Raw genomic sequence first — 42,673 nt, 5'->3', positions numbered from 1 at the left:
TCTTGCACTACCGCCAGCTTGAACTTCTCGTCGTACTTCGCCATGAAAAACACCCCAAGGATTGGATCGGTGTCCAACTTTTGGGGTGCAGTTCACCTGCGGCGGCTTTCTTGATGGATCGGCGAGCCTGAAGCGGATCAGCCGTTCTTGGTAGGCAACTCCGGCACCGTGGGCGGATCGCGCTCGAGCGAGGCGACGTCGGTTTCGGGATCTCCGGGAGCCAGCCCGTCGCTGCTCGGATTGAGCTTGCGGTTTGCCTTCTCGCGAAGCTTGTCTTCCTTCTTCTTCTTCTTGGCCAGCTCTTTCTGTCGCTTTTCGTAGCCGTAATTGGGTGTTGCCACTGCTTCTCCTTGAGGCAAGGCAGTCGGGCTGACTGCCGTGGCCTACTGTAAGCGATAACGCCGCAGTCTCGAGGAGGTACCCCATGACACGCCCAAGGCGACCGGATGCGATTTCTTACATCCGTGCCAGGGCCTGCTGGAGGTCGGCGCGCAGGTCTTCCACGTCTTCGAGGCCGATGGAAAAACGCACGAGCGTGCCCTTGTAGGGCCAGCGCGCCACGCTGGCGTCGCGCATCAGGCCGATGTCGTAGGGCACGACGAGGCTGATCGGCCCGCCCCACGAATAGCCGAGGCGGAACAGCTTCAGGCTGTCGCAGAAGCGGTCGACCTGGTCGGTGCTGTAGCGCTCGTCGAACACCACCGAGAACAGTCCGGCGGCCAGGTTGGTTTCGCCGCAGAGGTCGCGCCAGTGGACATGGCCCGGCGAATCCTCGAGCGCGGGATGCAGAACTTGCGCGATCTCCTCGCAGCCGTTGAGCCAGCCGGCCAGTTCGCGCGCCGCGCGGTCGTGCGCGGCGTAGCGCAGTGCGATGCTGGGCAGCGAACGCAGCAGCGTTTCGACGTCGCCCACGCCGATGCCGAAACCCATGCGCATGTGGGTGAGCTTCAGCGCGCGGTGCAGGCGCTCGTCTCGCGTGGTCACGCTGCCCATGAGCACGTCGCCGCCGCCGCTGGGGTACTTGGTGAGCGCGTGCACGGAGATGTCGACGCCCTGCCCGCTGCCGTTGAAATCGAAGGGAGCGAAGGCGAGGCCCGCGCCCCAGGTGTTGTCGAGCGCGGTCATCACGCCACGCGCGCGGCAGATGTTCACCAGGGCCGGAAGGTCGGGGAACTCCATGGTCACCGAGCCGGCTGCCTCCACCCACACCAGGCGCGTGCGATCCGACAGCTTGGCCGCGAGGTCGGCCGGGTTCATCGCGTCGTACAGCCGATGGGTGATGCCGAAATTCGCCAGCTCGCCGGTGGCCAGCGCCTTGTTCGGGCCGTAGGCGTTGTCGGGGATCAGCACCTCGTCGCCGGCCTTCAGGAAGGCGAACGACACCAGCGAAATGGCCGCGAGCCCGCTTGGCACGAGCAGGCATTCGGTGCCGCCTTCGAGCGTGGCCAGGCGCTCCTCCAGCGTGAAGGTGGTGGGCGTTCCGTGCAGGCCGTAGGTGTAGCCGGCCTTTGTGCGCCAGTCGCGCGCGCGCATGGCGGCCACGTCGGCGAAGAACACGGTCGACGCCTTGAACACGCCGGGTTGCGGCGCGGAGAAGGTTGCGGGCGGGACGTAGGGGTGGTGGATCAGGTTCGTGGAAGGCTTGCTCATGGGTGCATGCTAGCGCGACCCGCATACGGGGCCTTGCACGGAGCTTCCGTCGCACAATGCGCGGACCGGCCCTCCCCTTCATCCCGTTTCATGGAAGAAGCCCGAGACAGTGCAGCTGACGCGCCTTGCCCCTCCCCACTTGCGGCCCTTCGTGCGGCTGATGTGGGCCTCGTCGCCCGACGGCACGCCCGACGAGCGACCGGGCGCGCGCGAGCATGTGCTGCCCACCGGGGGCATGCACCTGGTCTTCAGGCTTTCGGGGCCGTCGTTGCGCCTCTTCCGCGATGACTCCGACGCACAGGGATTCACGGTGGGCTACGCGATGGTGGGCGGAACCCGCTCGGCCTTCTTCGTGCGCGACGTGTCGGTGACGACGCGCTCGGTCGGCATCATGCTGCAGCCGGGGGCGGCCCGGGCCCTGCTCGGCGCTCCCGAGGATGCTCTGGCCGAGCGGCATACCCCGCTAGAAGCGCTCTGGGGCGCGGACGCGAACTTCGCGCTCGAACAGCTGCACGGCACCGATTCACTGCAACGGCAGCTTGCCATCGTCGTTGCGCTGCTCGAAACGCGCCTTGCCTCGTCTGCGATGCATGGCCTGCATCCCGCGGTGGCACAGGCGTTGGCCCGCATGTCCGGCGCGAGCGCCAACAACGACGACGGGCAGGCCGGCGCCATCGGCCAGCTCGTGAAGCAAAGCGGCTACAGCCACCGGCGCTTCATCGCGCTGTTTCGCGGCATGACCGGGCTGGCGCCCAAGCAGTACGCTCGCATGCTGCGCTTCGATCGCGTGCTGGGGCAGTTCGTGATGGATCCAGGCCGGCCCTGGGTCGATCTGGCGCTGGAGGCAGGCTACAGCGACCAGGCCCACTTCAATCGCGAATTCCTCGCGATCGCGGGCATGTCGCCCCAGGCCTACCGGCGAGCGGCGCCCGACTCGTCACGGCACGTGCGGGTCTGAGCGCCCCCGCACGCCGGCAAGGTCAAATTCGTTCAAGACCCGAGGCGCCCCGAGTTCCAGAATCGCGCCCATCTCAACCCGAAGGGATAACAAGCCATGGCCATCCACGAACTGTTTCCGTACCTCTGCGTCCACGACGCCAAGGCAGCCATCGAGTTCTACTGCAAGGTCTTCGAGGTGAAGGAGATCTTCCGCCTGACCGAGCCGAGCGGGCGCATCGGCCACGCGGAACTGGACTTCCACAACGGCGCGATCCTGATGATCTCGGAGGAATTCGCCGAATTCGGCATCCTCAGCGCGAAGACGCTGGGCAATACCTCGGTCACGCTGCACCTGCATGTGGACGATGCCGACGCGGTGGTGGCGCGCGCGGTCGCCGCGGGCGCCACGCTGGACATGGCGCCGCAGGACCAGTTCTATGGGGAACGCTCCGGCGTCTTCCATGACCCGTTCGGCCATCGCTGGAACGTGGGGCACAGCATCGAGAAGCTGACGCCGCAGGAAATGCAGCGGCGTTACACCGCCATGTTCACCGACGCCGGGTGACTAGGCGCCGGCCTTGCCGGATCAGACCGACCACTTCTCGATCAGCTTCTCGGCGCCGAGCGAGTCGTAGCCCTCGAAGGGCTGATGGATCCAGGGGTTGGTGGCGAGGTACTCGACCGAGTAGTCTGGCGTGAAGGTCGACAGCGCCTTAGTCCAGATCACGGCGCTGCGCAGCTCGGTGATCGGCTTGTAGTTGTTGCGCAGCATGTCCATCACCGCGTGCAGCGTGTGGCCGGAGTCGGCCAGGTCGTCCACCAGCAGCACCTTGCCCGCGATCTCGCCCTTGGGCGTGGTGATGTAGCGGGCGATGTCGAGGTGGCCCTGCACCGTGCCTGCATCGGCGCGGTACGAGCTGGTCGACATGATCGCCAGCGGCTTGTCGAAGATGCGCGAGAGCACGTCGCCGGGGCGCATGCCGCCGCGCGCCAGGCACAGGATGGTGTCGAACTGCCAGCCCGACTGGTGCACCTTGATCGCGAGCTTCTCGATCAGGTTGTGGTACTCGTCGTAGCTGACGTAGAGATGCTTGCCGTCTTCAGTCAACATAGCGTGGGTCTTCCTTCAATGTCTCTTCTTTGGGAACACCGCGGAACCGGCTTTGCCGGGCCGCTGGTGTTGCCCCCTGCAAGGGGGTTGGCGGCCACACGAAGTGGGCAAGCCTCGGAGGTTGGCCTGATCAGTCGGCCAGGTAGGGGTGGCGCATCATGATCGTGTGGTCGCGGTCGGGGCTGGTCGAGACCATGTGGATCGGCACGCCCGTGACCTGCTCGATGCGTTGCAGATAGAGGCGCGCATTGATCGGCAGCTTGTCGTACTGCGTGACGCCCACGGTGCTTTCGCTCCAGCCTTCCAGCGTTTCGTAGATCGGCGTGCAGCGCTCGATCTCGTCCGCGCCCATGGGCAGGATGTCGGTGGTTTCGCCATCGAGTTCGTAGCCGGTGCACAGCTCCAGCTTCTCCAGGCCGTCCAGCACGTCGAGCTTGGTGATGCACAGGCCCGACAGGCCGTTGACCTGCGCCGAGCGCTTGAGCAGCGCGGCGTCGAACCAGCCGCAACGGCGGCTGCGGCCGGTGGTCACGCCCTTTTCGGCGCCCACGGTGCTCATGTGGTAGCCGGGGGTGCCGGGCGTGGCCCAGTCGAGCTCGGTGGGGAACGGACCGCCGCCCACGCGGGTGCAGTAGGCCTTGGTGATGCCCAGGATGTAGTGCAGCATGCCCGGGCCCACGCCCGAACCTGCGGCGGCGTTGCCGGCCACGCAGTTGCTGGAGGTGACGTACGGGTAGGTGCCGTGGTCGACGTCCAGCAGCGTGCCCTGCGCGCCTTCGAACAGCAGGTTGGCGCCGTCGCGGTTGGCGTCGTTCAGTTCGCGCGAGACGTCGGCCATCATGGGCTTGAGCAGCTCGGCGTGCTTCATCGCCTCGTCGAAGACCTGGTCGAAGTCGATGGCGGGCGCGCCCAGCACCTGCGTCAGCACGTGGTTGTGCAGTTCGAGCAGCACGCGCAGCTTGGCAGCGAAGCGCTCGGGGTGCTTCAGGTCCTGCACGCGCAGCGCGCGGCGGGCGATCTTGTCTTCATAGGCCGGGCCGATGCCGCGGCCGGTGGTGCCGATCTTCTCGATGCCGCCCTTTTCGCGGTAGGCCTCGCGCGCGATGTCCAGCGCGGCGTGGAACGGCAGGATCAGCGGGCAGGCCTCGCTGATGCGCAGGCGCGAACGCACCTCGACGCCGGCCTTCTCCAGCCCTTCGATCTCCTCGAACAGCTTGGCAGCCGACAGCACCACGCCGTTGCCGATGTAGCACTTGACGCCGGGGCGCATGATGCCGCTCGGGATCAGGTGCAACGCGGTCTTCACCCCGTTGATGACCAGCGTGTGGCCCGCGTTGTGGCCGCCCTGGAAACGGACCACGCCCTGGGCGCTCTCCGTCAGCCAGTCGACCAGCTTGCCCTTGCCCTCGTCGCCCCACTGGGTGCCGACGACGACCACGTTTCTTCCGGTGGTTACGCTCATGCTCGTTCCATTACTTCAAAAAATCAGATCGCACGGACACTCCACTGGCCGGCCTGCTCGACGAGCTCGCGGTCGCAGTGGAATTCATCGATTTCGCTGCCATGGCCCGGCAGCACGCAGACTACCGTTTCGCCGGCCTTGCGCAATTGGGCAATGGCCTGACGCAGGCCGGCCGCATCGCTCCAGGGCGCGCGGATGGCGGCGCGCAGCGGACGGGCCGGCAGCACGCCGACCAGCTCGCGCACGTCGAGGCTGAAGCCGACGGCCGGGCGGTTGCGGCCGAACACGGCCCCCACCTCGTCGTAGCGGCCGCCCCGCACCAGCGAATCGGCCGCGCCGGGCACGTAGATGCCGAAGCGCATGCCGCTGTAGTACGCATAGCCGCGCAGGTCGGCCAGGTCGAAGCTGATCTGGCGCCCGGCCACGCCCTGCAGGCCCGCGGCGAGCAGCTTCAGGTCAGCCAGCGCCGCGCCGACTGCCGGCGTGCCCTTCAGGGCCTCGGCGGCCTCGTCGAGCACCGACACGTCGCCGTACAGCTGGATCAGCGCGCGCAGGCCGTCGCGCGAAGCGGCGGGAAAGTCTTTGGTGAGCGATTCGAGCTCGCTCGCGTCCTTGGCGGCCAGCGCCGCGTGCACCCGCGCCAGCGTGGCGCCGTCGACCGGCACGCCGGCGAACAGCGCACGCACGATGCGGGCATCGGCCAGGTCGACGATCACGCCCTCGCGCAGGCCGGCGGCATCGAGGCAGTCGAGTGCCAGCAGCAGGGTTTCGGTGTCGGCCTCGAGGCCGGCGTGGCCGTAGATCTCGGCGCCGAACTGCAGGGGCTCGCGGGTGGCGTGCGGTCGGTCGGGCCGGGTGTGGAGCACCGGGCCGCAGTAACACAGGCGGGCCACGCCGTCGCGGTTCAGCAGGTGGGCATCGATGCGCGCCACCTGGGGGGTGGTGTCGGCGCGAAGGCCCATGCTGCGGCCGGAAAGCTGGTCGACGAGCTTGAAGGTCTGGAGATCGAGCGCCTCGCCGGTACCGGAGAGCAGCGACTCGAGATGCTCGAGCAGCGGCGGCATCACCAGCTCGTAGCCGTAGCCACGGGCGGTATCGAGCAGCTGGCGTCGAAGTTCTTCGATGTGGCGCGCCTCGGAGGGCAGCACATCGGCAATGTGATCCGGGAGGACCCAGGCGGACATGGGGATCGGGAGCCGTGGTTAAAACGGGATTCTACCGGCTACGGACGCCGGGTCCCGCGCGGGCATCGATCGACGGGGCTGCCTAGCCCAGTATCCAGAGCAGGACCAGACCGATCAGGATGCTGCAGAGCCCGAAGAAGCGCAGCTGGCCGTCGCGCAGCTGCATCAGCTGCCCGAAGCCGCGCCGCCACCCTCCCGGCGACACGAAAGGCAGGATGCCTTCGATCACCAGGACGAGCGCGAGCGCGCTCCAGAAAGTGTCGGCGCTCACGGCTCCTGAGGACGGCTGCGGCCGAAGGTAATCAACGGCGAGGTGCGCTGGTGGCCGAGCCCGAGCCATGCATGGCCCGGAAGAAGTCCGACGACGGGTCGAGCACCATCACGTCGCTCTTCTTGTTGAAGCTCTGCTTGTAGGCCTCGAGGCTGCGATAGAACTGCGCGAACTGCGGGTCGCGGCCGAAGGCCTCGCTGTAGGCGGCTGCGGCCTGGGCATCGCCCTCGCCCTTGATCTTCTGGGCATCGCGGTAGGCGTTCGCCACGATCACCTCGCGCTGGCGGTCGGCGTCAGCGCGGATCTTCTCGCCCTCGGCCGTACCAGTGGAACGCAGCTCGTTGGCCACGCGCTTGCGCTCGGCCTCCATGCGGCGGTAGACCGATTCGGTGATGGCTTCCACGTAGTCGACGCGGGTGATGCGCACGTCGACCACGTCCACGCCCCAGGGCTTGGCGCCCTTCACCACCGAGAGCACCTCGCGCTGCACGTCGGCCATCAGGGCTTCGCGGCGCACAGAGATCAGGTCGCGCACCGTGCGCTTGTTGATGTTTTCCTGGAACGCGTTGCGAACCACGCGGTTGAGCTGCATCGCGCCGGCGTTCTCGTCGAGGCCGACGTTGCGGATGTAGGCCTGCGGGTCGCTGATGCGCCAGCGCACGTACCAGTCGATCACCACGCGCTGCTTCTCTGCCGTGAGCATCGGCTCGGTGTCCACGCTGGAGAGCGTCAGCAGGCGCTTGTCGATGTACGACACGTTCTGGAACGGCGGCGGCAACTTGAAGTTGAGGCCGGGCTCGGTGATGACCTGCTTGATCTGGCCGAGTGCGTACACCACGCCGAACTGGCGTTGGTCGACCACGAAGAGGGTCGAGCTTGCCAGCACGAGCAGCACGAGGATCGAGGTGGCGATGAATCCGATTCTGTTCATGTTCTTGCGGGCCTTTCTCAACGCACGTCGCGGTCACGCGAGCGGCCATCGCGGCCGCGCACGTCGGTCGTGGCGGGGGCCACCGGGATCACCGAGGACTGCGCCGGCGCGGTGCCGGCGACACTGGGGCTGGCCGCATCGACCGGCGTGGCGGCATTGCCGCTGCCGCTGAGCTGCATGAGCTTGTCGAGCGGCAGGTACAGCAGGTTCGAACCCTGCTTGCTGTCGACCAGCACCTTCGTCGTGCTGGCGTAGATTTGCTGCATGGCGTCGGTGTACATGCGGTCGCGCGTCACCTGCGGGGCCTTCTGGTATTCGGACAGCACCGCGCTGAAGCGGCCTGCATCACCCTGTGCCTGCGCCACGATCCGCGCCTTGTAGGCCTCGGATTCTTCCTTCAGCCGCGAGGCCGTACCGGTGGCCAGGGGCACCACGTTGTTGGCGTAGGCCTGCGCATCGTTCTTGGTGCGCTCGCGTTCCTGGCCGGCCTTGAGCACGTCGTCGAAGGCGGCCTGCACCTGCTCGGGCGGACGCACGCCGCCCTGCTGCAGGTTGATGCCGACGACTTCGACGCCGATCTTGTAGCGGTCGAGGATGGTCTGCATCAGCGCACGAACGCGCGGGGCGATCTGGTCGCGTTCCTCGGCGAGCGCCGCGTCCATCTTCATCTTGCCGACCACCTCGCGCACGGAGGTCTCGGCCACCTGCACGACGGTGTCGGCAGGCGACTTGCTCTCGTAGAGCCAGGCGCGCGGGTCGCTCAGGCGGTACTGCACGGCGAACTTGATCTCGACTATGTTCTCGTCTTCCGTCAGCATGGCCGACTCGCGCAGGCCGGTGGAACGCACGATGGCGTCGCGGCCCACGTCGGCGGAACGGATCTGCGTGGTCACCACGACTTCGTGGCGCTGGATGGGGTACGGCAGGCGCCAGTTGAAGCCCGCGCCCACGGTGCTCTTGTACTTGCCGAACTGGGTGATGACGGCCTGCTGGCCTTCGTTCACGATGAAGAAGCCGGTGCCAAGCCAGATCAGCACGGCCACCGCGACCACCAGGCCGATGCCGAAGCCCGCGTTCTTCATGTCGGGTTTGTAGCCGTTGCCGCCACCGCCGCCATTGGGGCGATTGCCGCCGCCCTTGCCGCCGAAGAAGCCGCCGAGCTTGCGATTGAGGTCGCGCCAGAGCTCGTCGAGGTCGGGAGGGCCTTGGTTGGGGCCCTGTCCGCGGGGACGGTTGTCGTTGTTGTTGTTGCCCGAGGGCGGAGGCGTGGGAGCGCCGGGGGGATTGGCATCGGGGGGCCGGTTGCCGGCCGGGCGGTCGCCATTGGAGGACGGCTCGTCGCCACGCCCCCATCGGCCGTCGTTCAGGTTGAACATGCCCAGAAACCCTCTCCGCGCTGGCTTTGAATTCATTCGCTTCGTTCTCTTGTCAGTGGCGGGATTGTGCCCAATCCATCGGTTGCATCGTGCAATTCAGCGTCTGCCGCAGGGGTCATCGTATCGGGTGCGGAGCCCGACTGCCGGGCGAGCTCGGCGCGCAGCAGCGGCACGCCCTCGCCTGTCCTGGCGCTGAGGAAGATGCGGGGGACCTGAACGCCGTCGATTTCCATCTCGTCCTGCAGATGCAGCGGATGCTGCGCGCTTTCAAGGGCATCGAGCTTGTTGAAGACCAGAAGCTGCGGCACGGTGTCCGCGCCGATCTCGCGCAGCACCGTCTGCACCTCGGCCATCTGCTCCGGGTAGTGCGGATTGGAAGCGTCCACGACGTGCAGCAGCAGGTCGGCATCGACCGCCTCCTGCAGCGTGGCCTTGAAGGCATCGACCAGCCCGTGCGGCAGGTCGCGGATGAAGCCCACGGTGTCGGAGATCGACACCTGCCTGCGTGCATCGCCCAGGTAGAGATGGCGCGTGGTGGTGTCGAGCGTGGCGAACAGCTGGTCGGCCGCGTAGGCGCGCGCCTTGACCAGCGAATTGAAAAGCGACGACTTGCCCGCGTTGGTGTAGCCCACGAGCGAGATGTTGAAGGTGTCGCGGCGCTCGCGCTGGCGGCGCTGCGTGCCGCGCTGCTTCTGCACCTTGGCGAGGCGCTCGCGCGTGCGCTTGATCGACTCGCCGATCATGCGGCGGTCGAGTTCGATCTGCTTCTCGCCCGGGCCGCCGCGCACGCCCGCACCGCCGGTCTGACGCTCGAGGTGCGACCAGCGGCGCACCAGCCGCGTGCTGAGGTACTGCAGTCGAGCCAGCTCGACCTGCAACTTGCCTTCATGCGAGCGGGCGCGCTGGGCGAAGATCTCGAGAATGAGGAAGGTCCGGTCGTAGACCGCGACGTCGAGCTGGCGCTCGAGGTTGCGCTGCTGCGCGGGGCTCAGGGCCTGGTCGAAGATGACCTCGCTCGCCCTGTACAGAGCGGCCAGTTCCTTGATTTCTTCGGCCTTGCCGCTGCCAACGAACAATGCCGCGTCGGGCGCCTTGCGCTTGCACGCGAGACGGGCGACGGGGGTGAGGCCTGCGGTCTGCGCGAGCAGGCCGAGTTCCTCGAGTTCGCTGTCGAAATGGGGCAGCCCGAAATCGACGCCGACGAGAACGGCGGCGCCTTCCTGGCGGGGAATCAGTTCAGACAAGCGGGATCGGGAATTGGGAAAAAGCGCGGCAGCGGAGGCTGCCGCGCTCCGCGCGATCAGGCTGCGGCGTCGTCGCTCTCGTTGGCCGAGAAGTTGACGGCACGACCTGGCACGATGGTGGAAATGGCGTGCTTGTAGACCATCTGCGTCACCGTATTGCGAAGCAACACGACGTACTGGTCAAAAGACTCGATCTGGCCTTGCAGCTTGATACCGTTCACCAGGTAGATGGAGACCGGCACATGCTCGCGACGCAAGGTGTTCAGAAAGGGGTCTTGTAGGAGTTGCCCTTTATTGCTCACGATATTCTCCGTGTTCAAGAGTAGTTGTTGGAGGAGAAGACCTTAACACAGGGTTTCCGCGCCGCAGCATTCGGGGCTAAAAGCCTTTGAAAAATAACGTCTCTCAAAAGCCGGAACTTCAACCCCGGTGGGAACTCATCGGCGGCCATCCGCCGACAAACTCTGTCAGTCGTCCTTGTCGACGAAGGGATTGTGGGAGCTCTTGAACTCGATGCGCAAGGGGGTACCCACAAGGTCGAATTCCTTGCGGAAGCGCCCTTCGAGAAAGCGCTTGTAAGCATCGGTCACATGTTCGAGCGAGTTCCCGTGGATCACGATGACCGGCGGATTCATGCCCCCCTGGTGCGCATAACGCAGCTTGGGACGGAACATGCCGCCGCGCTTGGGCGCCTGGAATTGCACCGCCTCCAGCAACAATCGCGTCAACACCGGCGTCGACATCTTGCGCGTGGCCGACTTGTGGGCCTGCGCAATCGCCTGCCACACCGGGCCCAGGCCCTGGCGCTTGATGGCGGAGATGAAATGCAGCGCCGCGAACTTGAGGAACGGCAGCCGGGTCTCGATCTGCCGCTGGATCTGCTCGCGCTGGTAGCTGTCGACCGCGTCCCACTTGTTGATGGCGATCACCACCGCGCGGCCGCTTTCGAGGATGTAGCCCGCGATGTGCGCGTCCTGGTCGGTCACGCCCTGCGTGGCATCGAGCAGCAGCAGCACGACGTTGGCCGACTCGATGGCCTGCAGCGTCTTGACCACCGAGAACTTCTCGATCGCCTCGAACACCCTGCCCTTGCGGCGCAGGCCGGCAGTGTCGATCAGTTCGAAGCGCTGGCCGTTGCGCTCGAAGGGCACGGAGATCGCATCGCGCGTCGTTCCCGGCATGTCGAAGGCGACCAGCCGTTCCTCGCCCAGCCAGGTGTTGATCAGCGTCGACTTGCCCACGTTGGGCCGGCCGGCCACGGCCAGCTTGATCGGCTTGTTGACCTCGTCTTCTTCCTCTTCGTCGTCCGGGTCGGGCAGGTTTAATGGCGCAAGCGCCAGCTCGACCAGACCGCGGATGCCCTGCCCGTGCGCAGCGGATACCCCGTGCACCTCGCCCAGCCCCAGCTCGTAGAAGTCGACCAGCTTGGTGCCGTCGTGCATGCCTTCGGCCTTGTTGGCCACCAGCACGCAGGGCTTGCCGATGCGGCGCAGTTCGTTGGCGATGTCGTGGTCCTGCGCCGAGAGCCCCTCGCGCGCGTCGACCACGAAGATCACGACGTCGGCCTCGGCCACGGCCTGCCGCGTCTGCTTGGCCATCTCCTTGTAGATGCCGCTGCCAGCGTCGGGCTCGAAGCCGCCGGTGTCGATGACGATGAACTCGCGCTTGCCCAGATGGCCGTTGCCGTAGTGGCGGTCGCGCGTGAGTCCGGCAAAGTCGGCGACGATGGCGTCGCGCGTCTGCGTCAGCCTGTTGAAGAGGGTCGACTTGCCGACATTCGGCCGCCCGACCAGGGCCACGACCGGCTTCATGGCCGGCCTTTCGAGGGCGCGGTTTTCATGGTCGGGCCTTGGAAAGAAAGAAAAGAAGAAAAAAGGAGCGCGTTATTCGGGGCGATAGCCAAACACGCCACCCTTGGCGGTCACCACGACCACCGTGTTGCCGGCCAGCACCGGCGCAACGGTGATGGCCGAGCCATCGGGCGTGATGCGGTTGAGCAGTGCGCCGTCTTCACGCGACACGAAATGCAGCGTGCCGGTGTTCTCGCCGATGATGAGCGAGCGTCCCACGGCCAGCGGCGAGGTCAGCACGCGGTTCTTCAGGCGGGACATCTGCCAGGCGCGCTCGCCGTCGGCACGGCGCCAGGCTACGACGCTGCCGTCGGACTCGGTGCCATAGATGAAGCTCTCGTTGCCGCTGACGCCATCCGCGCCGGAAGCGGGCTTGCTCCAGACCAGCGAACCGCGCAGGGTGTCGACGCAGCCGACGCTGGCGTAGTAGGCACGCGCGCAGACCGTGTCGCCGTAGCGGCTCACGCTGCCGGTCAGGTCGACCAGGCGCTCGACATCGTTGGTGCCGCGCGGCGCGGCGATGGGAGCTTCCCAGCGCGAAGTACCGTTGGCGGGGTTGATGCCCGCCAGCCGGCCGCCGATGCCGGCCACCAGCGTGTCGCCCACGGCCAGGAGCACGCCCGACTTGCGCAGCACGAGGTTTTCGCCGGCGCGCTGCTGGATCCAGAGGCGGCGGCCGCTCTGGCCGTCCCAGGCGCTGATGCTGCGGTCGGCCGTCTGCACGAACACGCGGCGGCCCGCCACCAGCGGTGCGGTGAAGGCCTGTGCCGACAGCCTCTGCTTCCAGAGGACCTTGCCGTTCTCGAGGGCGACCAGTTCGTTCGCGGTGGTGACGACCGCGGCCACCTGGCCGTCGCTGCCGACACCGGCCGCCAGGGGCGCGCCGGCGCTGCCGCGCCAGATTTCACGACCCGCGCGCGCATCGATGGCGACCACCGTGCCGTCGCTGCCGGCCACGGTGATCGTGTCGCCGCTGATGTCGGTGGTCAGCGGGAACTGCACTTCGGGGATGCGCACCGTCCATGCCTGGCGCACGCCAACCAGGGCCGGATTGGCGGGGAGCTCCTCCGGCTTCGGCTTCGAGGAGCCCGAGCAGGCGGCGAGAAACGCTACCAAAACGAGAGCTGATCCCGCACGCAGGGCGGTCGATTCAGGCATGAAACGCTTGAAATTCATGATGCGGTCAGGGAGTTTTGGGTGCTGCGGGAGTGACGGTGACGACGGGCGCAAGGCTCTTGGGATCGACGCCGACCGCGTTGAGCTTGATCTCGATCAGGCGGCGGTAGTCCGAGGTCGGACCGAGGCCGGTCCAGGCCTTGCGGTACTCGGCCTGCGCCTCGGTGCGCTTGCCCTGGGCCAGGTAGATGTCACCCTTGCGGTCGGCCACCAGCGGTTCGAATTCCTTGGGAACGCTGCCGTCGAGCTGCTTCAGGGCATCGTCGTAGGACTTGCCATCGAGCAGCTCGCCCGCCAGACGCAGCCTCGCGACAGCCTTGTAGCCGGGATCGATCGCGTTCTGCTCGACCCATTCGAGTTCGGTGCGCGAACCCGCGGCATTGCCCTTCTCGTACAGCGTCTTGGCGACCAGCAGGCCGGCCTGCTGTGCGTAGGTGGTGCCAGCGAAGCGCTTCTTCATGTCGTCGAGCACGAGCGCGATGCGCGCCGGGTCGCCAGCCTGCACCGTCTTCTCGATTTCGTCGTAGAGCGACGAGGCCTGCGCCGCCTTGTTGCGGCCATACCATTGCCAGCCGTTCCAGGCCACGAAGGCGCCGGCGACGAGCAGCACGATCGAAGTGATCAGGGTGCCGTAGGTATTCCAGAAATGCTTGAGCTGGTCGAGCTGTTCCTGTTCTTCGAGGTCGAGATGGGTTGCCATGCGTGTCAGGTATTGGGAGCCGGCGATTGTAGGGTGGCGGCCCAGGTGGCCACTTCGGCAAGAGACCGGGCGGTCTGCGCGCCGCTTCCGTCGCGCAGCGCCTTGAGAGTCACCTCGCCGCGCGCGAGTTCATCGGCGCCGAAGATCAGGGCGTAGGTGGCGCCGCTGTTGTCGGCTCTCTTGAACTGCGACTTGAAGCTGCCGAGGCCGTCGACCGTAGCGGCGTGCATCTGCACGCGCACGCCGGCATCGCGCAGCTGCTGCAGCGTGCGCAGCACCACCGGCATGGCGGCGGCATCGGGCACGACGGCATAGACGTCCGGGGCCGGCTGCGGGATGTCGGTGCCCTGCTCTTTCATCAGGTCCAGTACGCGCTCCACGCCCATCGCCCAGCCCACGGCCGGGGCGGGCTTGCCGCCGATCTGTGCGATCAGGTCGTCGTAGCGGCCGCCCGCGCAAACCGTGCCCTGCGAGCCGAGCCGGTCAGTAACGAACTCGAAGACCGTGAGGTTGTAGTAGTCCAGCCCGCGCACGAGACGCGGATTGATGGTGAATGCGATGTCATTGGCCTTGAGGATGGCCTGCAGCCCCTCGAAGTGAGCGAGCGACTCCGCGCCGAGGAAGTCGATCAGCTTGGGGGCCGACTCGACCACTTCCTTCATCGCCGGGTTCTTGGTGTCGAGGATGCGCAGCGGATTGCTGTGCAGGCGGCGCTTGCCGTCCTCGTCGAGCTTGTCGGCATGCTTCTCGAAGTGGGCGATGAGCTGGGCGCGATGCTGAGCGCGCTCGGCCGGCTGGCCCAGGCTGTTGAGTTCCAGACGCACGTCCGTCAGGCCGATGGTCTTCCAGAGCGCGCTGGCCAGCAGGATCAGCTCGGCGTCGACGTCGGGGCCGGCAAAGCCCAGCGCCTCGGCGCCGATCTGGTGGAACTGCCGGAAGCGCCCGCGCTGCGGCTTCTCGCGGCGGAACATCGGACCCGTGTACCAGAGGCGCTTGCCGCCGTCGTAGAGCATGTTGTGCTCGATCACGGCACGCACGAGGCCGGCCGTGTTCTCCGGGCGCAGGGTGAGGTGGTCGTTGTCGCCGTACTTGTCGGAGCGGTCCTGGAAGGAGTACATCTCCTTCTCAACGATGTCGGTCACTTCGCCGATGCCGCGCACGAACAGCGCCGTGTGCTCCAGGATCGGGGTGCGGACGTTGCGATACGCATAGCGCCCCATCAGGTCGCGCACGGTGGCTTCGAGCCACTCCCAGCGCGCCGATTCGGGCGGCAATATGTCGTTCATGCCTTTGACGGCATTCAATTTTTCAGCCATGAGTCTGCGGAGATGTCAGGCCGCGACAGCGTGGTGTTCGCCGCCGAAGCGCTTTTCAATGTAGTTTTCGACGAGCTGGTGGAACTCGTTGGCGATATTGTCGCCGCGCAGCGTGAGGGCCTTTTCGCCGTCGATGAAGACGGGCGCCGCGGGCGCCTCGCCGGTGCCGGGCAGGCTGATGCCGATGTCGGCATGCTTGCTCTCGCCGGGGCCGTTGACGATGCAGCCCATGACGGCCACCTTCAGCGTCTCCACGCCCGGATATTTCTTGCGCCAGACCGGCATCTGCATGCGCAGGTAGTCGTCGATCTGCTTGGCCAGCTCCTGGAAGGTGGTGCTGGTGGTTCGGCCACAGCCCGGGCACGCCGTGACGCTCGGCACGAACACGCGCAGGCCCAGCGCCTGCAGGATCTCGGAGGCGATCACCACCTCCTGCGTGCGCGACTCGCCCGGCTGCGGCGTGAGCGACACGCGGATCGTGTCGCCGATACCCTCCTGCAGCAGGATCGACAGCGCCGCGGCCGACGCCACGGTGCCCTTGGTGCCCATGCCGGCCTCGGTGAGGCCCAGGTGCAGCGGATAGTCGCAGCGACGGGCCAGCTCGCGGTAGACCGAGATCAGGTCCTGCACTCCGCTCACCTTGCACGACAGGATGATCTGGTTGCCGGCCATGCCCATCGACTCGGCCAGCTTCGCGGACTCGATGGCCGAGGTGATGAGCGCCTCGTACATCACCTGCTTGGCGTCCCAGGGCTCGGCGCGCTGGCTGTTGGTGTCCATCAGGCTGGCGAGCAGTTCCTGGTCGAGGCTGCCCCAGTTGACGCCGATGCGCACGGGCTTGTTCCAGCGCATCGCGGCGTCGATCATCTGGCCGAACTGCCGGTCTCGCTTGTCGCCCTTGCCCACGTTGCCGGGGTTGATGCGGTACTTGCTCAGCGCCTCGGCGCAGGCCGGATAGTCGGTCAGCAGGCGGTGGCCGTTGTAGTGGAAGTCGCCCACCAGCGGCACGTCGACGCCCATGCGGTCGAGCTGCTCGCGGATGTAGGGCACCTGCGCGGCAGCCTCGGGCGTGTTGACCGTGATGCGGACCATCTCGGAGCCGGCCTGGGCCAGTTCCTTCACCTGGATCGCGGTGCCGATGGCATCGACGGTGTCGGTGTTGGTCATGGACTGCACGCGCACCGGGGCGTCGCCGCCCACAGTGACCACGCGCGGGCCCCAGACCACGCTGGCCTGGCGCGAACGGCGAGCCTTGGGAGCGGCGGCCTCGATCGGAGCGGGAGTGCAGTTGCCGGAAGTCACGACTTCACCTCGAAACGCGCCACGCCACCGCCCTTGGTGAAGGGCTTCAGGTCGAAGGGCTGGCCACGCACCTGCACGTCGACGCTCGAAGCGCGGCCGACCACAACGGACAGCGGCAGCGTGCCGGACAGGCCCACGGTTTCGCCGGCCTGCAGGCTGCGGCGCAGCAGTTGCTTGCCGCCGGCTTCGGTCACGGTGACCCAGCATTCCTCGCGAGCCACGAGGACCAGTTGCTGGCTGCTCGAGGCTGCTGCCACGGCCGTGGCAGCGGGCGCCGCAGCAGCAGGCGCGGCGGCAGTAGCGGCGGGCGCACCGGGAGCGGGAGCTGCCGACGGAGTCTCGCCGGCAACCGGGCCGGTCGGGGCGACAGCCTGCGTGGGCACGGTTTCGGCCACGGAACCACCGGCCGAGGCCAGGCCGTTGCCAGACGTCGATTCCGTGCCGGCATCGCCGCGCGCGGTCAGGCGTGACACGGAAGCGCTGAGCTGGTCGAACACCGACTGCGGCAGCCAGAACAGCGCACCCGCGCCGATCAGCAGCAGCAGCACGACGATCAATAGTGGCCGCGAGGGCAAACCGCTGGAGCGGCCATTGCCATTCCAGCGCGGCGTACCCGAGCTGATGTTCGTGCGCAGGGTGCGATCGGTTTCGGCCAGCGACACCTTCTGGGTGCTCGGCAGCTTCGCGAGCACAGGGGCCGGGTCGATGCGCAGCGCGCGGCAGACGCTGCTGGCCAGCGCACGGGCGAAGACCGGGTCGGGCAGCGAACCGATGTCGTCCGCCTCCAGCGCCATGAGCTTCTGCGGCGGCACCTTCAGCGCGGCGGCCACCATCTCGATGTGCAGGCCATGGGCCTCGCGCGCCTCGCGCAGCAGATCGCCGGCAGTCTTGTTCGCGATATCGCCAGCTTCCAGCGGCAATGATGCGGAAGTGCCGAACTCCGAAACCCGATCAGTCATTGAAATTCCCGCGCTCGTACGCTGTTGCCTCCCGCGACTGGGGGAAGCGTCGTTGCAGTTGGCCTCCCAACTGCGCGACTGCCTCGCGGTTGTTCAGCTTACGTTCGATCTTGATGCCGAGCCAGAGCGTCTCGGCGCTGGCCGCGGCGCTGTTGTTGACGCGGCGGATGTAGAACTGCGCGCGCGACCATTCCTCGCGCTGCGCCAGCACGGAGGCCAGGTTGAAAGCGACCACCGGGTTGCCGGCGTCGATCTCGTAGGCCTGCATGAGGGTGCGCTCCGCCTTGTCGCGCTGGCCGGCCTTGAGCTCGCACACGCCCTGCGTCATGAGCGTCTTGGCGCGGTCGTTGTAGCTGGGAACGGCCAGGGCCTCGTTGAACTGGGCGGCCGCATCGCCAAAGCGGTTCTGCTGGCACAGCAGCCAGCCGTAGTTGTGGCGCGCGTTCGGGTCGCGCGGATTGATGGCGATGGCGCGGCGGAAGCTGTCCTCGGCCAGGCCGGCGTCGTCGAGCCGCATGTAGACCAGGCCGCGCAGGTTGTAGGCGTCGGCGTTGTTGGGGTCTGCGGCCAGCGCCTGCTTGATCTCGTCGAGCGCGACGGTGGTCTGGCCGTGCTCGAAGTAGCCGGCGGCCAGTTCCATGCGCAGGCGCGCGCGGCGCTGGCGGCTGGACTCGTCGGACTCGGTGACGATCTCGGTGGCCTTGGACGAGTTGCTGCTGTCGGCCAGGCTGGTGGTGGTGGTGCGCGTGTTCACGCAGCCTCCGAGCAGCAACGACATGGCGACGCCCGCGAAACCCACAGTCAGCATCCGCTGCACGTTCGCGGTCGTCATCGAAAAGGCCATGCTCATCGGTTCAATGCTCCTGGGGGACGGTCTTTCGGACCGGATGCAAAACAACGGGGCGCTCCTGCGCCGCGCGGCGCTGCGCCATGCGCTCGGCCGCGCGGGTGCGGTCCTTGACGTCGCCGGCGAGCTGGCCGCAGGCGGCATCGATGTCGTCACCGCGCGTCTTGCGCACGGTGGTCACGAGCCCTGCCTCGCTGAGCGTCCTGGCGAACGCCAGCACGCGCGGCTGGGGCGAGCGCAGCAGGCCCGAGGCGGGGAAAGGGTTGAACGGGATCAGGTTGAACTTGCACGAGATGCCGTGCTTGCGGACCAGCTCGATGAGCTGCCGCGCATGCTCGGGCTGGTCGTTCACGCCGTCGAGCATGCAGTACTCGAAGGTGATGAAGTCGCGCGGCGCATGCGCTAGGTAGCGCTTGCAGGACTCGATGAGTTCGTCGATCGGGTACTTGCGATTCAGCGGCACGAGGTCGTCGCGCAGCGGATCATTGGGCGCGTGCAGCGAAACGGCGAGTGCCACGGCGCAATCGGCACCCAGGCGGTCGATCATCGGCACCACGCCGGAGGTCGACACCGTCACGCGACGGCGCGACAGCCCGTAGGCGTTGTCGTCGAGCATGGTGCGCAGCGCGGGAACGAGCGCCGAGTAGTTCTGCAGCGGCTCGCCCATACCCATCATCACCACGTTGGAGATGACGCGTTCGTCGCGCTTGAGGTGCTTGCGCAGGAAATGCTCGGCAAACCAGAGCTGGGCGACGATCTCGCCCGTGCCCAGGTTGCGGCTGAAGCCCTGATGCCCCGTGGAGCAGAAGCGGCAACCGACCGCACAGCCGGCCTGGGACGACACGCAAAGGGTGCCGCGGTCGTCCTCGGGAATGAATACGGCTTCGACGGCATTGCCGTCACCGACATCGAACAGCCACTTGATCGTGCCGTCCTTGGATTCGTGCTGCGTGATGACCGGCAGGGCCTCCACGCGAGCGGTGGTCGCGAGTTTCTCGCGCAGCGACTTCGCCAGATCGGTCATCTGGGTGAAGTCGCTGGCGCCACGCTGGTGGATCCAGCGGAACAGCTGCGTGGCGCGGAATTTCTTCTCGCCGAGTTTTTCGCAGAACGCAGCCAATCCCTCGAGATCGAAATCGAGCAGGTTGGCCGTGGTCATGGAATCGGGCGAGAAGCGGCTTCAGCGTGCGTAGACGTTGAGGCCGGCGAAGAAGAAGGCGACTTCGTTCGCTGCGGTTTCGGGAGCGTCCGAACCGTGAACGGCGTTGGCGTCGATGCTGTCGGCGAAGTCGGCGCGGATGGTGCCGGCGGCTGCCTTCTTGGGGTCCGTGGCGCCCATCAGGTCACGGTTCTTGGCGATGGCGTTCTCGCCTTCGAGCACTTGCACGAACACGGGGCCCGAGATCATGAACTCGACGAGGTCCTTGAAGAAGGGACGCTCCTTGTGCACGGCGTAGAACTGTTCGGCTTCGTTGCGCGACAGGTGCACCAGCTTGGCGGCGACGATCTTGAGGCCGGCAGCCTCGAAACGGGAAACGATCTTGCCGATGACGTTCTTGGCAACTGCGTCGGGCTTGATGATGGAAAGGGTACGTTCGATAGCCATTGAAATGCTTCCTGGAGCTTTGATTTTGAAGTGTTTTGTCACAACTGCAACGAATTTGTTTCGTCACGCATCGACAAAGCCTCTGATTTTAACCGGCGCGGCCTTGCGGATCGGTGAAAACCCCGCGAAAGGCCGCGCTGCGACGGCAGACTTTCAGCGCCCCCGGCGACGTCCGCCGCCCTGACCGCCAAAGCCCCCACCACCGCCTCCGCCGCCACCGCGGCGCTGACCTCCTCCGCGCTGCTCCTTGCGCTGGCGCGAGAAGCTGTCGGCACCGATGTAGCCCAGCGAGGTCTTCATCGGATCGGGCTGGTTGTTGGCGCCGCCCTGCTGGCGATCTCCACCCTGGCGATTGCCGTTTCCGCGGCGTCCCTGCCCCTGCTGCGGCTGGCCACCGTTGCCACCGCCGCGATTGGAGCGCCCTCCCCGATCGCCGCGCGGCGGACGTCCGTCGCCCAGCGGATTCGGGATCGGCGCCTCGCGGCCGCCGTCGTCACGCCCCTCGCGCATGTCGCGCGGCGGCTGGCCGCCACCGCCATTGCGATTGCCACGCCGCTTCTTGTTGCGGCCGCCGCGGCCATTGCCGCCACCCTCCTGCCCCGGGCCGCGCTGCTGCTGGCCCGGTCGGGCAACCGCACCGCCCGAAGCCTGGAACAGCGCCCGGATATCGCGGTCGTCGAGTTCCATCCATGCGCCGCGCTTCAAGCCGCGTGGCAGCACCATGGCGCCGTAGCGGATGCGGATCAGCCGGCTGACCGCGTGGCCCACCGACTCGAACAGGCGCCGCACCTCGCGGTTGCGCCCTTCGGAGATGGTCACGCGATACCAGCAGTTGGAGCCTTCGCCGCCCCCGTCTTCGATGGCACCGAACTGCGCCATGCCGTCATCGAGGCGCACGCCGTCGAGCAGCTTCTGCTTCTCTTCGGCGGTAAGCGCGCCCAGCACGCGCACTGCGTACTCGCGCTCCAGGCCGAAGCGCGGGTGCATGAGCTGGTTGGCCAGATCGCCGGAGCTGCTGAACAGCAGCAGGCCTTCGGTGTTCAGGTCGAGACGGCCCACCGACTGCCACTTGCCCTGCTGCAGGCGCGGCAGCTTGCGGAACACGGTCGGTCGGTTCTGCGGATCGTCGTGCGTGACCACCTCGCCCACGGGCTTGTGGTACGCGATCACGCGCGGCGGCGGAGGCGCGATGCGATAGCGGATCGGCTTGCCGTTGATCTTGACCTGGTCGCCGTACTGGATGCGCTGGCCGATGTGGGCCGGCTCGTTGTTGACGGAAATGCGGCCCTGGAGAATCAATTGCTCCATCTCGAGCCGCGATCCCAGACCGGCCTGCGCCAGCACCTTGTGCAGCTTGGGCGAATCAGCCTCCGGCAGAAGCACGCGCTTGAGCGGCGGGACTTCGGGGCTTTCCTCGTCCGCATCGAACTGGCCGGAAATGACGTCCGCGAAGCGGATCGGCTCGGGCGGCGGCGCATTGCGCTGCTCGCGCTCGGCGGCGCGGCGGGCGCGGTCGAGGTCGTCTTCTTCCTCGTCGGGCTCTTCTTCGTCGTCGCTGTCTTCGATGCGCTCCGCCTGCACGGGCCGGGGTGCCTCGACGGCGGCCTGGGCGGGCGCCAGATCCCGAGGGACCTCCGCTGCAACGACGGGCGCCTCCTCCTCGGCCACAGCCGCAACGGCCTGCGGCTCGATCGCTTCCGGAGCCGCCTCCGCAACCGGCGCGGACACCGCCTCGCCTTCGACGACGGCCGGCTCGACCACCTTCTTCTTGCGGGGCGCGCGCGGCTTCTTGGGTGCCGGCGCCTCGGGCTCCTGTGGCGCTACCGTTTCAATAGCATCAACCGCAGCCTTCCTGGCCGTGGTTGCCCTTTTCTTCTTCTTGACTTCGGGCTCGACCGGCAGCATCGCTGCGTCTTCGGTGTCGGTTGTGCTCATGAGGTTTTTCCGGGAGAGGGAGCGTCGGGATCGGCCTCGTCTTCGGACGGGGCATCGGATTCCGACGCGGGTTCTTGTTCTGGCTCGACGGGGGTGGCCTCGGCGCCTGCCTCGTTCTCGATGACCTGCGCCTGGGCGGCCTCGATCGCTTCCACCGATTCAGCCGGCTCGGCGATCTCTGGCGCAACATCGGGCGCGATATCGACGATTTCGGGTTCCTGCGCCGAGACCTGCGCTTCAGGTGCCGCGGCAGCTTCCGCCTCGGCGCCCTCGCCTTGCTGCCCAGCAGCAATCTCGGCATCCAGCCCTGGCGCATCGCCGGCCGAAGAAAGCACCAGCTCCGCCATTCCGGATGCGTCGGCATCGCCTTCGGCGAGCGCCTCGGTCTCCGGAGCAACGTCGATCGGCAGCCCCTGCTGCTCGCCCGATGCCTGCTCGAGCGCGTCAACGAGCGCAGCCTGCTGGGCTGGCGTCTCGATCAGCGGCAGCTGGTCCAGCGAAGCCAGGCCCAGGTCGTCGAGGAACTGGCGCGTGGTGGCATAGAGCGCCGGGCGGCCGACGGTCTCGCGGTGGCCGATGACCTCGACCCAGCCGCGGTCTTCCAGCTGCTTGAGGATCAGCGAGTTGATCGTCACGCCGCGGATGTCTTCCATGTCGCCGCGCGTGGCGGGCTGGCGGTAGGCAATGATGGCCAGCGTCTCGAGCGCGGCGCGCGTGTAGCGCGGCGGCTTTTCGGGGTGCAGGCGATCGAGGTGGTCGCGCATTTCCGGCCGGCTCTGGAAGCGCCAGCCGCTGCCGACGCTCACCAGCTCCAGGCCACGTTGCGCCCAGTCTTCCTGCAGTTCGAGCAGCAGCGCCTTGATGGTGTCCGCACCCAGTTCGTCGTCGAACAGCACGCGCATATCGCGCACCGGCAACGGCTGGCTCGAACAGATCAAGGCGGTTTCGAGAATGCGCTTGGCATCCGCCGTATTCATGGTTCGCGTTATCCGGGAAAAGGCGCCTGGGGGCGCTTGTTCAGATGGATGGAAGGAGTAGGCGCTGCAGGCACGCGGCAAATGCAACGCAAGGCCGGTCTCGGGCGACCGGCGCGGCCCTCGGGCCGTCAGGCGCGATTGTAATCCAGCCCCCAGGCTTGCAAAGCCTGGACGAGGTCGGCCGGCAACGCAGAGTGGAACTCCAGCGACGCTTGCGTGACGGGATGCACGAAGGCCAGCCTGAATGCATGCAGGGCCTGCCGCGAGAGCCCAGCAGCCGGCGCGCCGCCGTACAGCGCATCGCCCACCAATGGGTGGCCGATCGACGCCATGTGCACGCGGATCTGGTGGGTGCGCCCGGTTTCGAGCGTGCAGCGCACGGCGCAGCCCTCGGCGTTGCTGTCGAGCCGCTCGATCAGCGTGCGCGCCGTCTTGCCGGCATTCCTCTCGAGATCGACCACGGCCATGCGCAGCCGGTTGCGCGGGTCGCGGCCGATGGCGGCATCGACATGGCGCGCGGCAGCGCCCTCCCACGGCCGGTGGCCGATGGCGAGGTATTGCCGCTTGACCTCGCGCGCGGCGATCAGCGCCACCATCGCGTCCATGGCCGCGCGCGTGCGGGCCACCACCATCAATCCGCTGGTGTCGCGGTCGAGCCGGTGCACGATGCCGGCGCGCGGCAGCAGCACGGCCTTCGGATCGAGCGCCAGCAGGCCGTTCAGCAGCGTGCCGCTCCAGTGCCCCGGCGCCGGGTGCACCACGAGGCCGGCCGGCTTGTCGACGATGCGCAGGTGCTCGTCCTCGTACACGGTGGCGATGTCCATCGCCTCGGGCCGGAAAGCCTGGCTCTGGGGCGTGGGGCGCAGTTCGATGTGGCCGGCCTGCCCCGCTTTCACAGGGGCCGAAGCCTTGGTGAGCGTGCGCCCCTGAAGCTCGACCGCGCCGGCCTCGATCAGCTGCTGCAGGTAGCTCCGGGAAAACTCGGGGACCAGCGCTGCAAGCGCGCGATCGAGCCGCTGGCCATGGTGGGCCGCGTCGACGACGAAGGGCCGCCGCTCGCTGGGTTCGATGGGATCGGCGCCCTCTTCGTGCTCGGCCACCTCCATGCTCTCGGGGATATTGCCCAAAGGGTCGGTCGATATAATTGAGGGCAACTGTTTCACGAAAGCCGTATGTGATGTTTCGCGCCAAATTATCGGTCCCCGCCTGGATCGCGCTCAGCGCGGCGGCTCTGCTGGCAGGTTGCTCGTCGACTCCCAGCGCCGACAAGACCGCAACCTGGAGCCCCAACCGCATCTATTCGGAAGCCAAGGACGAGGCCGGCTCCGGCGCGTACGACAAGGCCATTCCGCTCTACGAGAAGCTCGAAGGCCGCGCCGCCGGCACGCCGCTGGCACAGCAGGCGCAGCTGGAAAAGGCCTACGCCCAGCACAAGTCCGGCGAAAAGGCTGCAGCCATCGCCACCATCGACCGCTTCATGAAGCTGCATCCGGCGAGCCCGGCCCTCGATTACGCGCTCTACCTGCGGGGCGTGATCAACTTCAACGACGACCTCGGCATGTTCGCGTTCATGACGCGCCAGGACCTGTCGGAGCGCGACCAGAAGGCGGCCAAGGAATCGTTCGAGTCGTTCAAGGACCTCGTCACGCGCTTCCCCGATTCGCGCTACGCCCCCGACGCGCGCCAGCGCATGAACTACATCGTGAACTCGCTCGCGCAGTATGAGGTTCACGTGGCCCGCTACTACTACTCGCGCGGCGCCTACCTGGCGGCCATCAACCGGGCCCAGGTCGCGCTTGCCGACTACCGCGAAGTGCCGGCGCTCGAGGAAGCCCTGTACATCATGGTCAAGTCGTACGACGCGCTCGGCATGAAGGACCTGCGCGACGACGCTCAGCGCGTGCTGACCACCAACTACCCGCAGAGCACCTACCTCGCGAACGGCTTCAAGGGCAAGGACGACCCTTGGTGGAAGCTCTGGTAAGAGCAACCCCGGCGGAACGGCAATTGCTCCGCCGGCCCCTACCGGGAGCCAGGCAGCCGGCTAGCTCCTGAGCGCGTCCAGCGCCGCGTCGAAATCCGATTCGCTCTCCAGCCGCCGCATCGGCGGCAGGGCCGCCAGCAGCCGGCGGCCGTAGCCCATGGCCACCAGCCGCGTATCGCAGATCGCCAGCACGCCGCTGTCGGTCTCCCGGCGAATCAACCGGCCCGCCCCCTGCTTGAGCGCCACCGCCGCTTCCGGCAGCGAATAGTCGGCGAATGAACTCCGGCCCTGCGACTCCAGGCGCTGCGAGCGCGCCTCCACCAGTGGATCGTTGGGCGGCGGAAACGGCAGCTTGTCGATCACCACCAGCTGCAGCACATCGCCCGGTGCGTCGAAGCCTTCCCAGAACGAGGCCGACGCCACGAGCACGCAGCCGGCCCTGCCGGCGCTCGCGCCTTCGCGGAATCGATCCATCAACACGCGCTTGGGCAGTTCGCCCTGCACGAGCACCTCGGGCCGCAACTGCGTGTCGAGCAGCTCGAACTGCTGCCTCATCTCGTCGCCGATGGTCCGCAGCGCGCGCAGCGTGGTCGTCAGCACGAGCGTACGGCCGCCGAGCTCGGCCGCGCCGCGTGCCGCCAGCTGCGCGACGCGCTGGCTGTGCGACGGATCGTTGGGCTTGGGAAACGCGCGCGGCACGTAGAGTGCGGCCTGCGAGGCGTAGTCGAACGGGCTCTGCACCCGCAGCACCTCGGCATCCTGCAGGCCGCAGGGTTCGGTGAACCAGCGCAGCGTGGGTTCGTCACCCAGCGTGGCGGAGGTGAAGACCCAGGCGCGGCCGCTGTCCAGGCGCTCGACGCTCTCGCGCACGGAGGAGCGCTCCCCATAGGCATCCAGCTCCTCGTCTTCGGCATCGGCCGCTTCCGCGTCGTCGGCTTCGTCGGCGATCTTGAGCACCCGCTTGCGCATCGCGTCGGCGATGTCCAGGGGCGACTCAATGAGCCGCAATTGCGTTCCCACGTCCACCCAGCGCACGGAGTCGACCTCGCACGGCAAGGCGAAGCGCGCAGTGCGCCTGGCGAGCTGGCGTGCGCGCTCGTGCAGCCGCACGAAGTCGGGCGATATCTCGCTGACGGTGGCGAGCCCTTCCGCGGCCATCTCGAAGGCCTGCAGCAGGTCGTCCAGCGCGCGCTGCCACGCGGTGGGGTCGATACCCTCGGGCGCCGCGCCCAGCCAGCGCAGCTTGGCGCCCGGCCACTGCTTGCCGACCACCAGCCGCAGCTCGCGCGCGGCACGCTCGGCCGCGGAAACCAGCTGCTGCCAGTCGACGAGGCCACGCGCGTGCTGCAAACCCGCGGCCAGCATGTCCCGCGCGAAATCGAGCGCCTGCCCGCTGCCGAGTTGCGCCCCCAGGAATTGCACGCCGGTTTCGTTGAGCTGATGGGCCTCGTCGAACACCACCACGCTCACCGTCGGCAGCAGCTCCGCCATGCCGGTCTCGCGCACCGCGAGATCGGCGAAGAAAAGATGGTGGTTGATGACGACGATGTCCGCCGCCAGCGCCTCGCGCCGCGCCAGGTTGACGTGGCAGGGTTTGAACTGCGGGCATTGGGCGCCCAGGCAGTTCTCGCGCGTGGAAGTGATCAGCGGGATCAGCGGCGAGCGCTCGTCGAGCCCCGGCAGCTCGGCCAGGTCGCCCGTGCGCGTGGCCTTCGACCACTGCTCGATCTTGGCGAGCGTGCGCAGGCTGCCGCGCTCCGGCAAGGAGGCGTCGTGGCGCGCCATGTCGAGCCGGTGCAGGCAGAGATAGCTCGCACGTCCCTTGAGCAGCGCGGTGCGCACGGGCAGGCCGAACGCCTCCACGAGGCGCGGCAGGTCGCGGCCGAACAGCTGGTCCTGCAGCGTCTTGGTGGCCGTCGACAGCAGCACGCGCTCGCCGCTGAGCAGCGCCGGCACCAGATACGAGAAGGTCTTGCCCACGCCCGTGCCCGCCTCGACCACCAGCACCCCGCCCTGGTCGATGGTGCGGGCCACGGCCAGAGCCATTTCGGTCTGGCCGGTGCGTTCGCGGAACTGGTCCGCGGCGCGCGACAGTGCGCCGTCCTGCGCGAAGGCGTCGCGCACCTTGTCTTCGAGCGCCCCCGTCACGCCGGCTCTTTCGGATCGAGAATGTTCTCGAGGCGGGCGATCTGGTCGCGCAGCGCGAGACGGCGTTTTTTGAGGCGGCGCAGCAGGAGTTCGTCCTGGGGCGAACCTTCGGCCAGCCGGTCGATGGTGGCGTCGAGATCGGCATGCTCGATGCGCAGTTCGATCAGCTGGCGGGAAAGCGAGTGAAGATTGGAGTCCAACGGTGGGGGCGCGCGCGTGATTTCAGGGCGCATGTTTACATTCGATAATACGTCCTGGAACAAATCTCCGAGAAGACAGGAACAGGCGCTTCAGGCGCATATTGCCTCATGACCCAAGGCTTTCGACTCGCTGCGGCCACCGGCCTCCACAAGGGGGACCGCCCGTACCAGCAGGACCAGGTTCTGCTGATGAGCCATCCCCGCGTGCCCGGCTGCGTGCTGGGCGTCGTGGCCGACGGCATGGGCGGGCGCAGCGGCGGGCGCAAGGCCTCCGACCAGGTGCTCATGACGGCCCGCCAGCTCTTCAGCCGCTACCAGCCCGCCAAGGACGACCCCGAAGCCCTGCTGAAGCAGATCCTCGAAGACTCGCACACGGTCATCAAGCTCACCGCCGTCTCCAGCGAACAGGAGCCGCACAGCACGATCGCGGCCTTCCTGATGAATCCCAAGGGCGACTGCGCCTGGATCCATGCCGGCGACTCGCGCATCTATCACTTCCACGATGGGGAACTCGTCAAGCGCACGCGCGATCACTCCTACGTGCAGGTGCTGATCGACCGCGGCCAGATCACCGAGGCCGAAGCCAACGTTCATCCGCAGGGCAACATCCTGCTCGGCTGCCTGGGCATGACGACCACGCCGCCGCCCATCGACCCCTACTACATCCCCAAGCTGGCACACGGCGACCTGCTGATGGCCTGCAGCGATGGGCTCTGGCACTACTTCAGCCCTGAAGAGCTGGCGAGCGTGCTGTATGCGCAACCGCCGCGCGATGCAGTGGAGATCCTGGTGGGTGAAGCGCGCCGCCGGGCACGGGGCACCGGCGACAACATCTCGATCGCCGTGCTGAAGCTCGATCCGCTGCCGGCGGCACCCGGCTGAGCCAAGGCGCACAGGCTCAGGGCTTTGCGGGCTCGGCCGGCGGCGGTGGCAGCGGGGCCCCGCGCGGCTTGTCGCGGTTGGCGTTCTGCCGCTCCCGGGCGGCACGGTGTTCGGCCGCGCGCTTCTGCTTTTCCTCGAAACGCTTGACCGCCTCGGGCGCTTCCGCCCTGCGCTGCGCGGCCTTGGCCTGCTCGTCGGCATGCGCCTGCTGCTTGGACTGGAACTGGCGCTCGCGTTCGGCGGCCTCGGCCGCCGTGGCGGCGCGGCTGGCGGCGTGGTCGGCTGCGCGCTGCTCACGGTCCTTCTGGTTCTGGATCGACTGCTGCTGCTTCTCGGGCGTGTCCGCCTGGCGCTGCGTGCCCGCCTTCTGGTCGAGCTTCTGCAGTTCGGCCGCACCGCTGCGCTGGCGCTGGATGTCGTTGATGGCGGTTTCCTGCCGCTTGATGTTCTCGGTGTCCTTGCGATGCCGGCCACGGCTTTCGCGCAGGCAGTCTTCCACCGCGAACTTCTTGTAGCAGGCTGCCCGCTCCTCGACGTAGCGCTTCTCGATGACTTCCCGCTCGGAGGAAAGCCGGCGCTTCTCGGCCTCGAGATCGGCGTTGCCCGCGGCGGCATTGGACTGCGCCCACAGCGGCAGGCTGGCCAACGCCATGAGCAGGGCAAGAGCGGTTTTCTTCATGTGAGTCGGGTGTCGACGATGCGGCGTTCCAGGGAAAGGAACTCGCTCGATTGCATTTCGGTGAGCCGTGAGACCGTGCGCGGGAACTCGTGCGACAGCGGTCCTTCGGTGTACAACGCCTCGGGCGGAACCTCAGCCGACATGATGAGCTTGCATCGCCGGTCGTACAAGACGTCGACCAGCCACGTGAAACGGCGTGCTTCGGAGGCCATGCGCACCGGCATGTGCGGCACGTCGGACAGCAGCACGGTGTGGAACTGGCTCGCGATCTCGAGATAGTCGTTCTGCGAGCGCGGACCGCCGCACAGCGTCTTGAAGTCGAACCAGACCACGCCGCCGGCCTTGCGCAGCGCGCGGATCTCGCGCTGCTCGATGTGCAGGATCGGGTTTTCGTCGGCCGTCTCGGCCAGCTTGTCGAAAGCCTTGCGCATTTCCTTCTCGGCCGCCGCATCGTTGGGCGTGAGGTACATGCGCAGTTGCTCCAGCGTACGGCGCCGGTAGTCGGTGCCGTTGTCCACGCTCAGCACCTCGAGCTTCTCGTTCAGCAGCTCGATGGCGGGCAGGATGCGGTCGCGATGAAGCCCGCCCGGATACAGGTCGTCGGGCTTGAAGTTCGATGTGGTCACGAAGCCCACGCCGTTGTCGAAGAGCGACACCAGCAGCCGATGAAGAATCATCGCGTCGGTGATGTCGGCCACGTGGAACTCGTCGAAGCAGATGAGCTTGTAGCGCTTGGAAATTCGCAGTCCAAGCTCGTCGAGCGGATTGACCGTGCCCTGCAGCTCGCGCAGCTCGCGGTGCACCTCGCGCATGAACTCGTGGAAGTGCAGGCGCGTCTTGCGCCGCAGCGGCACGGCGTTGAAGAACAGGTCCATCAGGAAGCTCTTGCCCCGCCCGACGCCGCCATACATGTAGACGCCGCGCGGGAGCTCCGGCCTGTTGATGAACTTCTTCAGCGCGTTCGAGCGCTGGGCCTTGTACTCGGCCCATTCGGTGGCGCAGCGATCCAGCGCCTCCACGGCGCGCAGTTGCGCGGGATCGCTCTTGAACCCGCGCGCAGCGAGTTCCGCCTCGTAGGCCTGTTTGACGCTGGTCAAAAGATCGGCGAGATCAGAAGTTCAGCGTGCGCTTGTCCACGGCGAGTGCCGCTTCCTTCGTGGCTTCCGACAGCGACGGGTGCGCGTGGCAGATGCGCGCAATGTCCTCGGCGCTGGCCTTGAACTCCATCGCCACCACGGCTTCGGAGATCAGCTCGCTGGCCTGCGGGCCCACGATGTGCACGCCCAGGATCTCGTCGGTCGCGGCGTCGGCCAGGAACTTGACCATGCCGGTCGTGTCGCCCAGCGCACGTGCGCGGCCGTTCGCGAGGAACGGGAAGGTGCCGGCCTTGTAGGCGCGGCCCGAGGCCTTGAGCTGCTGCTCGGTCTGGCCGACCCACGCGATCTCGGGGCTGGTGTAGATCACCCACGGCACGGTGTTGAAGTTGACATGACCGTGCTGGCCAGCGATGCGCTCGGCCACGGCAACGCCCTCTTCCTCGGCCTTGTGCGCCAGCATCGGGCCACGCACGACGTCGCCGATGGCCCACACGTTGGGCAGGCTGGTCTTGCACTCGTCGTCCACGGCGATGGCGCCGCGCTCGTCGAGCTTCAGGCCCACGGCTTCGGCGTTCAGGCCGATGGTGTTGGGCACGCGGCCGATCGACACGATCAGCTTGTCGACTTCCAGCGTCTGGGCTTCGCCCTTGGCATCGGTCCAGGCAACGCTCACACCCTTCTTCGACGACTTGATCTCGCCGACCTTCACGCCGAGCTCGATCTTGAGCTTCTGCTTGTCGAAGGCCTTCTTGGCTTCCTTGGCGATCTGCTCGTCCACCGCGCCGAGGAAGGTCGGCAGTGCTTCGAGCACCGTGACTTCCGCGCCGAGGCGACGCCACACCGAGCCCATTTCCAGGCCGATGACGCCCGAGCCGATCAGGCCCAGCTTCTTCGGCACCGCGCCGATGCGCAGCGCGCCGTCGTTGGAGAGGATGTTTTCCTCGTCGAACGGCGTGCCCGGCAGCGCGCGGGCGTTGGAGCCCGTGGCCACGATGATGTGCTTGCCGACGATCGACTCTTCGGCGGCGCCAGCCACCTTGATCTCGTAGCCGCCTGCGTCCGCCTTCACGAACGAGCCGCGGCCGTGGAAGAAGGCGATCTTGTTCTTCTTGAACAGGTACAGGATGCCGTCGTTGTTCTGCTTCACGACCTGGTCCTTGCGGGCCAGCATCTTGTCGATGTCGAGGCCCAGGCCTTCGACCTTGATGCCGTGGTCGGCGAAGTGGTGGCCGGCCTGCTCGAAGTGCTCCGACGACTGCAGCAGCGCCTTGGAGGGAATGCAGCCGACGTTGGTGCAGGTGCCTCCCGGTGCGGGGCCGCCCTTGCCGTTCTTCCATTCGTCGATGCAGGCCACGTTGAAGCCGAGCTGTGCGGCGCGGATGGCAGCGATGTAGCCGCCAGGGCCGCCGCCGATGACGATCACGTCAAATTGTTTGGACATAGGTTCTTTCGTAATTCGGTGTACCGCCTTCCGCCAGGGCCGCGCGAAGCGCAGGCCATCTCGGAGGCACCCGCGGAACCGGCTTTGCCGGGCCGCCGGGTGCGCCCCCTAGAGGGGGGAGGCGGCTACACGAAGTGAGCAAGCAACGGGGGTGGATCAGATATCAAACAGCAGGCGCGACGGATCTTCCAGCGCTTCCTTCATGGCGACCAGGCCCAGCACGGCTTCGCGGCCGTCGATGATGCGGTGGTCGTAGCTCATCGCCAGGTAGTTCATCGGGCGAATCACGATCTGGCCGTTCTCGACCACGGCGCGGTCCTTCGTGGCGTGCACGCCGAGGATGGCCGACTGGGGCGGGTTGATGATCGGCGTCGAGAGCATCGAGCCGAAGGTGCCGCCGTTGGAGATGGAGAAGGTACCGCCGGTCATCTCTTCGATGCCGAGCTTGCCTTCCTGGGCCTTCTTGCCGTATTCGGCGATCTTCTTCTCGATGTCGGCGAAGCTCATCTGGTCGGCATTGCGCAGGATCGGCACCACCAGGCCGCGCGGCGAACCGACGGCGATGCCGATGTCGAAGTAGCCGTGGTACAGGATGTCGTTGCCGTCCACCGAGGCGTTGAGCACAGGGTACTTCTTGAGAGCGTGCACTGCAGCCTTCACGAAGAAGGACATGAAGCCGAGCTTCACGCCGTGTTCCTTGGTGAAGTTGTCCTGGAAGCGCTTGCGCAGTTCCATGACGGGCGCCATGTTGACTTCGTTGAAGGTGGTCAGGATGGCGTTGGTCGACTGCGACTGCAACAGGCGCTCGGCGATGCGGGCGCGCAGGCGGCTCATCGGCACGCGCTGCTCGGGGCGCTCGCCCAGGTCGGGCGCGCTGGCCGGAGCGGCGACCTGCGGCAGCGCGGGCTTGGCTGCCGGCACGGCGATGGTGGCGGCGGGTGCGGGCTTGGCGCCCGAGGCAACGGCTGCGAGCACGTCACCCTTGGTGACGCGGCCGTCCTTGCCCGAGCCGGCGACGTCGCCGGTCTTCAGGTTGTTGTCGGCCAGCAGCTTGGCGGCGGCGGGCATGGCCACGTCGGCCTTCGAGCCGCCGGTGGCTGCGGCTGCAGCTGCCGGAGCGGCTGCGGGCGCCGGGGCTGCTGCGGCAGCGGGTGCTGCAGCGGGAGCGGCGGCGCCGGCCTTGCCTTCGGTGTCGATCTTGGCGATCAGCTGGTCGGCGACCACGGTGGCGCCGTCGGGCTGGACGATTTCGGCCAGCACGCCGGCCGAGGGAGCGGGCACTTCGAGCACGACCTTGTCGGTCTCGATCTCGATCAGGATTTCATCGACGGCGACGGCTTCGCCGGCCTTCTTCTTCCAGGTGAGCATGGTGGCTTCGGCCACGGATTCGGAAAGCTGGGGGACTTTGACTTCAACGATAGACATTTGGAGTGGGCTCCGATTTGTTCTTCAGGGTGTTCGTGTGAAAGAGGACAGGTTTACTTGGTCAGCACGAAGCCCTTGAGCTTGCCGAATGCGCCATCGACGAGCGCCTTCTGCTGTTCCTGGTGCAGGTGCGAGTAGCCCACCGCCGGCGATGCCGAGGCGGCACGGCCGGAGTAGCCGAGCTTCTGGCCTTCCTGCATGTTTTCGTGGATGTAGTGCTGCACGAAGAACCAGGCGCCCTGGTTCTGCGGCTCGTCCTGGCACCAGACCACGTCTACGAGATTCGGGTACTTCTTGATCTCGGCGGCGAATGCCTTGTGCGGGAACGGATAGAGCTGCTCGACGCGGATGATCGCCACGTCGTCGGCTTCCTTCTCCTCGCGCTTCTTGGCCAGGTCGTAGTAGACCTTGCCCGAGCAGGCGATCAGGCGCTTGACCTTCTCGGCCTTCAGGTCGCGACTGTCGGGGATCACGGTCTGGAAACCGCCCTTGACGAACTCGGACAGCGGCGAGGTCGCGTCCTTGTTACGCAGCAGCGACTTCGGCGTCATGATGATCAGCGGCTTGCGCAGGTTGCGCACCATCTGGCGGCGCAGCACGTGGAAGATCTGGCTGGCCGTGGTGGGCTGCACGATCTGCATGTTGGCGTCGGCGGCCAGTTGCATGAAGCGCTCCAGGCGGGCCGAGCTGTGCTCGGGGCCCTGGCCTTCGTAGCCGTGCGGCAGCATCATGGTGATGCCGTTGACACGGCCCCACTTCACTTCGCCCGAGGCGATGAACTGGTCGATCACCACTTGCGCGCCGTTGACGAAGTCGCCGAACTGCGCTTCCCAGATCACCAGGGTGTTCGGGTCGTTCGAGGCGTAGCCGTATTCGAAGGCCAGCACCGCTTCTTCCGAGAGGATGGAGTCGATGACGACGAACGGAGCCTGGTTGTCGGCCACGTTCTGCAGCGGCACGTAGGTGCCTTCGTCGAACTTCTCGCGGTTCTGGTCGTGCAGCACCGCGTGGCGGTGCGTGAAGGTGCCGCGGCCGGAGTCTTCACCCGACAGGCGCACCGGGTAGCCGCTGGCCACCAGGGAGGCGAAGGCCATGTGCTCGCCCATGCCCCAGTCGACGTTCACGTCGCCGCGGCCCATGGCAGCGCGGTCGTCCAGCACCTTCTTCACCAGCGGGTGCACGGTGAAGCCTTGCGGCACGGTGGTGATCTTCTCGGCCAGGCGCTTCCACTCGGTGGTGGGGATGGCGGTGTCGCCGGCGTCGGTCCACTTCTTGTTGAGGAAGGGGCTCCAGTCGACCGCGTACTTGCTCTTGAAGTTGGTCAGCACCGGGTCGATGGTGTGCTTGCCCGCGTCCATGGCGGCGCGGTATGCCTTGACCATGTCGTCGCCGAGCGTGTCGCCCATGCCCTGCGCGGCCAGCTTGTCGGCGTACAGGCGGCGGGTGCCGGGGTGCTGGGCAATCTTCTTGTACATCAGCGGCTGGGTGAGCGAGGGGGTGTCCTGCTCGTTGTGGCCCAGCTTGCGGTAGCAGACGATGTCGATGACCACGTCCTTGTTGAATTCCTGGCGGAACTCCAGCGCGAGTTGCATGCACAGCACCACGGCTTCCGGATCGTCGCCGTTCACGTGCAGCACCGGCGCGTCGATCATCTTGACGATGTCCGTGCAGTACAGCGTCGAGCGGCTGTCGCGCGGGTCGCTGGTGGTGAAGCCGATCTGGTTGTTGATGACGATGTGGACCGTGCCGCCGGTGTAGTAGCCGCGGGTCTCTGCCAGCGCCAGCGTTTCCATGACCACGCCCTGGCCGGCGAAGGCGGCGTCGCCGTGCACGAGCACCGGCAGCACCGAGTCGCCTTCCTTGTCGCCGCGGCGGTCCATGCGCGCACGCACCGAGCCTTCGACGACCGGATTGACGATTTCGAGGTGGGAGGGGTTGAACGCCAGCGACAGGTGCACCGGGCCGCCAGGGGTGCTGACGTCGGAGCTGAAGCCCTGGTGGTACTTCACGTCGCCGCTGGGCAGCTCTTCGGGGGCGGTGTGGTCGAATTCGGCGAACAGGTCGGCGGGCATCTTGCCCAGCGAGTTCACCAGCACGTTCAGGCGGCCGCGGTGGGCCATGCCGATCACGATTTCCTGCACGCCCTTCTCGCCGGCGCGGTTGATGAGCTCGTCCATCGCGACGATGAAGCTCTCGCCGCCTTCGAGCGAGAAGCGCTTCTGGCCGACGTACTTGGTGTGGAGGAAGCGTTCCAGGCCTTCGGCCGCGGTCAGGCGGTCGAGAACGCGCTTCTTCTGCTCGGCATTGAGCTTGGGATTGGTGCGGGCGCTCTCGAGCTTCTGCTGCCACCAGCGCTTGTGGTTCTGGTCGGTGGTGTACATGTACTCGGCGCCGATGGTGCCGCAGTACGTTTCGCGCAGCGCGTTCAGCAGGTCGCGCAAGGACATGGTGTCCTTGCCGAAGAACGTGTTGCTGGTGTTGAACACCGTCTCGAGGTCGGCATCGGCGAAGCCGTAGAACGAGGGCTCGAGTTCAGGAATGGAGGGGCGCTCGGTGCGCTTGAGCGGATCGAGGTCGGCCCAGCGGGCGCCGACGTTGCGATAGGCGGCGATCAGCTGCTGGACGGCCGTGCGCTTGCGGCCGAGTTCGGAGTCGGCGCCGCTGGCCTGCACGACCTTGGTCGTGCCCTGCTTCGCCAGTTCGGCAAAAGCGTTGATGACCGGCTGGTGGGGGACGTCGCGGGTGTTCGAGCCGTCGGCGGCCGGCACGTTCTGCAGCGCGTCGAAGTACGAGCGCCAGTTGTCGGGAACGCTGCCGGGGTTGGAGAGGTAGTTCTCGTACATCTCCTCGACATAGGGGGCGTTGCCGCCGAAGAGGTACGTGTTGCCTTGATAGGCGGTGTACGCCGAGGGCGTAGAGGAATCGCTCATGATCCGCTGACCTTCGCTTCCCTGAGGGAAGCACTAGCTGGTTTAAGAAACCTTCCGCGACACGGCTGAACCGATTGGCGGATGCGACTGTGGCTGGGGAAGGGCCTGAGTACCTTGGCATTGTGCCACGTCAACCATATGACGGTCCAACCCGGCTTCGCAAGCCCTCCTGTTGCTCATTCCCCGCTCATTCGGGCGAAGAGAGTAACTGTTTGATCTGCTGCAGGGTGGCGGGGTCGTCGATGGTGGTCAGGTCGCCCGGGTCGCGCTGCTCGCAGACGGCCTGGATGGCCCGGCGCAGCAGCTTGCCGCTGCGGGTCTTCGGCAGGCCGGAGACGAAGCGCACCCGGGCCGGCCGGGCCAGCGCGCCGAGCTGGTCGGCCACCAGCTTCATGATCTCGCCTTCGAGCTTGAGCGCCGCATCGGCGTCGGTCACGGCCTTGCCGTCCTTGGGCACCACGAAGGCCATCGCCACCTGCCCCTTCAGCGCATCGGCCACGCCGACCACCGCCACCTCGGCCACGTTGGAATGGCCCGAGATGCTCTCCTCGATCTCGCGCGTACCCAGGCGGTGGCCCGCGACGTTGATCACGTCGTCGGTGCGCCCGAGGATGTAGAAATAGCCGTCCTCGTCGCGAATGCCCCAGTCGAAGGTCGAATAGACCATCTTGCCCGGCACGCTCTTCCAGTAGGTGTTGACGAAGCGCGCGTCGTCCTTCCACACGGTCTGCATGAAGCCAGGCGGCGTCGGCCCCTCGACCACGACCACGCCCTTCTCGTTCGCGCCGGTCAGTTCCTCGCCGGTGGACTCGTGCAGTATCTTGATGCGGTAGCCGTACATCGGCACGCCCGGGCTGCCGAACTTGCTGGGCTTGGGCTCGACGCCGTTGGCGATGGTGATCATCGGCCAGCCCGATTCGGTCTGCCAGTAGTTGTCGATGATCGGCACGCCCAGGCCCTCGCTGATCCAGCGCGCGGTCGGTTCGTCCAGCGGCTCGCCGGCCAGGAACAGCGCGCGCAGGGTCGAGAGGTCGTATTTCTTCAGCAGCGCCGGGTCCTGCTTCTTGAGCACGCGCACCGCGGTGGGCGCGCTGAACATCACCGTCACCTTGTATTTCTCGACGAGGCGCCACCAGATGCCGCCGTCGGGTTGCCGGTCGATGCCCTGCGTGGGCAGGCCCTCGTACATGATCGTCGCCATGCCTGCGATCAGCGGGCCGTAGACGATGTAGCTGTGGCCCACCACCCAGCCGATGTCGCTGGTGGAGAAGTAGGTTTCGCCGGGCCGGCCGTCGAAGATGTGCTTCATGCTCGCGGCGAGCGCCACCGCGTAGCCGCCCACGTCGCGCTGCACGCCCTTGGGCTTGCCGGTGGTGCCGCTCGTGTAGATGGTGTAGCTGATGTCGGTGGACGCCAGCCAGGCGCAGGGCACCTTGGCGTCGAGGTGCTTGCGGCGCAGTTCGGCGGCCAGATGATCGCGCCCGGCAGTCAGCTCCATCGGCGCGAGGCCGCGGTCGGTCAGCAGCACGGCCGAAGGCTTGTGCTTCGACAGCCGGATCGCCTCGTCGAGCAGCGGCTTGTACGCGATGACCTTGCTGCCGCGCGAGCCCGCGTCGGCGCTCACGATCACCTTGGGCTCGGCGTCCTCGATGCGCGTGGCGAGCGAGCCGCTGGCGAAGCCGCCGAACACCACGCAGTGAATGGCGCCGATGCGCGCGCAGGCCAGCATCGCGAAGGCGGCCTCCGGGATCATCGGCATGTAGATGAGCACGCGGTCGCCCTTGCCCACTCCCAGTTCGAGGAGGCTGGCGGCGGTGCGCTGCACCTCGGCGTGCAGTTCGGCGAAGCTGTAGCTCTTCTCCACACCCGTTTCGGTGGAAACGAAGATCAGCGCCGGCTGGTCTCCCCGCTGCGCCAGGTGGCGGTCGACGGCGTTGTGGCAGAGGTTGGTGGTGCCGCCCACGAACCAGCGCGCGAAAGGCGGCTGGCTGGCGTCGAGTATCTGTTGCGCGGGCGTCTGCCAGTCGATCAGCTTCGCCTGCTCGGCCCAGAAGGCCTCGGGCGCGTCCACGGATTGGCGATGGAACTCTTCATAGCGGCTCATCTCGGTTTGTCTCCTGTTATTCGTTCCGTTCTGGCCGGCGCCAAAACTGAATTCATAATTATGGAGACCGATCTTGCAGCAAGCTGACAGCCGGAGCAATCCGGCTTTACTCCGCCGCCCGGCTCAGCGGACGAGCGAGAGCACTTCAGGAAACGCGGGATGCTCCGCCGTGCGCAGCCATTCGAAGCCGACCATCTCCGTCGTCACCAGCTCGGCGCCCGCGCCGGCCAGGCGGTCGAAGGCGGCATCGCGGTTGCGCTCGGTGCGCGAGCTGCAGGCGTCGGTCACGACCCAGACCTCGAACTCGTCTTCCAGCAGGTCGAGCGCCGTCTGCAGCAGGCAGACATGGGCTTCGCAACCGGCAATGACGATGCTGTTGCGCTCCTCGGCGGCCTGCTGCGGCTTCTGCAGGTGCTTGGGCAGGCTGCGCGCATTGCCCTGCGGCGCCTTGGCCGGCACGCGCAGCCATTCGCCCAGGCCCTCTTCCACGCCGCTGAAGTGCATCTTCGACAGGGTGCGCTGGAAATGCGCGCGGATGTCGGGCAGGTTCTGGCCAAGCTTGGAGGGGTTGTGCTCGGTGCCGAACACCGGCACCTGGAACAGCTTGGCCATCTTGCCGAGCCGCACGGCGTTCTGCGCGACCGCTTCTCCCTCGAAGATCGCCGGCATCAGGCGCTCCTGGTAGTCGACCAGGACGAGTTGGGATTGCGAGGCATCGAGCAGCATGAAAAGGTTCTTTCTCTCAGGAATCTGTTGAATCGGGCTGAACCGTACCACCGAAAAGACCCGGCTGACGCGAGCCGCCGGCAACGCGCTGCACGAGCTGGGCCACGTAGGCCTTGAACAGCGCGTCGGCCGACTGCCTGAACATGCGGATGCGCCCCGTGTGCTGCATCAGCAGCAGGCCGACGCCGTGCGCGAAGAGCGCCGTGTTCTCGCGCAGGGCGGTGTCCGCGTCGAGCCCCAGTTCCTGCAGCGCCTCTTCGCAGGGTCGCAGGGCCTGGTAGAGATGGTCGTTCAGCTCGTGGTCGAGTTCGCTGGTCAGGCCGCGCGGGCGCATGCCCTGCACAAGATAGAAGCCCAGGTCCAGGTCGCGCGGGTTCGCCGCGTAGAAGTCGAACCACGCCTGGGCTCTCGCCGCGAGCGCCTGGCCGGGGCCGTCCTGCGACACCGGGGCGTCGGCTACGGCGGTTTGCAGCCGCTGGATCGACTCGTCGAGCAAGGCCGCGTAGATCGCCTCCTTGCTCTCGAAGTACGAATAGATGGCACCCGGCGTGTAGCCGGCCCTCCTGGCGATTTCGCGCACGCTCGCGCCCTCGATGCCGGCTTCCAGAAAGACCGCACGGGCGGCATCGAGCACGAGCATACGGCGGGCATCGCTGAGCGCCTGGCGGCGTTGGATCTTGGCTTCCATTGGCCGAAATATAGCCTTCGATTGATCGAGCATCCGATTTTCTGACCGTTGATCGAAAAATTGAACAGTGTTTAAATCACGGCAAACAGCCAGGAGACAGACACGATGAACGCCCCGCTTTCCAGCGCCTCCCTCATGTCCGGCGCCGACTACCGCGAATCGCTGCGCCGCTACAAGCCCACGGTTTTCGTCGACGGCCGACGCGTCGACAGCGTGGCCGACGAAGCGGCCTTCCAGCCCGGCATCAATGCCATCGCCCTCACCTACGACTACGCCCTGAAGAAGGAATACGAGCCGCTGATGACTGCGGTTCAGCACACCAGCGGCAAGCGGGTCAACCGCCTCTCACACATCAACACGAGCGCCGGCGACCTGCTCAACAAGCTCGAGGCCGTGCGCCTGGTCTGCCAGGAAACGGGCTGCGCCCAGCGCTACCTGACGCACGACGCGCTCAACGCCATCGCCCAGGTGTCGGCCCGCATCGACGACGCCCGCGGCAGCACCGAACACACGACCCGCTTCCACGAATACCTGCACCGCGTGCAGGACCAGGAACTGACGCTCGGCGTCGCCATGACAGACGCCAAGGGCGACCGCAGCCGCCGCCCGCACGAGCAGGCCAACGCCGACAGCTACCTGCACGTGGTCGAGCGCAACGCGCGCGGCATCGTCATCTCGGGCACCAAGGCGATCGTGACCGGCGCGCCCTACGTGCACGAGCTGCTCGTCATGCCCTGCCGCAACATGGGAAAAGAAGACGCCGACTTCGCGGTCTGCTGCGCCGTGCCGCTCGATGCGCCCGGCCTCACCATCGTCGCGCGGCCGGCGGGCCGGCCCGGCGAGAAGCTTGAGCATGGCGAGGCCCTCTTCAGCCGCAAGTACGGGCAGAGCACCGGCGTGTGCATGTTCGACAAGGTCTTCGTGCCCTGGGAACGCGTGTTCTATGCTGGCGAGTGGGAGCACTCCGGCCACCTGACCTACAGCTACGCCACGCACCACCGCCACAGCTGCATCGGCGCGCGCGCCGGCTTCGGCGACCTGCTGATCGGCGCGGGCGCGCTGATGTGCGAGGCCAACGGCTTCGACCCGGGCAAGGAAAGCCACCTGCGCGAGCAGATGGTCGAGCTCATCACCATCACCGAGAGCTTCTTCGCCTGCGGCGTGGCGGCCAGCGTCTACGGCAAGGCCGACGAGCACTGCGAGGTGTTCATGCCCGATCCGGTGTTCAGCAACATCGGCAAGCTGCTGCTGGCCACGAAGATCTACGACATGCACCGCATCGCGCACTACGTGAGCGGCGGCCTGATCGTCACCCTGCCCGGCCCCGACGAAGACCACAACCCGGAGACCGCAGCCCGCCTGTCCGACGTGCTGCGTGCCAACCCGGCCATTCCCTACGAGCAGCGCATCGAGACGGCCCGCTTCATCGAGGACCTGACCGCCGGCTACCAGGGCGGCTGGTACAGCGTGATCAGCCTGCACGGCGGCGGCTCGCCCGCGGCGATGAAGCAGGAGATCTGGCGTAACTATCCCGTGGGCTCCAAGGTCGAGCTGGTCGAACGCATCCTCGAACGCGGCATCGCGGCCGACGGCTCGCCGGCTGCCACGCCTCACGATCCGGCGCGCGCCATCACCCGCAACCGCCAGCCGGGCAGGTGCTGCGACACGGGATGCACCACGCCGGGCCAGCCGGTGATGGTCGACCTGCCGGCCTCGCGGCGCGCCTAGACTCCGGCGGATGAAGTTCTTCTCGAAACGGTTGGGCCTCGCGGCGGCGGGGCTGGGCGTCGCGCTGCTCGTCATGGCCTGCGGCGGCGTGCGCAAGGCCACGGTGCCGATGGCGACCTCCCTCGAGAAAAGCAGCTGCCCGCGCGACAACATCGACACGCTGCTGGTGATGCTGCCTGGCGCGTATTCGGCGCCCGACGAATTCGAGCGCGAAGGCTTCGTTCGCGCAGTCCGCGAGAACCGCATCGCGGCCGACGTGATGCTGGTCGACTCCCACCTCGGCTACTTCAACGACAAGACCATCCTCGATCGCCTGAGCGCCGACGTGATGGTGCCGGCACGCGGCCAGGGCTACCGCCAGATCTGGTTCGTGGGCATCTCGCTCGGTGGCTTCGGCGGAATGCTCTACGCGCAGACGCATCCTGGCGACCTCGCAGGCTTGGTGACGATCGCGCCCTATCTGGGCGAACGCACGCTCTCCACTGACATCGCCAATGCCGGCGGCCTTGCCAAGTGGAAGGGGCCGCTGGTCGATCCAGCCGCTGCACCTCCACGAACGCCGGACGAGACCCAGCTCTGGCAATGGCTGCGCGGCTACGCCGGCTTCACGAACACCGCGGGTGCCCGGCCCCCGCTCTATCTGGGTTACGGACTGGACGACCGCTTCGCATTCAGCCACCGCCTGCTGGCCGGCGTGCTGCCGCCCGAGCGTGTCTTCACGACCGAAGGCGGCCACGACTGGCCCGAATGGAACCGGCTCTGGCGCCGGATGCTTCCGACCCTGCCGCTGCCGGGCTGCCCCGGCTGAACATCTATCGAGCTGAAGCCGGCTCAGTTCGGCCGCAGGCGCAGCAGTTTGCCGTCGGCTTCGTCGGTCAGCACGTAGAGCAAGCCGTCCGGGCCCTGCTTCACGTCGCGGATGCGCGCGCGCCCCTCGGCCAGCAGCTTGTGTTCGGCGACCACCTTGCCGGCCTTCAGCTCGATGCGATCGAGGTAGCCGAACTTAAGCGAACCGACGAAGAGGTTGCCCTTCCAGGCGGCGCCATAGCGATCGCTGGTCAGGAACGCCATGCCGGACGGCGCTATCGACGGCACCCAGTAGTGCAGCGGCTGCTCCATACCTTCCTTGGCCGTGATGCCGTCGCCGATCTTGCCGCCGCCGTAGTTCTCGCCGTAGGTGATCACCGGCCAGCCGTAGTTGCGGCCGGCCTGCGGAATGTTGATTTCGTCGCCGCCTTGCGGGCCGTGCTCGGTCATCCAGAGACGGCCGTCGGGCGCGAGCGTGGCGCCCTGCCCATTGCGGTGTCCGTAGCTCCATATCTCGGGGAGCGCGCCCGCTTTGCCGACGAAGGGGTTGGCCTTGGGCACCGAGCCGTCCTTGCCGATGCGCACGATCTTGCCGAGATGGTTGTCGAGCTTCTGCGCGTCTTCCTTGCGGCTGAAGCGGTCGCCGAGCGTGAGAAAGAGCGTGCCGTCGCGCGCCTCGACGATGCGGCAGCCGAAGTGGGCGCGGCTCGCCACCTTGGGCTGCTGGCTGAAGATGATCTTCAGCTCCTCGAGCTTCGTGCCGTCGGTCGACAGATTGGCGCGGGCCAGCGCGGTGCTGTTGGCCGAGCCGCCGGCGTCGGGCTCGGAGAAGCAGAAATACAGCGTGCGGTTCTTTTCGAAGCCGGAGTCGGCGAGCACGTCGAGCAGGCCGCCCTGCCCGCCCGCCGCAATGGGAGGCAGGCCTGCGATGGGAGCGCCGATCCTTCCGTCGGCACCAATCAGCCGCATGCGGCCGGGCCGCTCCGTCACCACGAAAC

General features: G+C 67.0%; 39 protein-coding genes (1 of these 39 running past the window's edge). 6 read left to right on the top strand and 33 right to left on the bottom strand.

From position 1 onward, the window contains the following. Positions 1 to 137: 137 nt before the first annotated feature. Positions 138 to 341, bottom strand: coding sequence for a hypothetical protein (locus tag FHT32_RS26775; protein WP_176667601.1), 204 nt, complete (start codon positions 339 to 341; stop codon positions 138 to 140). A 115-nt stretch (positions 342 to 456) separates the two neighbouring features. Further along, positions 457 to 1,650 carry a PLP-dependent transferase gene (locus FHT32_RS26770; RefSeq protein ID WP_176667600.1) on the bottom strand — a complete coding sequence of 398 codons (1,194 nt, stop codon included), beginning with the start codon at positions 1,648 to 1,650 and terminating at the stop codon, positions 457 to 459. A gap of 109 nt (positions 1,651 to 1,759) precedes the next feature. Between FHT32_RS26770 and FHT32_RS26765 the strand changes: the two genes are divergently transcribed. Both FHT32_RS26765 and FHT32_RS26760 read left to right on the top strand, forming a co-directional pair. After that, positions 1,760 to 2,608, top strand: a complete 849-nt coding sequence (locus tag FHT32_RS26765) for an AraC family transcriptional regulator (RefSeq protein WP_176667599.1) — start codon at positions 1,760 to 1,762, stop codon at positions 2,606 to 2,608. 96 nt (positions 2,609 to 2,704) lie between these two features. Next, positions 2,705 to 3,154 carry a VOC family protein gene (locus tag FHT32_RS26760; protein ID WP_176667598.1) on the top strand — a complete coding sequence of 150 codons (450 nt, stop codon included), beginning with the start codon at positions 2,705 to 2,707 and terminating at the stop codon, positions 3,152 to 3,154. 21 nt (positions 3,155 to 3,175) lie between these two features. Here the strand turns inward: FHT32_RS26760 and FHT32_RS26755 are convergent, their stop codons facing one another. The 20 genes from FHT32_RS26755 to FHT32_RS26660 form a co-directional block, all read right to left on the bottom strand. Then, positions 3,176 to 3,700: a phosphoribosyltransferase gene (locus tag FHT32_RS26755; RefSeq protein ID WP_126018851.1), complete on the bottom strand. Its 525-nt coding sequence runs from the start codon at positions 3,698 to 3,700 to the stop codon at positions 3,176 to 3,178. Positions 3,701 to 3,830: 130 nt separating this feature from the next. After that, positions 3,831 to 5,162, bottom strand: coding sequence for an adenylosuccinate synthase (locus FHT32_RS26750; protein WP_176667597.1), 1,332 nt, complete (start codon positions 5,160 to 5,162; stop codon positions 3,831 to 3,833). A 23-nt stretch (positions 5,163 to 5,185) separates the two neighbouring features. Then, positions 5,186 to 6,346 (bottom strand): ATP phosphoribosyltransferase regulatory subunit, encoded by a 1,161-nt coding sequence (locus tag FHT32_RS26745; protein ID WP_176667596.1) that lies wholly within the window; start codon positions 6,344 to 6,346, stop codon positions 5,186 to 5,188. Between the two features lie 82 nt (positions 6,347 to 6,428). Further along, positions 6,429 to 6,617 carry a DUF2065 domain-containing protein gene (locus FHT32_RS26740; RefSeq protein WP_176667595.1) on the bottom strand — a complete coding sequence of 63 codons (189 nt, stop codon included), beginning with the start codon at positions 6,615 to 6,617 and terminating at the stop codon, positions 6,429 to 6,431. A 31-nt stretch (positions 6,618 to 6,648) separates the two neighbouring features. Beyond that, complete coding sequence (gene hflC, locus FHT32_RS26735; RefSeq protein WP_176667594.1) at positions 6,649 to 7,548, bottom strand: protease modulator HflC; 900 nt, start codon at positions 7,546 to 7,548, stop codon at positions 6,649 to 6,651. A gap of 17 nt (positions 7,549 to 7,565) precedes the next feature. Continuing rightward, positions 7,566 to 8,924 (bottom strand): FtsH protease activity modulator HflK, encoded by a 1,359-nt coding sequence (gene hflK, locus FHT32_RS26730; protein ID WP_176667593.1) that lies wholly within the window; start codon positions 8,922 to 8,924, stop codon positions 7,566 to 7,568. 32 nt (positions 8,925 to 8,956) lie between these two features. After that, positions 8,957 to 10,168, bottom strand: coding sequence for a GTPase HflX (hflX, locus tag FHT32_RS26725; protein WP_176667592.1), 1,212 nt, complete (start codon positions 10,166 to 10,168; stop codon positions 8,957 to 8,959). 56 nt (positions 10,169 to 10,224) lie between these two features. After that, a complete protein-coding gene (hfq, locus tag FHT32_RS26720) occupies positions 10,225 to 10,488 on the bottom strand; it encodes an RNA chaperone Hfq (RefSeq protein ID WP_175544960.1) in 264 nt (87 codons plus the stop codon). Positions 10,489 to 10,635: 147 nt separating this feature from the next. Beyond that, entirely contained in the window at positions 10,636 to 11,979 is a 1,344-nt protein-coding gene (der, locus tag FHT32_RS26715; protein WP_176667591.1) for a ribosome biogenesis GTPase Der, read from the bottom strand. Between the two features lie 72 nt (positions 11,980 to 12,051). Next, entirely contained in the window at positions 12,052 to 13,194 is a 1,143-nt protein-coding gene (gene bamB / locus FHT32_RS26710; protein ID WP_176667590.1) for an outer membrane protein assembly factor BamB, read from the bottom strand. A gap of 7 nt (positions 13,195 to 13,201) precedes the next feature. Beyond that, positions 13,202 to 13,894, bottom strand: coding sequence for a tetratricopeptide repeat protein (locus FHT32_RS26705; RefSeq protein ID WP_176667589.1), 693 nt, complete (start codon positions 13,892 to 13,894; stop codon positions 13,202 to 13,204). A 5-nt stretch (positions 13,895 to 13,899) separates the two neighbouring features. Continuing rightward, positions 13,900 to 15,210 carry a histidine--tRNA ligase gene (gene hisS, locus FHT32_RS26700; protein ID WP_176667588.1) on the bottom strand — a complete coding sequence of 437 codons (1,311 nt, stop codon included), beginning with the start codon at positions 15,208 to 15,210 and terminating at the stop codon, positions 13,900 to 13,902. Between the two features lie 15 nt (positions 15,211 to 15,225). Further along, entirely contained in the window at positions 15,226 to 16,512 is a 1,287-nt protein-coding gene (gene ispG / locus FHT32_RS26695) for a flavodoxin-dependent (E)-4-hydroxy-3-methylbut-2-enyl-diphosphate synthase (RefSeq protein ID WP_176667587.1), read from the bottom strand. Further along, positions 16,509 to 17,471 (bottom strand): helix-turn-helix domain-containing protein, encoded by a 963-nt coding sequence (locus tag FHT32_RS35120; protein ID WP_176667586.1) that lies wholly within the window; start codon positions 17,469 to 17,471, stop codon positions 16,509 to 16,511. The genes ispG and FHT32_RS35120 overlap by 4 nt, the downstream gene beginning before the upstream one ends. Next, entirely contained in the window at positions 17,464 to 18,321 is an 858-nt protein-coding gene (gene pilW / locus FHT32_RS26685; RefSeq protein ID WP_176667585.1) for a type IV pilus biogenesis/stability protein PilW, read from the bottom strand. Before pilW ends, FHT32_RS35120 begins: the two co-directional genes overlap by 8 nt. A 4-nt stretch (positions 18,322 to 18,325) precedes the next feature. Beyond that, positions 18,326 to 19,477, bottom strand: a complete 1,152-nt coding sequence (gene rlmN, locus FHT32_RS26680; protein WP_176667584.1) for a 23S rRNA (adenine(2503)-C(2))-methyltransferase RlmN — start codon at positions 19,475 to 19,477, stop codon at positions 18,326 to 18,328. Positions 19,478 to 19,498: 21 nt separating this feature from the next. Next, complete coding sequence (gene ndk, locus FHT32_RS26675; RefSeq protein WP_019653122.1) at positions 19,499 to 19,924, bottom strand: nucleoside-diphosphate kinase; 426 nt, start codon at positions 19,922 to 19,924, stop codon at positions 19,499 to 19,501. 153 nt (positions 19,925 to 20,077) lie between these two features. Further along, positions 20,078 to 21,859 carry a pseudouridine synthase gene (locus FHT32_RS26670; protein ID WP_176667583.1) on the bottom strand — a complete coding sequence of 594 codons (1,782 nt, stop codon included), beginning with the start codon at positions 21,857 to 21,859 and terminating at the stop codon, positions 20,078 to 20,080. Then, positions 21,856 to 22,836, bottom strand: a complete 981-nt coding sequence (scpB, locus tag FHT32_RS26665) for an SMC-Scp complex subunit ScpB (protein WP_176667619.1) — start codon at positions 22,834 to 22,836, stop codon at positions 21,856 to 21,858. Before scpB ends, FHT32_RS26670 begins: the two co-directional genes overlap by 4 nt. Positions 22,837 to 22,964: 128 nt before the next feature. After that, positions 22,965 to 23,942 (bottom strand): RluA family pseudouridine synthase, encoded by a 978-nt coding sequence (locus FHT32_RS26660; RefSeq protein ID WP_176667618.1) that lies wholly within the window; start codon positions 23,940 to 23,942, stop codon positions 22,965 to 22,967. Between the two features lie 71 nt (positions 23,943 to 24,013). Here FHT32_RS26660 and FHT32_RS26655 point away from each other — a divergent pair, with 71 nt between their 5' ends. After that, the gene (locus FHT32_RS26655; protein ID WP_176667582.1) at positions 24,014 to 24,820 is read left to right on the top strand and encodes an outer membrane protein assembly factor BamD; all 807 of its coding nucleotides are present in this window, start codon (positions 24,014 to 24,016) and stop codon (positions 24,818 to 24,820) included. A gap of 60 nt (positions 24,821 to 24,880) precedes the next feature. Here the strand turns inward: FHT32_RS26655 and FHT32_RS26650 are convergent, their stop codons facing one another. After that, complete coding sequence (locus FHT32_RS26650) at positions 24,881 to 26,968, bottom strand: ATP-dependent DNA helicase (RefSeq protein WP_176667581.1); 2,088 nt, start codon at positions 26,966 to 26,968, stop codon at positions 24,881 to 24,883. Next, positions 26,965 to 27,168, bottom strand: coding sequence for a YdcH family protein (locus FHT32_RS26645; RefSeq protein WP_093201587.1), 204 nt, complete (start codon positions 27,166 to 27,168; stop codon positions 26,965 to 26,967). Before FHT32_RS26645 ends, FHT32_RS26650 begins: the two co-directional genes overlap by 4 nt. Before the next feature lie 108 nt (positions 27,169 to 27,276). Between FHT32_RS26645 and FHT32_RS26640 the strand changes: the two genes are divergently transcribed. Beyond that, positions 27,277 to 28,050 carry a PP2C family serine/threonine-protein phosphatase gene (locus FHT32_RS26640; protein WP_176667580.1) on the top strand — a complete coding sequence of 258 codons (774 nt, stop codon included), beginning with the start codon at positions 27,277 to 27,279 and terminating at the stop codon, positions 28,048 to 28,050. A 16-nt stretch (positions 28,051 to 28,066) separates the two neighbouring features. Here FHT32_RS26640 and FHT32_RS26635 read toward each other — a convergent pair whose 3' ends face one another. The 8 genes from FHT32_RS26635 to FHT32_RS26600 form a co-directional block, all read right to left on the bottom strand. Beyond that, complete coding sequence (locus tag FHT32_RS26635; RefSeq protein ID WP_176667579.1) at positions 28,067 to 28,729, bottom strand: hypothetical protein; 663 nt, start codon at positions 28,727 to 28,729, stop codon at positions 28,067 to 28,069. Further along, positions 28,726 to 29,826 carry a cell division protein ZapE gene (zapE, locus tag FHT32_RS26630; RefSeq protein WP_176667578.1) on the bottom strand — a complete coding sequence of 367 codons (1,101 nt, stop codon included), beginning with the start codon at positions 29,824 to 29,826 and terminating at the stop codon, positions 28,726 to 28,728. Before zapE ends, FHT32_RS26635 begins: the two co-directional genes overlap by 4 nt. A gap of 13 nt (positions 29,827 to 29,839) precedes the next feature. Then, the gene (gene lpdA / locus FHT32_RS26625) at positions 29,840 to 31,267 is read right to left on the bottom strand and encodes a dihydrolipoyl dehydrogenase (protein ID WP_176667577.1); all 1,428 of its coding nucleotides are present in this window, start codon (positions 31,265 to 31,267) and stop codon (positions 29,840 to 29,842) included. A 156-nt stretch (positions 31,268 to 31,423) separates the two neighbouring features. After that, positions 31,424 to 32,692 carry a 2-oxoglutarate dehydrogenase complex dihydrolipoyllysine-residue succinyltransferase gene (odhB, locus tag FHT32_RS26620; protein ID WP_176667576.1) on the bottom strand — a complete coding sequence of 423 codons (1,269 nt, stop codon included), beginning with the start codon at positions 32,690 to 32,692 and terminating at the stop codon, positions 31,424 to 31,426. A gap of 53 nt (positions 32,693 to 32,745) precedes the next feature. Continuing rightward, complete coding sequence (locus FHT32_RS26615) at positions 32,746 to 35,622, bottom strand: 2-oxoglutarate dehydrogenase E1 component (protein ID WP_176667575.1); 2,877 nt, start codon at positions 35,620 to 35,622, stop codon at positions 32,746 to 32,748. 187 nt (positions 35,623 to 35,809) lie between these two features. Further along, positions 35,810 to 37,825, bottom strand: a complete 2,016-nt coding sequence (locus tag FHT32_RS26610) for a propionate--CoA ligase (RefSeq protein ID WP_256099164.1) — start codon at positions 37,823 to 37,825, stop codon at positions 35,810 to 35,812. A 24-nt stretch (positions 37,826 to 37,849) separates the two neighbouring features. Continuing rightward, positions 37,850 to 38,452, bottom strand: coding sequence for an isochorismatase family protein (locus tag FHT32_RS26605; protein ID WP_176667573.1), 603 nt, complete (start codon positions 38,450 to 38,452; stop codon positions 37,850 to 37,852). 16 nt (positions 38,453 to 38,468) lie between these two features. After that, entirely contained in the window at positions 38,469 to 39,140 is a 672-nt protein-coding gene (locus FHT32_RS26600) for a TetR/AcrR family transcriptional regulator (RefSeq protein WP_176667572.1), read from the bottom strand. Between the two features lie 105 nt (positions 39,141 to 39,245). Here FHT32_RS26600 and FHT32_RS26595 point away from each other — a divergent pair, with 105 nt between their 5' ends. Both FHT32_RS26595 and FHT32_RS26590 read left to right on the top strand, forming a co-directional pair. Beyond that, a complete protein-coding gene (locus FHT32_RS26595; RefSeq protein WP_176667571.1) occupies positions 39,246 to 40,868 on the top strand; it encodes a 4-hydroxyphenylacetate 3-hydroxylase family protein in 1,623 nt (540 codons plus the stop codon). A 10-nt stretch (positions 40,869 to 40,878) separates the two neighbouring features. Next, complete coding sequence (locus FHT32_RS26590; RefSeq protein ID WP_176667570.1) at positions 40,879 to 41,676, top strand: alpha/beta fold hydrolase; 798 nt, start codon at positions 40,879 to 40,881, stop codon at positions 41,674 to 41,676. 23 nt (positions 41,677 to 41,699) lie between these two features. On the opposite strand, the gene FHT32_RS26585 is transcribed toward FHT32_RS26590, so the two are convergent. After that, positions 41,700 to 42,673: the 3' portion of a PQQ-dependent sugar dehydrogenase gene (locus FHT32_RS26585; RefSeq protein ID WP_176667569.1), read on the bottom strand. It continues 157 nt past the right edge of the window; only the last 974 of its 1,131 coding nucleotides appear in the window; the start codon falls outside the window, past its right edge — the gene reads right to left on this strand; its stop codon occupies positions 41,700 to 41,702.

Source organism: Variovorax sp. SG517 (genome assembly GCF_013376045.1).
Lineage (GTDB): Bacteria > Pseudomonadota > Gammaproteobacteria > Burkholderiales > Burkholderiaceae_C > Variovorax.
The sequence above is the reverse complement of the archived record's forward strand: the minus strand, read 5'-3'. Positions and strand labels throughout refer to the sequence as shown.

Excerpts from the sequence above, each read along its gene's own strand:
- FHT32_RS26770 (WP_176667600.1), bottom strand. The coding sequence starts at position 1,650 with ATGAGCAAGCCTTCCACGAACCTGATCCACCACCCCTACGTCCCGCCC.
- FHT32_RS26760 (WP_176667598.1), top strand. The coding sequence starts at position 2,705 with ATGGCCATCCACGAACTGTTTCCGTACCTCTGCGTCCACGACGCCAAG.
- FHT32_RS26755 (WP_126018851.1), bottom strand. The coding sequence starts at position 3,700 with ATGTTGACTGAAGACGGCAAGCATCTCTACGTCAGCTACGACGAGTAC.
- FHT32_RS26750 (WP_176667597.1), bottom strand. The coding sequence starts at position 5,162 with ATGAGCGTAACCACCGGAAGAAACGTGGTCGTCGTCGGCACCCAGTGG.
- FHT32_RS26745 (WP_176667596.1), bottom strand. The coding sequence starts at position 6,346 with ATGTCCGCCTGGGTCCTCCCGGATCACATTGCCGATGTGCTGCCCTCC.
- hflC (WP_176667594.1), bottom strand. The coding sequence starts at position 7,548 with ATGAACAGAATCGGATTCATCGCCACCTCGATCCTCGTGCTGCTCGTG.
- hflK (WP_176667593.1), bottom strand. The coding sequence starts at position 8,924 with ATGTTCAACCTGAACGACGGCCGATGGGGGCGTGGCGACGAGCCGTCC.
- der (WP_176667591.1), bottom strand. The coding sequence starts at position 11,979 with ATGAAGCCGGTCGTGGCCCTGGTCGGGCGGCCGAATGTCGGCAAGTCG.
- bamB (WP_176667590.1), bottom strand. The coding sequence starts at position 13,194 with ATGAATTTCAAGCGTTTCATGCCTGAATCGACCGCCCTGCGTGCGGGA.
- FHT32_RS26705 (WP_176667589.1), bottom strand. The coding sequence starts at position 13,894 with ATGGCAACCCATCTCGACCTCGAAGAACAGGAACAGCTCGACCAGCTC.
- hisS (WP_176667588.1), bottom strand. The coding sequence starts at position 15,210 with ATGGCTGAAAAATTGAATGCCGTCAAAGGCATGAACGACATATTGCCG.
- FHT32_RS35120 (WP_176667586.1), bottom strand. The coding sequence starts at position 17,471 with ATGACTGATCGGGTTTCGGAGTTCGGCACTTCCGCATCATTGCCGCTG.
- pilW (WP_176667585.1), bottom strand. The coding sequence starts at position 18,321 with ATGAGCATGGCCTTTTCGATGACGACCGCGAACGTGCAGCGGATGCTG.
- rlmN (WP_176667584.1), bottom strand. The coding sequence starts at position 19,477 with ATGACCACGGCCAACCTGCTCGATTTCGATCTCGAGGGATTGGCTGCG.
- ndk (WP_019653122.1), bottom strand. The coding sequence starts at position 19,924 with ATGGCTATCGAACGTACCCTTTCCATCATCAAGCCCGACGCAGTTGCC.
- FHT32_RS26670 (WP_176667583.1), bottom strand. The coding sequence starts at position 21,859 with ATGAGCACAACCGACACCGAAGACGCAGCGATGCTGCCGGTCGAGCCC.
- scpB (WP_176667619.1), bottom strand. The coding sequence starts at position 22,836 with ATGAATACGGCGGATGCCAAGCGCATTCTCGAAACCGCCTTGATCTGT.
- FHT32_RS26660 (WP_176667618.1), bottom strand. The coding sequence starts at position 23,942 with ATGGAGGTGGCCGAGCACGAAGAGGGCGCCGATCCCATCGAACCCAGC.
- FHT32_RS26655 (WP_176667582.1), top strand. The coding sequence starts at position 24,014 with ATGTTTCGCGCCAAATTATCGGTCCCCGCCTGGATCGCGCTCAGCGCG.
- FHT32_RS26640 (WP_176667580.1), top strand. The coding sequence starts at position 27,277 with ATGACCCAAGGCTTTCGACTCGCTGCGGCCACCGGCCTCCACAAGGGG.
- FHT32_RS26635 (WP_176667579.1), bottom strand. The coding sequence starts at position 28,729 with ATGAAGAAAACCGCTCTTGCCCTGCTCATGGCGTTGGCCAGCCTGCCG.
- lpdA (WP_176667577.1), bottom strand. The coding sequence starts at position 31,267 with ATGTCCAAACAATTTGACGTGATCGTCATCGGCGGCGGCCCTGGCGGC.
- odhB (WP_176667576.1), bottom strand. The coding sequence starts at position 32,692 with ATGTCTATCGTTGAAGTCAAAGTCCCCCAGCTTTCCGAATCCGTGGCC.
- FHT32_RS26615 (WP_176667575.1), bottom strand. The coding sequence starts at position 35,622 with ATGAGCGATTCCTCTACGCCCTCGGCGTACACCGCCTATCAAGGCAAC.
- FHT32_RS26605 (WP_176667573.1), bottom strand. The coding sequence starts at position 38,452 with ATGCTGCTCGATGCCTCGCAATCCCAACTCGTCCTGGTCGACTACCAG.
- FHT32_RS26600 (WP_176667572.1), bottom strand. The coding sequence starts at position 39,140 with ATGGAAGCCAAGATCCAACGCCGCCAGGCGCTCAGCGATGCCCGCCGT.
- FHT32_RS26595 (WP_176667571.1), top strand. The coding sequence starts at position 39,246 with ATGAACGCCCCGCTTTCCAGCGCCTCCCTCATGTCCGGCGCCGACTAC.
- FHT32_RS26590 (WP_176667570.1), top strand. The coding sequence starts at position 40,879 with ATGAAGTTCTTCTCGAAACGGTTGGGCCTCGCGGCGGCGGGGCTGGGC.